This window comes from Parapedobacter soli, assembly GCF_025460835.1.
GTDB lineage: Bacteria > Bacteroidota > Bacteroidia > Sphingobacteriales > Sphingobacteriaceae > Parapedobacter > Parapedobacter soli.
Genome location: NZ_JAMXAY010000026.1, coordinates 1 through 57,671 on the forward strand (window position 1 = coordinate 1; position 57,671 = coordinate 57,671).

Below are 57,671 nucleotides of genomic sequence, written 5' to 3' on the forward strand. Positions count from 1 at the left end.
CTGACTGTTAGTGTGTTGTACAGAATTTAAGGGATGACTAAATACTCCCGCGTTGTATGTGGAACAAGGCGCACCATAAAAAACGAAAGGTCTCCAAACGGGGAGAATGGAGACCTTTACTAACCAATTATAAACCTAAATTATGATGACACAAAGATAGTGTATTTTTTACACTATGCAAAACTTTTTTTTATTTATTGCTATTTGGCCTTATCTGAGTGCCCCAGCGGCTTATCGGGAGCTATGCGGTCGCGCACCAACCGTTTCAACGCTGTTATCTCGGGGAAGCCTCCATCGGCTTTCCGATCTACCACCCGCTCATCGCCGATAAAAACCCGGAACTCTCCGGCCGTCTCCGCCGGTTTCAGCAGCACGCCGCCCAGATCATCGGCAAACGTGGTGAGCAGCTCTGATGCAAAATAAGATGCCCGCAACAGCCACCCGCACTTGGGGCAATAGGTAATGGTTATCGTGGGTCTCATCGCCACCTACTTATACCACTGCCTGTTTGATGGCTAGCTGCTGCGCAACCTTGCCGGCAATTTCCAGGAATGCCTCGCGTGCCGGGTTTTCCTCGTCCATCATCACGGGCAGGCCATTGTCGCCCGAGTCGCTGATGTTCTTCACCAGCGGGATCTCGCCGAGAAAGGGTGCGTCGAAACGCTCTGCCAACCGTTTACCGCCATCCTTACCGAAGATGTAATATTTATTATCGGGCAGTTCGGCCGGTGTGAAGTACGCCATGTTCTCCACTACACCCAATAAAGGGATGTTGATGGAGTCCATCAGGAACATGCCGATTCCACGGACAGCATCGGATAATGCCACATTCTGGGGGGTGGTTACCACAACGGCCCCCGAGATGGGGAATCCTTGAGCCACGGTAATGTGCACGTCGCCCGTACCCGGCGGCAAGTCCACCACCAGGTAGTCCAATTCACCCCACTCGGCATCGTTAAACAGCTGTTTCACCGCGGTGCTGACCATCGGGCCCCGCCAGGGCACAGGTTGGTTGGGGTCTGTGAAGAAACCGATCGAAAGTAACTTCAAGCCATATTTCGTTACCGGTTCGATTTTTGTTTTACCGTCTGCGGTTTTGGTGGCCCTAGGCCGAGCGCCTTCCACCCCAAACATGATAGGTACGGACGGGCCGTATATATCTGCGTCGATAAGTCCGGTTTTGGCTCCGGTGGCCTGCAACGCCAACGCGAGGTTGGCTGCTACCGTGGACTTGCCAACGCCGCCTTTTCCAGAGGCTACTAGGATAATGTTTTTGATAGTGGGCAATTGGTTGCTCTGCGTTCCAATTACCCGGGAGGTCATATTGATGTTAACAGTGATGTCTTTATCCACGAACAAAGCAATGGCATTGCGGCAAGCATGCTCGATGTGGCCCTTCATCGGGCAGGCCGGGGTGGTGAGCACCACTTCAAAGCTAATGGCCGATGGGGTGATGTCCACATTCTTGATCATATTGAGGGTAACTAAATCTTTTTTGAGGTCGGGATCATCTACATGGCTCAATGCATGCAATACCTGTTCTTTCGTAATCATCTGTCCTTGCACTATATATTATACTGTTACAAAACTAGCGAAAGCCGAACACAAACTTGTCATATCTTTGTTTTTAATCATAATTATCCCTTATTTGGACTCCAAGTAAATTCGTTTTGACAGCAATCGATCACGTTAGGCAATTTTTGAACAAGATTACCCGGAAGCAGTTTATCATCGGTGGCACCATCCTCGTCCTAGCGGTGGCGGTGTGTGTCACTGCCGGTGCTATCGCCTACCACAAGCGGGAGGCATTGCTGGCATCCACCATAGCACGTGTCCAATCCAAGCTGGCCGACGACCACCAGATTGACCTCCGCATCGAGCGGGCCTATTTCTCGGGGTTCACCACTGTGACCTTCGAAAATACGGAACTCGTACCCCAGGGCCGCGACCAGCTGGCCGGCATCGAAGAGCTTTCGGTAAGTATCAAATTACTCCCGCTGCTTACCGGCGATGTCCGTTTCGGTCGACTGCGGGGCCACCATGCCGCCATACAGCTCATCAAAAAAGACAGCACTAGCAACTACGACTTTCTCTTCAGGGGTATGGACACGCTGCAAGCAGCCGAGGTAACCACAAAAGAACCGGACGAAGCCCGGGCCATCAACCTCGCACAGACCGCAAACAACATGCTCAACAATATATTGTATAAGATCCCGGAGGATATGGATCTGCATGAATTCACCGTTACCTACCGAGACGATAGCATCGAGCAACGCATCACCGTGCCCCAAGTTGTCATCGATGACGGCAACCTCACGACGGCGGTATACCTCAACGACAACGAAGCAGCTTGGCAGGTGGAGGGGAAAGTCAACCCTAACCGCCGCCAGCTCCATATAAAAGCGCATGCCAATGGCCAGCGCATAGCCCTGCCGCTGCTAGAACGGAAGTTTGGCCTCAAGCTGAGCTTCGACACCATCGAAACACGGCTGCGGGAAGTTTACTGGACCCAAAATGAGCTATTACACATCAAGGGGGAGTGGGCCGTCAAAAACCTCCATATCAACCATTGGCGCATCGCGCAGGAAGACGTGGCCTTGCCCGATGCGCACATTGACGCCGAAGTAATCGTGGGCGGCAGCCATGTAGAGCTGTCCAATACTTCTACCATCACCGTGAAGAAACTGGTCGTACACCCGTCCATCCATTACTCAACCCTCCCGAATAAAACCTATGCCCTGGGCCTCGAAACCCCCGAGATGGATGCACAGGACCTATTCGACGCCTTCCCGAAAGGGCTGTTCGAATCGCTCGAAGGGATACGGGTATCGGGCCGCATCAAGTACAAGCTCGACGCCTTGCTCGACACCACCAACCCCGACAGCGTGCGGTTCGATTCGCACATGGAGCAGCGCGATTTCAAGGTGAATACCTGGGGTAAGGCAAGCATCCCCAAAATAAACACCACCTTCACCTATACGCCCTACGAGGACGGGGAGCCCGTACGCGATATCATCGTAGGACCGGAAAATCCGAATTTCATCCCGTTGGCCCAGATATCGCCATACCTCAAAAATGCCATCCTTACCACCGAAGACCCTTCCTTCTTCAGCCACAACGGCTTCGTGGAAGAAGCCATACGGTCATCTATCGCCACCAACTTCAAGGAAAAAGCGTTTAAACGCGGTGGAAGCACCATTTCCATGCAGCTGGTCAAAAACGTATTCCTCAACCGCAACAAAACCATCGTCCGCAAGCTGGAAGAAATACTGATCGTATGGCTGATGGAAAGCACCGACGCCGTGAGCAAAGACCGGATATACGAGGTTTACCTCAACATCATCGAGTGGGGCCGCAATGTATATGGTATTGCCGAAGCCGCGCGCTATTACTTCGGTAAATACCCTTCAGCACTCAGCCTCGGCGAGAGCATTTACCTGGCCAGTATCGTGCCGCGCCCGAAAACAGGGCTATATTCATTCAACTACGACGGTAACCTCAAGCCCTACATCTCGTCCTACTTCAATTATATCGGCAATATCATGGCCCGGCGCGGCCTGGCCCCAGCCGACTCATCGGGCAGCTACGGGTTTCATACGGTGAGCCTGCGCGAGGCCCTACGTCCCGACCCGCCCGCCACCGATACGCTCCGGCTGGAATTGCCACCCGTGGATTTTGAAAAACAAATGGAAGAGGTACGCAGCCTACTAGGCCGTATCTTCAATTCGTCAAAAAATAATGATGAGCCATAACGAACGGATGAAAATAACAATCAATCATAAACAATTTGAGCGCATTATTGACTACAGCCAGATCAAGAAGCGCATCCGCCTTATCGGCATTCAGCTCAATCTGGCGTACGAAAACCAGCACCCCATTTTCATCGGTGTACTCAACGGCTGCTTCATGGTAATGGCCGACCTGATGAAACAAATCCACATCGCCAGCGAGATATCCTTCATCAAGCTCTCGTCTTACGAGGGCACTGCCCGCCGCGACCGGGTTAGCGAGCTCATTGGCCTCGACCACAACCTCGAAGGCCGCGACGTCATCGTCGTGGAAGACATCGTAGACACCGGCCATTCATTGAAGCATACGCTCGATGCCATCTATGCCCAGAACCCGGCATCCGTGGCCGTATGCACTCTCTTGCTAAAGCCTAACGCCCTGCAACACACATTCGACAACATCGCCTACGTCGGCTTCGAAATCGACAATGAATTCGTCGTCGGATACGGATTGGATTATCAGGGCCTCGGGCGCACACTGCCCGACATCTACCGGGAAATCCCTCCGGGACCGTGATGGTCAGCCGCCTAATACGCCCCCTGGATCCCAGAACAGCCGGTCAAAATCGACAACCTGGTCATCGGTTACCGACACCCCTTCATTCTCGAGCAGCTGGGCCATCATCGTGGGGCTTCCAAACGCCCGTTTACCGGTAAGCAGCCCCACGCGGTTCACCACCCGGTGGGCCGGCACCGGAGGATATGCGCCGCCGCACACCTGAAGGGCATAACCCACCATGCGCGACGACCCACCTGCACCCAGCGCACGCGCAATCGCACCGTAAGAGGTTACACGCCCTTCCGGGATCTGCCGCACAATGTCATACACCCGTTCATAAAAATTGTTGCTATTCATCCTGTTCAGCGAGGTTACGACATCGTTTTCGTAAAAAAAGAAGTACCTCCAATACCATTATCTACAATAAAGCCGTATAATTGGCGCTTAAATCACTTATATTTAATGATACAAAGCTAACAGTTTAGGTCAGAAAGCACCAATTTGTTTGCTTGGTGTCGACAATCCTCAGTATGATGACAACACGTACAATTTACAAGACCGCAACCGCGGGCAAACCGTTGGCAGCACTGCTGCTTGCCCTTGCTTTAGGCTCATGCAACGCTCCGGCCGACAATTGGCAGCCGCTATTCGACGGCGAAAGCCTCGACGGGTGGAAAGTCGTAGGGGGCGAAGCGCCCTATACTATCGAAGACGGTGCCATTGTAGGCACCATGACAGCGGGTACACCCAATTCTTTCCTGATAACCGAGCAGGAATACGGCGATTTCATCCTCGAGCTGGATATCAAGTTGGAAGGGGAGACCACCAACTCGGGTGTCCAGACGCGGAGCCACCTGGACCAAGCCGCCAATGAAGGCCGCGGACGCGTTTACGGCCGGCAGGTGGAGATAGACCCCACCGAGCGCGCATGGACGGGCGGCATTTACGATGAAGCACGCCGCGGCTGGCTCTATCCGCTCGACCTCAATGCCGAAGCCAAATCGGCCTATAAAAAGGAAGAATTCAACCATATCCGCATCGAAGCTATTGGCAACGAAACCAAAACGTGGGTAAACGGCACCCCTGTGGCTTACGTAGTGGATACAGTCGATGCATCCGGCTTCATCGGATTGCAGGTACATAGCATCCGCGATGAGGCCCTGGCTGGCAAGAAGGTCTATTTCAAAAACATACGCATACAAACCGAAAACCTGCAGCCGCAGGAGTTCCCAGCCGGTATTTACACGGTAAACCTCACGCCAAATAGCCTCACGGCATACGAAGAGCAAAACGGATATAAACTGCTGTTCGACGGCCAGACCAGCACAGGCTGGGTGGGCGCCTATAAGGATGCGTTCCCCGCCAGCGGGTGGGAAATCGAAGACGGTATCATCACGGTATTGCCAGCCGACGGCGGTGAGTCTACCAATGGCGGTGATATTGTGACGGTCGACAAATACAGTGCGTTCGACCTCTCTTTCGAGTTCAGGCTAACCGAAGGGGCCAACAGTGGGGTGAAATATTTCGTGACGCTCTCCGAGCACAACACCGGGTCGGCCATCGGCCTGGAATACCAGGTACTCGACGATGAGCGGCACCCCGACGCCAAGATGGGCCGCGATGGCAACCGCACGCTGGCTTCCCTTTATGACCTGATTAAGGCCGAGAAGCCCAAACGGGCATTGCGCAAAATAGGCGAGTGGAACAAGGGGCGTATCGTTGTGCAGCCCGACAACACTGTGACCCACTACCTCAATGGCGAAAAGGTGGTGCAGTACGAGCGTGGCTCGGAAGCCTACAGGAAGCTGGTAGCCGAAAGCAAGTATAAGGATTGGGATAATTTCGGCGAAGCCGAAAGCGGCCACATCTTACTGCAGGACCATGGCGACCGCGTCAGTTTCCGCAACCTTAAAATTAAGGAGCTATAACCACCTGATTTTTGCCTACCTTTGATGGTTCATTGACTAGGCAGATGAAGCATTGGATGTTACTGTTGGCCGGGGTGTTATTCGGGGTTGCCGTAGCACAGGCAACCCCGGCTATGGACTTACAACAAACACGCTACCGGTCCGTCCAGGATTCAATCAGGCAAGCCCAACAGGCCGAAAAAATAAGGCTGGCCGATTCCATCAAGCGGGTGGGCGACTCGCTAGCCATGCAATACATCGGCCTGCCCGATCCCCACCGGCCCAATCTATTTGCCGACAGCCTGCGGCAGCGGGTCATCGTGCAAAACGGCGATTTCATGGCGTGGCTGGCGTTCGCACGGGACTTGGAGGAAGAAGCCGATGCCGTGCGGCATATACGGGACCAATGGGTACCCATCGCCATTGGTCTGCTGCTCCTGCTGCTGGGCATTGTGCGCATTTCATTCCCCAATGAGGTGCTATCCATTATCCAGGCCTTTTACAACGACCGCATGCTGCTGCAAATCAACAAAGAAGATACCCTTTACAGCTCATGGCCCTTTGTTTTCCTTTACGTCCTGTTCGGCTTTGCGGTAGGACTGTTCGTTTACCTGTGCAACGTGCATTATGCCGGCAAGGGCTACAGCAATGGCCTGGAACGGTTCCTGGGCATCTCGTTTTTCGTAATGACCCTGTTTATCCTTAAAATAATCACCACACGGCTACTGGGTTATATATTTGAACTGCAGCGCGTGGTGCGCGAATACGTATCGATCCTATACCTCAGCTATTTCAACGCGGCGCTGGTGTTCCTTCCCATCGTGGTGGTGCTGAGCCTGGTACCCCGTATATACGCGGTATGGGTGGTGCCCGCGGCGCTCGTTGTGGTGCTATGCTTATTTGTATTCCGCTTCGGGAAAACCGCCCGCAACCTGCTTACGAACTATCCATTTTCAAAGTTTTATTTATTTATGTATCTTTGCTGCCTCGAAATCGCACCCATACTTATCTTGGTAAAAGTATTGGGTAATTAACAAAAAAAACATGCAGGTGCCAGAAGCAGACAGAGCAAAGAAAGTAAAAAGCATATTAGTAACGTTGCCCAAGCCAGAGAATGAAAAATCGCCTTACTTCGCTTTGGCAGAGAAATACAACCTTAAGCTTGATTTCCGGGGTTTCATCCACGTTGAGGGTGTGTCGGGCCGTGATGTCCGCAAAGAACAACGGATTAACTTAGCTGATTTCACCGCGGTAATCTTCACCAGCCGCAATGCAGCCGACCATTTCTTCCGGGTTTGCGAGGAAATGCGCTACGATGTGCCGGCAGACCTGAAGTACTTCTGCCTGTCCGAGACCATAGCACTATACCTTCAGAAATACATCCAGTACCGCAAGCGGAAGATTTTCTTCGGCAAGCAGACGGCAAAGGACCTCTCTGACGTGTTGAAAAAGCACGCCAAAGAGAAGTTCCTGTACCCGTGCTCGGACGTGGCCAACGAAGAAACATACAACTGGCTCCAAGACAACGGGTATAACGTTACACCAGCGGTGCTTTTCCGTACCGTGGTGAGTGACCTGTCGGACCTTAAAGATGTTTTTTACGATATTATCGTCTTCTTCAGCCCTTCCAGTGTGCAGTCGCTCTTTGAGAATTTTCCCGACTTCAAACAGAACGACACGCGGCTCGCGGCTTTCGGCCCTACCACCCACCAGGCCATCCTGGACCGGGGGTTATTGCTGGATATCGCCGCCCCCACGCCGGAGGCACCCAGTATGACCATGGCTGTAGAACAGTACATCAAGGTGGCAAATAAGTAGCACGATTTAAAATTTTCGTCACTTTTTTCGCTAAATCTCTGTTTATTTCATAGTTTTAGGCCCGCTTTCCGGCTTTGGATAGTCTTATCATCGGCATCTACCTCCGGGAAAGCGTTGTTTTGGAATGATGATAACTGGTACAAGACATTTGTTATCCGTTGGATATAATGGTCATGAGAGGCTTTTGGTCTAAAATTTGCTATCAAAACAGATTGTTAATCATGGGCTTTAACGAAGCGCAACAGACATGCCGCTATGCATCCGGTAATGAGTCTCGTTGTGTGGGTGTTGCCAGCCAAAGATAGAACTAAATGAATAGAGCATATTTACCAATAATATTGGTTTGTATATCGTCGCTAATGCTTTCCAGTTGCGGCCGGTTCGGTAGTAGTGGCGGCGAACTGGTCGGCGTAAAGCGGGCACACCTCAAAACCAGCCGGGTTCCACACGGCATGGTACTTGTCCCGGGCGGCACGTTCATCATGGGCCAGTCTGACGAGGACATCACGTTCTCACAGATTGCCCAAAACCGACAAGTCACCATTTCGTCGTTCTACATGGACGAAACCGAGATATCCAACAGCGAGTACCGGCAATTCGTCCATTGGGTGCGCGACTCCCTCCTCATCTACAACTACTTGCAAGACGACAGTTATTTCATCGAGGTGGAAGGCACCGGCGAACGGTATATCGATTGGCAAAAGGTAAACAGCGGCAAGCGCTCGCTCTGGAACTCCAAAGACCAGGCCGTGCGCGAACGTACGCGCCAGATGTACTACCAGGGCGAAGACCGCATTTTTGGCAAAGACGAGATCGATGTCCGCCTATTGCGCTACCATTACGACTGGTACGACCTCCGCGCAGCCACCGCAGCTAGACACGACCCCACCAAGGTGCGGTCTGATTTCATCCGGCGCGACACCATCCTCGTATATCCCGACACTACGGTGTGGCTCAACGACTTCAGCTATGCCCAGAATGAGCCGATGGTGGAGGGCTACTTCTCGCACCCTTCGTTTGACGAATACCCTGTGGTGGGTGTCACCTGGCGGCAGGCAAACGCATTCAACACGTGGCGCTCACGCTTATTTGAAAACCACCAGCGCACACGAAAAAACAATAGCCGCGAAATGCGGCAACCTTACATGCTTCCTTCCGAAGCGGAGTGGGAATACGCCGCCCGCGGTGGCAGGGTGGGCACCCAATACCCGTGGGGCGGACCGTCAGCACGCAACGCGAAAGGCTGCCTTATGGCCAATTTCAAACCCGGCCGGGGCAATTATATCGACGATGGGGCAGCTTATACCGCACCGGTATATTCATACTTCCCCAACGATTTCGGCCTTTATAACATGGCCGGAAATGTGGCGGAATGGACCTCCTCCTCATTCAATGAGTCGGCATCGTCGTTTGTACATGACATGAACCCCACCTACCGGTACGATGCAGCCGCGGGCGACCCCGAGTCGTTGAAGCGCAAGGTGGTGCGGGGCGGCTCCTGGAAAGACATCGGCTATTTCCTGCAGAATGGCGCGCGTGCCTACGAGTACCAAGATACCGCCAAGTCTTACATCGGCTTCCGCAGTGTATCCGCATACCCGGGCGTAGATCCAATGAACAACTAGTATAGCTATATAGACAGAAGCACAACACACAATATCATGGCAGAGAAACGCAAATTCAAAATTGGTATCAACAACATCATCTCTTGGGGAGCTACGGTAGTTATCATCGGGTTGATGGCCAAGCTGCAGCACTGGCCGGCCGGTGATTGGCTCATCGTGGTAGGCCTCGGCACCGAAGCACTGCTCTTCTTCCTACTCGGTTTCCAGAGAGAAGACAACGACGTGGATTGGACCCGCGTGTACCCCGAGTTGGCGGAAAACTTCGAAGGTGAACTGCCCAAGGCCTCTGCGCGGCCTGTAGCCGCTACCGGCAGCACGGCCGCACTCGACAAGATGCTGGCCGATGCGAACATCAGCCCCCAACTAATCGGCAACCTGGGCGATGGACTCCGCACCTTTGGCGATAAGGTAGCAGCCATTGCCAACGTATCCGACGCCTCCCTGGCCACCAATCGCTTCACCGAACGGCTGAATGGCGCCACCGGCAGCGTCGAGAAACTAAATGCCGCCTTCGAGAAGGCGTCGACCGACCTCGCCAGCATCAGCACGAGTGGCAGCGACGTAACCGCATACCACGAGCAGGTAAACAAGCTGGCCAACAACTTGCAGCACCTCAACGCGGTCTACGAAGTTGAGCTGCAAGATACGGGCAAGAAGCTGCAAACCATCTCGCAGCATTACGACAGCATCGCCCAGACCCTGCAGAACTTCAACGACTCCGTGGTGGATACGCAGCAATTCAAAGACCAAGTAGCCCACCTCAATAAGAACCTGGCATCGCTCAATGCCGTGTACGGAAATATGCTGGCGGCCATGAATCAACCGCGTGTGTAATTTATTTTTAAGATACTGGTACCTTAACGAATAGCATTACAGCATGGCAGGAGGAAAACAGACCCCAAGGCAACGGATGATCGGTATCCTATACCTCGTGTTATTGGGATTAGTGGCGATGAATGTTAGTGATTCTGTGCTCGACGCCTTCAGGAATCTGGCGGCAAGCCTCAACACATCGACCCAGAACACGCAGGAGGGGATAGACAACATGTTCAATGCCTTCCGGGCAACCAAACTGAAAGATGAGCCCGAGCGTGCCCGCCCCATATTGGAACGTGCCGAGCAGGCGAGCCAACTGGCCGATGACCTGTCGGGATATATCGACTCACTCAAAACCATACTCGAGGCGGAAGGCGGTGGATTTAACGAAACAACGGGCGACGTGCGCAAGCGCGACAACCTGAGCATCAGCCCCCGCGTGATGATCAAGCAGAAGGAAAACGGGGTAGCCCGGGCAGCACAGCTGCGGAGCCGTATAAACGATACACGCGAACAGCTATTGGCACTGGCAAACAATGAGGTGTCTTTTTCGCTGGATGCGGAAGATCCCCCCACGCGTGCCGGTATCAGTAAGTCGTGGGAACAAGCCAACTTCGGTGATGGTACCCCACTGACGGCCGCAATGACGGCATTGGAAAAAATCAAGGCCGACGTGAAAAATGCTGAGGCCGTGGTTGTAAAACATATCTTCGGCGAGATGGACATGGCCGTGGTAAACCTCGACAGGTTTGCCGCCGTGGCCGTTGCGCCGTCATCTTACGTAATCCAGGGGCAACCCTACACGGCAAAGGTATTCCTCACCGCCTACGATTCGAAATCGACCCCCGAAATTTCTGTGGGGGGCAACGTCCTGCCCGTTACTGATGGACAGGCAGTCTATACAGTCAACACATCCAGCGAAGGGATATTCAACTGGACCGGTACCATCCGTGTTAAGCAGACCGACGGCACCGTTAAAGAATACTTTACCGAGCCACAAACCTATCAGGTTGCACGGCCGTCGGCTGTAGTCTCGCCCGATGCCATGAACGTGCTGTATATCGGTGTAGACAACCCCATCTCGGTATCGGCCCCCGGCATCCCGAAAGAAAGCCTGCAGGTGAGCGGCAAAGGGGTTAGTATCTCCGGCTCGAATGGCAAGTTCGTGGCGCGGGCAACCCAGCCCGGCACCGCCAGTATACACGTATCTGCCCGTATCGGTGACCAGACCCAGTCGCTCAGCTCTACCGAATTCCGCGTGAAGCGAATCCCGAAACCGCAGGCCCGCGTGGCAGGGCGCCCGGGCGGGACGGTCGCCGCAGCGCAGATCCGCGGCCAAAACCGCATCTTTGCCGCACTGGAAGACTTTGAATTCGATGCCAAGTTCAACATATCGCGCTTTTCGATGTTGATACAGAAACCACGGGTAGACCCGATGGGGCCGTACCAAGGCACGAACGGAACCTTCTCCGGCCCGATGCAAAACGCACTAGGTTCGGTTTCGCCGGGATCGTTCGTGTTTTTCTATAATATCATTGCCGTAGGTCCGGATGGTGTACAGCAGGAACTGGATCCGATTTCATTCCGGGTCAACTAACAAACAAGGAGGTAACGATGAAAATGTATGGATTTTTGGTTATGATGGGGGTTGGGCTTTCGGCATACGCCCAGCAAGGCAACCTGTCCAACAGTACCACGCCTATTGCTGCAGAAGAACCGCCGGTGGATGGCTACTACGTCAAATCCGACATACTGGACCGCGAAGTGGTCCCCTATTCGAATATCCGTCCTACCGATGTGGCGTATGTGAAGCGCATCTGGCGGGAATTTGATGTGCGCGAAAAGATGAACACCCTATACGCCTCACCCAAATCGCGGCTCATCGATGTGATCATGGAAGCCGTAATGGCTGGCGAGCTCACGGCCTACGACCCAACCCCGACGGATGATGACCCTACGGGCGACAGCTTCAAAACACGCCTATCGCCCGACCAGGTGTTGGGCCGGTTCGGTGCCGATAGTACACTGGTAGAGGAGTACGACGAAGAGGGCAACGTCATCGCCTCGCATTTCGAAGCCTCCGCTTTCAACCCTGATGATGTGGTTCGTTTCCGGATCAAGGAAGACTGGATTTTCGATAAGCAGCGTTCCGTTTTCGAGCCGCGTATCATCGGTATCGCACCGCTGGTAACACCCAAGATAGACGAGATCATGGGCGGGGCAGACATGGGAACGGAAGGACTGGATGCCGTTGAAGATATCCCCGGATTCGATATGGCCGATAACACGCCGGCCGTCGCTGCAGACGCATACCCCGCCTTCTGGATTTACTTTCCCGAGGCACGGCACATCTTCGTCAACAAGGAAGTACCCTCCCGGCACAACGACGCTACAGGACTGAGCTATGACGATGTATTCATCAAACGGCTCTTCTCGAGCTATATCGTTAAACAATCGAACCCTGAGGACCTACGCATCCGCGACTATGTAGACAACGGGATAGATCGCCTCTACGAGGCAGAGCGGATCAAAAAGACCATCATCGACTTCGAGCAGGACCTGTGGTCGTATTAACCACAAAAAAGTGATTTTCGTCAAGCCATTGGCTATTTCGTTTTTTTGGCACGTAAATCGTTATGTCTCTAATTATAATGCAAATGTAAAATTGATTTACGGCGTGTGGGCTCACATGAAGATTACTTAAGTTTGCATTAGCATAATTAACAGTTTCAAATTAGCTTTTAAGTCGTGCAACTCAAAAAAGTTAACAAAATCTCTGGAATCAGCTCGGCTGACTTCATCAAGGATTACCTCAATAAGGGGGTACCCGTAATCATGGATGATTTCGTTGCCAAAGACAGTCCGGCTTGGACCAAGTGGAGCTATGACTATTTCAAGGAAATAGCCGGAGATACCGTCATTTCTTTGCATGGGCGCGAAGATGCGTCTAATGACCGCGCAGCCAGCGCACCCGTGGCCAAGATGAGATTCGGTGAGTATTTGGACATGATCGAACGCGAGCCGACCGATCTGCGGATCTTCCTGTTCAACCTCATGAAGCTCAAACCCGAACTCAACCACGACCTGGTGTACAACGATGTGACCGGCGGCAAGGTATTGCAGTGGCTCCCTTACCTTTTCTTCGGCGGCGAGGGGTCCAGTACCCGCAACCACTTCGACATCGACATGTCACATGTCTTCATCACCCAGTACAAGGGGGTCAAGAAAATCTGGCTATTCCCACTGGAGCAATCGGATTTGATGTATAAATTGCCGTACAACTTCCACAGTATCGCAAACATCAAAAATCCCGACTATGAGAAGTTCCCTGCCCTAAAGTACCTCAACGGCTATGAGGCAGAGATCCATCCGGGAGAGACGCTGTTCATGCCGTCGGGCTGGTGGCATTACATCCAATATGTCACCGAAGGGTATTCCATCAGCGTGCGGGCACTGCCTTCCAAGGTGTACGATAAATGGCGTGGCTTCCGCAACCTGGTCATTACGCGCAATTTCGACAATACCATGCGCAAAATCTTTAAGGACCGTTGGTTCAACTACAAAATAAGCGAAGCCAACAAACGTGCCGAGCGTGCCCTGAAACGGGTACAGTAGGAGATATCATGTATTTTTTCAGAAAAAAAGATCCCAACAGACCCACCAGCTTCAACTTACGCGTGATGCATGTTATCAATGCGACCGCCATCATCCTGTTTTTGCTGGCTATCCTCTACAAGATCGTCGATTGGCTTTTTTTCAATTAAATATTTTGCTTTTAATGGCATTGAAGCCTGCATGAATTATTAAGCTCATATATGAAGGGTAATTCATGTAGGTTTCAGCTGATATTAATCCACATGTTATGTCTACAAGCAAGGAAATAATCAATACAGTAAAAGCTCCCGCCCCGATCGGCCCATACAACCAGGCCGTGAGAGCGGGCAATACGTTATACGTATCGGGGCAGATAGCCCTATCGCCGCAAACCGGCGAGCTGGTTACCGGTTCGGTAGCCGGAGAGGCCCGGCAGGTACTGGATAACCTCGCAGCCATTCTGGCCGAAGCAGGCTACGCCTTTGCGGATGTGGTGAAAACCACCATCTTCCTGCGCGACATGGCCGATTTTGCCACCGTCAACGAGGTGTATGGCACATATTTCACCGGGCAGGCCCCCGCACGCGAAACCGTAGCAGTAGCGGGGTTGCCCAAAAATGTCAATGTCGAGATTTCTGTCATCGCCTGGAAAGCCTAAATGCAGACCGGCAAGGGTAGCATTCAGAAAGTTTTCCATAAATTCGCACAAAACCGATGATTGCAGGAACTCCCAGTGGCACCACTCAGCACCATAACCCCCATTGAATACCTCAAAGGTGTGGGTCCTGCCCGTGCCGCCGTGCTCAACGATGAATTGGGCATACATACGTTTGGGGACCTGCTGAAACACTACCCCTTCCGTTACATCGACCGCACGCAATTCCACAAAATAAAGCAGCTCCACCCTGATATGGCGGCAGCGCAGGTTATCGGGCGGCTGATGCATATCGACGAGGTGGGCGAGCGCCGCGGCAAGCGGCTTGTGGGCCTCTTCAGAGACGACACGGGAACAATGGAGCTAGTGTGGTTCCAAAGTATCGGCTGGCTGAAAAAAGCATTGCAGGTAGGCGCAGCCTATACCATATACGGCAAGCCCAATGTATTCAATGGCCAGCTCTCCATGACACACCCCGAAATGGAAGTGTACAAGTCCGGCAGTCCTCAACAGGGCAATATGAGCCTGCAGCCCGTATACAGCAGCACCGAAAAACTACGGAAATTCGCGCTGGACAGTAAAGGCATCCAAAAGTTACAGGTTGCCCTGTTAGAGAGTATCGGCTCCCAGCTTACGGAAACGCTGCCCGACTATATCGTGCAGCAGCACCGCCTCATGCCGCTGCCCAGGGCCCTGGCCGCCATACATTTCCCACGCAGCAACGAGGAGCTGGCACAGGCCGTACACCGCCTCAAATTCGATGAGCTGTTCTTCATCCAGCTCAAGCTGCTCAAAAACAAGCTACTCAACACCCAGAAATTCAAGGGTCACCGCTTTGATACCGTTGGCGACAGGTTCAACACGTTCTACCACAAGCAACTCCCTTTCGCGCTCACCAATGCCCAGAAGCGGGTAATCAGGGAAATCCGCCGGGATACCGCCTCGGGGGCACAGCTCAACCGGCTGGTGCAGGGCGACGTGGGCAGCGGAAAAACCGTGGTGGCACTCATGTGCATGCTCCTGGCTATCGACAATGGCTTCCAGGCGTGCCTCATGGCGCCCACGGAAATCCTCGCGCAGCAGCATTACCACAGTATCACCAAGCTCTTGGGTGGCGGCATCGCCTCCGTGCAACTCCTTACCGGCTCCACACCCAAGAAAGACCGCCGCATTATCCACACCCAGCTCGAAGACGGCACGCTCGATATCCTTGTGGGTACCCACGCGCTCATCGAAGACACCGTGCGTTTCCACAACCTCGGCTTTGTGGTCATCGATGAGCAACACCGCTTCGGCGTGGAGCAGCGCGCCAAGCTGTGGCGCAAGAACCGTATCCCGCCGCACATGCTGGTAATGACCGCCACCCCCATCCCGCGCACACTCGCCATGACACTGTATGGCGACCTGGATATCTCGGTGATCGACGAACTCCCCGCCGGGCGGAAGCCCATCAAAACGATGCACCTCTACGAGAGCAGCCGCCTCCGCATGTTCGGGTTCATGAAAGAAGAAATCGCCAAAGGCCGGCAGGTGTACATCGTTTACCCCCTCATCAGCGAGAGCGAAAAGATGGACCTGCTGTACCTCGAAGCAGGCCTGGAAACGTTGCAGGAAGAATTCCCCCTGCCTGGATACCGCATCAGCATTGTACACGGCAAAATGCCGGTAAAAGACAAAGAATTTGAGATGCAGCGGTTTGTGAAAGGTGAAACCCAGATCATGGTGGCCACCACGGTAATCGAGGTGGGTGTCGACGTGCCCAACGCCTCGGTGATGGTTATCGAGAATGCCGAGCGCTTCGGCCTGTCGCAGCTGCACCAACTGCGGGGGCGTGTCGGGCGCGGAGCAGAGCAGTCGTACTGCATCCTCATGTCGGGCAGGAAGCTGGGCAAGGACAGTAAGCTGCGGCTGGAGACCATGGTCCGTACCAACGACGGGTTTGAGATTGCCGAGGTAGACCTCCAGCTGCGCGGCCCGGGCGACCTGGCAGGCACCCAGCAAAGCGGCGTGCTCGACCTCAAACTGGCTGACCTCACCACCGACCAGGCCCTACTCGCGGCGATACGGCAACTGGTGATTGCCCTCTTCGACGCCGACCCCCAGCTAGCCAAGGCCGAACATAGCCGCCTGCGCGACTACCTTACCCAAACCGAACCGGGTATCGGCTGGGAAAAAATATCGTAGGGATCCCACAAAAAAAACAGCCCGCTTCGACGAAGGGGCTGTCCGGATATATATAGACGCTGCTGCGTATGTTGCTGCCTACCTAAGTGCCATGGTCATGTGGGCCACCTCGCCACGGCTCGCGCGGGCAATCGCATTGGCAAAATACCGCTCAGCTTGTTGCAGTAACGGACGGGTCTCGTCGTTTACGAAACCAGCATATTTGCGCTTCGCTTTCTTAAACTGCCGTTGTTCCCGCTTCAACTCGGTCTGGAGCTGCTCCCTCAGCTTGGCAATTTTTGCCGCCTCATAGGCGTCGCGCTCCTCATGCTTCTTTGCATATTGGGCTTCAATTTCGGCGATGGCCCTTTTACCCGATTCCACCCGCACCCCCCGGTTGATGTCGTCTTGGTAAACCTTGATGAAGAAAGCCCTGTCGCGCTCCAGTTCGGCATGGTTGCCCCGGCTTCCACGCACGTGCTCGCTGGCCATTTGGAACTGATTGAACAACACATCCACGTTATGCTGGTGGAATGCGATAGCCTGCTTGAAAGCTGCTACGCTCTTCTGCTCGCTGACATGTTCTTTTTTCACTTTTTCGACAGGACGTGGTGCATTTGTGCTGGCAACACTGGTTCCTACTACGGCTGCGCAAATCATGGCGCTTAATACTAACGATTTCATAACTTTACGATTTTATTTTTTACTTTTTCCTTTTCGTTTCTATGGATAAGACGACGAAGGGTGAAAAACGTTGCACTACCCTGGTGGGATAATAGACAAACCGCCGATAATCATCGACCAACGGAAACCGAATTAGACGAAAAGGCTCATTTTATAGATAAACGGGCGTGGACAGGCCGCAAAAAATCACCGAAAACCAGTATTTACAGCGCAGCGGGGATACCGTACTTTTGTTTATATATGGCTGCACACGGCACAAGCCGCCCGGCTAGGATGCCGAGGCGGCTTTTATTTGACCTCGTTATGGGCTGTGCTTAGTCTACATACCCATGGTATAGGTATAATGCCCCATACGTCCAGTTCGGACCTACCAGCCCGGGGTAGTTGAACCGGTCCATCATCAGCGCCACATACCGGAATGGGTAGCCCTCAGGCAGTTCCACCACATTGGGCCAAACGCGGGTGCCCGACTCATCGTCCCACGGAGGGAGGTCCATTTTCAGGGTACCCACTACAGTCAAATCGGGATAGGAATAGATGAAAATTTCCCGCTCGCTACTGCCCGAAAAGCAGTATGGCACGCCGCCGATCCGTTGGATGGATGTTCCGGTTGAGTTGTGGGCCACCGGGCCGGCGATGCGCCGGTAGCCGCTATTCCACGAGGTCGATTCCAATAATACGGCTTTATACCCATCGTTTATATTCTCACACGTGAGGATACGCCATTTCGCGGCAGCGGCATCATATAGGATATGCGGGTCCTCGATGTCACCCACCACACCGAAAGGTTCGGCCCGCATAACGGAAAAACCGAAGCGGGGGTCTTTGGTGCTTTCCACGGCCAGCAACTGCTTCTGCTCCCGCGGGTTGGCGTAGGCACTGAACCCTGTAGTGGTCCCCCGCCACACCTGGTCCCGCCGGTCGTAGAAAATATGGGAGGCCACCTCGTTGCGGAGTATGCCGTCTGCCCGGTCAAACACGATAACCCCTTCAAAGCGGAGGTCGAACGCAGTCGGATCCATACTGAATACCCCCTGCACATGGTGTGGCAGCGCGCGCCCGCGGATGGTCATGGTATACCAAAGCCGGCCCTGGTCTAGCAGAGGGCTGCCGTCTTCATACGTCATGGCCCGGATATCGGCAAGGCCCATACCGCTGGTCAGTGCAGCTGTAGCTTCTTTTATCCCCACTACACCACGCTCCAATTGTACCGATACGCGCGATTGGAAGCGTTGCAGATAACGTTTTTCGCGCAGGTCGAGTTGCTGGCTGAAATCCGCTTGGGCAATTGGCTGGGGCAAGCCATCGTGCTGGGTATAGACGGTCAAACCGCTGCCCAACAGTTGGAGAATGATTTTCCCCTGCAACTTGGTCCCTGCGGGAATGTTCGTTGCGATCGATTCGCTGGTAACCCCTGTTCCCGCTTTCTTGATGCCTAACTCCACATCAACAATGTGTTGCCCACTGTATGTGACCACCACGGCAAACCGTTCGGTGTTGGCAGCATCGGCAAATTCAAATCCCACCGCTCCCGCTCCCTCGGTCGAATCGACCACTAAGGTATATGTGGCGAACGGATTGAACCCGCCGAACCAAACAGCCGTATGGGTCGTGGTGTCGGAACTGACAAGCAGTTGGCCCTTATGAACCGTTACCCGTGCATGGGTATCCGAATAATAGCTTACCGGATACATGGCCGTCATACCGATTACTTCTGCAGGTTTTAAAGCAGCTAACGGAATGGTATGCCGATCATCAAAAACAAACCTCCGCACACCCTGCCGGGTGAAATTGATATCAGTAGGGGTCGGCTGAGCCTGGGCCCAGCACGGCAGCGCAGCAACTGCGAAAAGAAAACAGAAAAACAAGCGGGCTAAAGCAACCATATCAAATATATTGGGGCTTCTAATATAGCTAATCTGGCCTATTTACACACTCCCGCCGCCCAGCAGCAATCGATAAAGTTGCATATCAACCCAACAATGGCTATGTTTGCGGCGGTACACAGCAAGGGGTGCCCCGATAGGGGCTGAGATTAAACCCTAATTACCTGATTTGGATTATGCCAACGTAGGGATGCAGACCATACAAGACCCATACCGATCTTGTTCCGCGCGCCGTTGGCTCTTCCGCTGAGGGGGCTGTCTAAACAAAGACAATATGATGGAACAGGAAAAAACAACGCTCGAACTCATCCCCCGACAGCAGCAGAACTGGCAGGGCCGCCCGGAATGGTTCTTCAACAGGGAACATACCGATACCTATGAGCAATGGTACGAAGGACGCTACAAGCGCGCCGAAATCTGGCAGAAAAAGGTGATGGAGCAGCTGGTGTCGAAAGACAGCCGCGTGAAAACGCTGCTTGAATTCGGCTGCGGCACCACGCGCTTCACGCGGTGGTGGAAAGAGATTGGCATCGAAGCTACCGGCGGCGACATATCGCCGCTGATGCTATCGCAAGCGATGCATCTCTTTGAAGGGGACCTAGTGATGGCCGACTCGCACCACATGCCGTTCAAAGACCATACGTTCGATTCGCTGGCCTTCATCACCACATTTGAATATTACCACGATCCCGTGCGCGTGATCCGCGAGGCCGCCCGTGTGGGCCGTTACGGCATCGCCATGGGCATGATGAACCGTAATTCGCCCAAGGTGCTGCGGCGCAGGGTGCAGGAGCTATTTGGCAAAAACCCATTTTACCTTACGGCCACGTTTTATACCCCACAACGACTGAGTGCTATCATCCATAAAGCTCTCCAAGGGCGCGAATACACCATCGAGTGGACGTGCACGGGCCTACCACGGTGGTTTCCTGTGCAGCAGTGGGGTCTCCCCTATGGTGACTTCTTCGGGCTGTATGTACGGTTCAACGACGTAGATTAACAGATCAATGGAAAAGCAACTTGGCAAAATCGGCATACCCCTGTTTAACGGCACCATTGCCATGCAGTGCGGCCACCCGCGCGCTGAGGTACGCACCGGCCCACGTTTCGGCGTGGATGTATCGGTGGTGGACCTCCCCGGCGGCATGGCCATGGCCTTGGCGAGCGACCCGCTGTCGCTCATTCCTTCACTAGGGCTGGAAGCGTCCGCGTGGCTGTCGGTACACCTCATGGCCAACGACATTGCCACCACCGGCCACGGTCCCATGTACGGCCAATTTGTATTGAACCTGCCCGACACCTTAAGCAGTGCGGATTTCAAGCAATACTGGGCATACATCCACCGGTTCTGTTCGGACATCGGCGTAGCTATCACCGGGGGCCACACCGGATTCATCGCGCACCAACATTCCACCATCTCCGGTGGCGGCACGCTGGTTACCGTGGCCGCGCAGAACACCCTGCTTACGGCCTCGGCGGCCCGCGCCGGCGACGTAATCCTGGTTACCAAACAGTGCGCACTATCGTCGGCAGCCATCCTGGCCATGAGTTTCCCCGAGACGGTAAAGAATAAAGCCGGTACGGAGATACATCAGTTGGCTTGCGATACTTTCTACGATACTTCTGCGCTCCAAGATGCATTGGTGGCCGTAGGAGGCGCGGCAGACGCGGGACAAGTGAGCGCCCTGCACGACGTTACGGAAGGTGGTGTGCTCGGCGCTATCTATGAGTTGGCGGTCGCCTCGGGCCAGGGCGCCGTTATCGATAGTGATAAGCTACCTGTACACCCGGTGCAGCAACAGGTATGCGGTATTTTCGGGCTCGACACGCGCTACTGCGTGGGGGCAGGTTCCATGGTGATGGCTTGCCGGCCCGACGCCGCAGCCGCCGTGGTGGGACGCTTGGGAGCTGCCGGCATCCCCTGCGCGGAGGTGGGCCAGCTGACGGACGCGGCAAGCGGCATCAAGCTGGTAGAAGACGGCAGGGCAGCGGACATGCCCTACCACGAGGTAGACCCCTATTGGGCCGCATTTCACAACGCTTATCAAAACGGATGGAAATAATGGAAACACCACGCCCTATCGGCACCGGCATTTACCTGGTCATCGACCCTTCGATGCCCAAGCCCCAACTGTACGATAAACTGGATGCGGTACTAGGCGAAAGTATCGCCGCCCTGCAGATCTGGGACCATTTCCGCAAGGGGGAAGATATCCCCGCGCTCATCGGCGAGATATGCCGCCGCTGCCATGCCAGAAACGTACCCGTGCTGATCAACAACAGGTGGAGTTACTTGGTAGATACACCACTGGACGGCGTGCATTTTGATACCATCCCCCACGGCTACAAGGCCGTCCAGGCAGCCATAGACCGGCCCTTCCGCTGCGGCATCACCTGTACCAACGATATGGAGCCGGTATGCTGGGCGCGCGACCACGGAGCAGATTATATTTCATTCTGCTCGATGTTCCCATCCAAGACGGTAAGCAGCTGCGAACTGGTCACTCCCGGGTCGGTGCGCCAAGCAAGGGCCATCTATGGCGGCCCCGTGTTTTTGGCTGGCGGCATTTTGCCCGGGAATGTCCGGGAACTCCATGAACTCCATTATGCGGGCATTGCCCTCATCTCGGGCATCATGGGCAGCGACTCGCCTGCCGAAGCCATCCGCGAATACAAAAAACACATCCAAATCACGAAAACCCAATTGCCATGAACATTGAGACCATCAACAAGCTATGCTGCCCGTTCGACCGGGCAGACCTCACGCTCACCCCTATCCACACCACCGTTGCCGGCAACGTCGACGAGGGGTACCTCAGCTGTGGGCAGTGTGACCGCATCTACCCCATTGTGCGGGGCATCCCGATTATGAGCCCCGACGAGTACCGCGAATTCGAGCTGGAGAAGCCTTTGCTCGACCGCTGGAAAGCGCACCTCAAGGGCAAAACCATTGAGCATTTTCGCTTGGTAGATGAAACTTAGCCTAACTTTCATTACGTTTGTGATATGAAGATCCATTTCAAACCCATCTGTACCACCATGGTCATATTGTCGATGGCTGGTACCCATGGACGGGCACAGCAACGAGACGTCAACTATGACGAATCAAAAGTAGGGACCTACACGCTTCCGCCGCTGCTCACCACCGAAGGCGGCCAGTCGGTAACCACCTCGGCGCAATGGGAACAGCAGCGACGGCCCGAGCTACTCGAACTTTTCAGCTCGCAGATGTACGGGCGCACACCCGACGATTCGGGCATTACGGTCCGTTACGAACTGTTGACCGAAAACGCCGCTGCGCTGGGGGGTAAAGCCACCAGTAAGCAGGTTAAGTTTATTTTCAGTAACGGCAAAAAAGAGCTGGAGGCACTGCTATTGATGTACCTGCCCAACAACGGTGCTGAGCAGGTGCCGGTTTTTGTGGGCTATAATTTCAAGGGCAACCACAGCACCACAACGGACACGACCATTTTATATTCCAAGAACTTTGCCTTGGTAAAGGAGGCAGGCCACCCCGATTGGGAGCGGGGGTGCCAATCCAGCCGGTGGTCGTACGACGATATCATCGACCGCGGTTATGGCGTGGCAACCATGTGCTACCATGATATATTCCCCGATAAACCCGGATTGAAAGACCACAGCATCGTTTCGCTTTTCCCGGGCTACAGCCCCGATAGTGAGGCCCCCGACGAATGGCAGGCCATCGGTGCGTGGGCGTGGGGGTCGAGCCGGATAGTGGATTACCTGGCCACCGAGCCCCGGGTGGATACAGCCCAAGTCGCCATCATGGGCCATTCGCGCCAGGGCAAGGCAGCCCTTTGGGCAGGTGCGCAGGATACGCGGTTCAAGGTTGTCATATCCAACAATTCGGGCGAGGGCGGAGCCGCGCTGTCGCGCCGTGACTATGGCGAAACATTGGCTATCGTGAGTTCCATCAAGCCGGCTTGGTTCTGTCCGGCGTATGATGCCTATCATGGGCGAGCAGACGAGCTGCCATTCGACCAACATGCGCTGATAGCGCTGATGGCCCCCCGGGCAGTTTATGTAGCCAGCGCCGAAGAAGACCGTTGGGCCGACCCGAAAGGTGAATACCTAGGGGCATACCACGCCGGCCCCGTATATGAACTTTACGGACTACAGGGCCTGCCGTCGGCCACACCCCCCGCCATCCACCAGCCCATCATGCACGATGTCGGCTACCACATCCGGGCAGGAAAACACGATGTGACCCAATACGACTGGCTGGCGTTTCTGGATTTTGCTGATAAGCATTTCAAGCAGGACTGATTGGCGATACGGCCAAAACCAAAAGAAGATAAAAAAAGAAAGGTTTCCAAACGGGGAGAATGGAAACCTTTACTAATCAATTATAAACCTAAATTATGAAGCCACAAATGTCTGGATATTTTTCCAAACAACTGTACTGCACTCTCCTGCTCCATATTTTTTCGTATCATTGTATGTCAAAGCTGATGTACCATGTATATTAATCCGTCGTTGCCCAAGCTTGTCCGCACCTTACTCATCGCTGCTACGTTCACCTTCCACGCCTGCAAGACGGTTTCGTACGTCGGCGACCGCTATCAGCCGACGGAGCAAGTAGACGTGTACTATGCAGAGCGGGATATCAAACAAGAGTACCGTGTCATCGGACACCTTTCGGAAGAAGTTAAGGGTATCAACGGTGAGGAACGTGCGAAACAGCAGATTATTGCCAAATGCCGTGAAGTTGGGGCCGATGGCGTTATTATCCTCGGGTTTGACTATGGAGGCACCAAAGAAACCGAGCAATACCAGAAAGCCCAAGCGATCAAGTATATCGAATAGCAAAACAGTATCACGGCATCATGGCACCAGTACAGGAAGTGGACTTACATCTCGAGGCGTTCGTACGTGACGCATCGGGGCTCAGCAACGAACACATGGTGCGGTTGAGCATTGATCGTATGCGGACCGCTCTCGATAAGGCCATTGAACAGGGCCAGCGGGAAATCCGCTTCATCCATGGCCACGGTATGGGCACGCTGCGTGAGCGGGTATACCATGAATTGCGGGTGTACCAGCAAAATGGTCTCATCGAATCATTTGAGCCCTCGTTTTTTAACACCGGAGTGGTCAATGTGATCATCCATTATTGATACCCGCTACCCTTCCATTTACCCTGAGGATCCTCGGACGACCAGACTACCGGTGGATATTGTCATTTCGGACGGGATGGTTGTAAATCGCTTTTTTAGTAAATCGAGCATGTTTTTTCCGGCAACCAAGCCGATATCATAAGGTTTTTGTTCGTATGTAGTAAGTCCGGGCACCACAAGGCATGCCGCCGGGTCGTTGCCAAAACCAGTTACCGCGATGTCTGCTGGCACCTGTATTCCCTTTTCTTTAAGGATCTCCATAAGCTGTATGGCACCGGCATCATAGATTGTACATATCGCATCGGGTGGTTCGGGCAATGCCAGCCATTGGTCGATTGCGGCTTTCACATGTTCGTGGAGAAACCGGGTGTGTGCCACATATTCGGACCTATAGGTTATCCCGTGCTGGCGTAACGCAGCCATGTAACCCTGCTGGCGCAGCTTACTGGCCAGCAGATGCTTCGGGCCGGCCAGCAAAGCGATACGCCGCCTGCCGCAGTCGATAAGGTGTTGGGTTGTTGTATACAAGCCATTGAAATCATCTTCAACCACTTTCGGAATGGGTAGTTCCTGGCATATCCGGGCGAACGACACCAACGGGAACCCTTTTTGGTAAAGCATCTTGATCTGGTCGAAATTCCGCGTATCACGCGTGTGGCATATCAAGAATCCGTCCACACGGCTCAGCATGAGCGCTTGGATATTTTCCTTTTCGATTTGTGGTGATTCGTCCGACTGCGCAATAATGGTACGGTACCCCATCCGTGCCACCGCGTGCTGTATACCACTCACTATGGCAGCAAAAAATGGTTTCTGGATGTCAGGGATGATGACCCCCAACATACGGGTTTCGTTCTTGATGAGGCCGAGGGCTAGCATGTTCGGCTGGTAGTCCAACTCTTTAGCCACTTCAAGAACAGCTTTCCTGGTTTCCGGGCTGACATTCGGGTTATTGGTCAGGGCCCGCGAAACCGTAGATTTCGATATGCCTAATTTCTTGGCAATATCAATGATGGTAATTTGGCGTTTCTGCATAACAGGGTCTATCCCGCAAAGATGTGAAAAAATATTTTTAAATAAAAACATCATTGGGAACGGTTGTGGGAATGTTCCCAATATATAAATGAAAATTTTAACAACATAATCACTTGTTTATCAATAAAAAATGATATAGATTCGCTTTTGATTATGAAACTAATTTATCATAAATGATGATATTTAAACAACTAATTACACAGGTCTTTAATCCGTCGAAGACCGTCCCAGCCAGTGAAGGCACACGTCAAGCCGGACATCATACTCGACACCATTTACTTTAAGATTTATATATGCAGTTTATTGAAGAAGCACCGAAGAAACTTCCTATTTATGCCTCACCCGATGTATTGGTGGTAGGGGCAGGTCCTGCCGGAATTGGCGCGGCTATATCCGCGGCCCGCAATGGCGCCAAGGTCATGCTTTTAGAACGCTACGGCTTTTTGGGAGGGAACCTTACCATCGCCATGGTCAACCCGATGTTCACGTTCCATGACGTGAAAGGCAAACAGGTAATCCGCGGGATCGCCGGCGAACTCGTTGACCGCCTCGTGCAGCTTAAGTCGTCGCAGGGCCACGTTACAGACCTCACGTTCGATAACGCGTCGATGACGCCGTTCGATCCTGAAGGGATGAAGTATTTGCTTTTCCGGATGGTGACCGAAGCCGGCGTGGAGCTATTACTCCATTCGTGGGCTGTGGGGGTTACCCGCGAAGGCAGCCGCGTATCGTCGGTTATCATTGAGAACAAATCCGGGAGGCAGGCCATTGTTCCCAAGTACGTCATCGATTGCTCTGCCGATGCCGACATTGCAGCCATGGCAGGCGCTCCTTTCGTAAAAGGGCGGGAAGAAGATGGTGCCATGCAACCGGTAACCTTATTTTTCCGGATCGGCGGGATAGACATGGGAAACCTACGCCATTGGATGAAAAACAACCGGGACCTACTGAAAGACTCCCCTACCGACGAGGAAATCGATTCCAGTAAGGCCATCGCTTTCCTTGGTTTGAACCAATTGGTGAAGATGGGCATGGAAAAGGGGGAGTTTCCGAAAGATGCTGCCCCCCGGATCCTATTTTACGAGTTGCCGCAGGAAGGCCAGATTGCCGTGAACGCCACGCGGTTGCAGGGCATAGACGGCACCAATGCAGCCGACCTGACACGGGCCGAAGTAGAAACACGCGTACAAGCGTGGGAAATCCACAAATTCTTACAGAAGTATGTGGGTGGGTTCGAACGATCATATATCCTGGACACCGGGGCCCAGGTCGGGGTACGCGAAACACGCCATATCCGTGGCGACTACCAGCTCACCGAGCAAGATGTGCTGGCCAACCGCGCTTTTGACGATGGTATCGCCTGTGGGACATTCGCCATCGACATCCACCCGCCCGAGGGCGAACAACAGGTTTTCACGGGGTCGGGCAAAGCCGTTTATGAGGTGCCTTATCGCACATTGCTCCCCCAGGGCCTCGACAATGTGCTGGTGGCCGGAAGGAGCATTTCGGCTACGCATGCCGCTTTCGGATCATCGCGGGTGATGGCCACTTGCATGGCGATCGGCCAAGGGGCCGGTATTGCCATTGCCAATCTCATCCCTAAAGGCGGCGACGTACGCAGTGTAAATGTGGGCGATGTACGGGCAAAATTAATCGCGCAGGGGCAGTATCTGTTGGGCATGGCCGACGACCAGCCAGCAGACCCTACGCTCGCACTCAATAAAGGCGAAGGCTCGGGCGCGGCGGCATCCCACTACAATCCATTCAAAGACCAAACGCATGGTTAAGCAATCAGGCAACATCCGGTGGGGTGTGGCAGCCCTGTTGTTTTTCGCGTCCACGCTCAATTACCTGGATCGGCAGGTACTTTCGGTATTGGCGCCCACGATCCAAGCCGAATTGGGGTTGACCGATGTGGATTATTCCTTTATTACCTCATCGTTTCTGTTGAGTTACACCGTGATGTATGCCATCAGCGGCGCATTGGTAGACCGCCTGGGTACCCGCAAAAGTTTCCTATGGGCCGTGGGCGGCTGGTCCATTGCCAACATCCTTCACGCGTTTGCGAAGACGGCGATGCAATTCTCGGCATTCCGGTTCCTATTGGGCATTGCCGAGTCGGCCAATTTCCCGGCTGGTGTCAAAGCGGCTTCCGAGTGGTTCCCCCTTCGCGAACGCGCCCTTGCTATCGGCATGCTCAACGCAGGGTCGTCGGCAGGCGCAGCCATCGCCATCCCCCTGGTATCGGTAATTGCCATCCAGTTCAACTGGCAGGCCGCTTTCGTGGCTACCGGGCTTCTGGGTTTGATCTGGATGTTCTTCTGGCGGCGGCAATTCTACCTTCCACAAGACCACCCACGTATTTCGGAGGCCGAGCGGGAGTTGATCTTGGACGGGCAACCGCCGCAGGCCGCTACCACTGAGAAAACAAGTATCTGGCGCCTGCTGCGTATGCGGCAAGCCTGGGGGTGCCTTTGCGCACGTATCTTCATCGACCCGGTGACCTATTTCCTCATTTTCTGGATACCCAAATACCTGCAGGAGCAGCAGGGCCTTACCCTCGACCAGATGGGGTACTTCGCCTGGATTCCGTTCGTAATCCTCGCTGTAGGCACGTTGTTGGGCGGCATCATCCCCAAATGGTTCATCACCAAATGGGGCTGGTCGCTCAACCGCTCACGCAAATCGGTCATGCTTTTTGCGTCTTTGCTTGTACCGGTGTGCTGCGTTGCCTTGTTCTACGCACCAGGCATGGGGGTAGCATTGATTGCCATCGCGGGTGTCATGCTCGGTCACGGGCTTTGGGGCAACATCACCATTCCAGCCGAAGTATTCCCCCGCCACGTACAGGGCACCCTCACCGGTATCGGCGGCACCTTGGGTGGCATCGCGGGTATACTTTCACAGCTTTCGGTAGGATGGACGGTCCAGCACCTTTCCTATGTGCCCATCTTCGTTGCCATTGGTGTCGCCTACTTATTTACGCTGGGATGCGTGCAGTTGTTCACCGGAAAATTGGGTGAGATCATCACGATAGACCCATAGACCATAACCAACATAGAAAGTACAAATTATTTAACCAAACAATAAAGCTAATGAACACATTAAAACTAATCCAGTATCTAAGTATCAGGGGCCGCTGGGTGCTCCTGTTACTCGCTGTTGCAGGCATATCGCGTGCACAGCAACAGGTTGATGTGTCCGGAACGGTCCGCGATCTCGAAGGCAATGCACTTGCAGGCGTTACCGTGAGTCAGAAAGGTGCTGGCCAAGCCCTCGCCGTGACCAACCCCGACGGCACATTTTCCCTCCGCTCGCCGGCAGACGCAACACTCGTTTTCTCATTGATCGGGTACGGCAATGAGGAGGCCAGTGTGACGGGCCGTCCGCTAAACGTGGTCATGACCGCCGTGGTGGCCAACCTTGACGAGGTGGTCGTGGTTGGCTTCGGCACCACCAAAAAGGTGAATCTTACCGGATCCGTTGCCTCCGTGTCGGGCGAAGAAATCGCTAAGCGGCAGGTGGGCCAGAGCTCCATGGCCTTACAGGGCATTGTTCCCGGCGTAACCGTGACACAGAGCACCGGTCAGCCCGGCGTTGACGGCGGCTCCATCCGCGTGCGGGGGGTCGGTACGCTTAATAATTCCAACCCACTGGTGTTGGTGGATGGCGTGGTGATGTCGCTGGACCATGTGGATGTATCATCCATCGAGTCAATATCGGTACTCAAGGACGCAGCATCTTCAGCCATCTATGGCTCGCGGGCAGCCAATGGGGTTATCCTTATTACCACCAAGCGCGGGCGCGAAGGGCAGTTTTCCTTTTCGTATGACGCCTACCTGGGTAAGCAGTCGCCCACCAATATGATTAAACCGGTCAACGGTCTCGACCACATGAACCTGATCAACGAAGCACACACCAACGTCGGCCGCTCACCGCTTTTCCCCGCCGATTACATCCAAAATTACATCGCCAATAAAGACACCGACCCGGACACCTATCCCGATTCGGACTGGCAGGACGCCCTGCTTACCGGCAGTGGTCTGCAACAGAACCACGTGCTGAGCGTGACAGGCGGCACGGAGCGCGTCAAATTTTTTGGATCTTTCGGCTACCTCAACCAAGCGGGGCTCATCGATAACGTCAATTTCCAGCGTTACTATTTCCGGCTCAATACCAATGTAAAGCTATCCGAAAAGTTGAGTGGATCGTTCGATTTATACATCCGCAATCAGGACCGCAAATCCGTCACCAATGCCGGACCATTCTCCGGGCCGGCAGCCTTTTCACCGTCGACCTCCACAGGTATGATCTTTGGCTTAATCAATAAGCTGCCGGCTACACAAGCCATCAAGTACACAAACGGATTATGGGGCGAAGGTCAGAATGGCGCCAACCCTGCAGCGATTGTGGAGGAAGGAGGTTGGTGGCGGCAAACCAGTTTCCCCCTTGCCGGAAACTTCTCGCTGGATTATAAGCCATTCGAGTTCCTTACGGCTCGAGTGACATATGCGCCTACCTATTCGCAGCCGGTTACCCGTTCGTTCAACAACGTAGTCAAAACGTACGACCCTGCGGGCAACCCCCGGTTTTCCGTACCTTCTATCAATGAGCTGAATGAGGATATGGCTACCGAGCGTGAAGACCAGGTGGACGTCACACTCACGTTCGCCGAAGACTACGGCAACCATTCAGTCAGCGCCATGGGCGGATACCAGTACCTGAATGCAGCCTACAGCGGCTTCAGTGCATTCCGCGACAATTTCCTGTTTCCCGATTATACGGTGCTTTCAGCCGGGTCATCGGACAACATGCGCAATGGAGGTTATGCAGGCGCATGGTCACTGATATCCTATTTCGGCCGCGCCAATTATGCGTTCGCCGGTAAATACCTGTTCGAGGCCAATATCCGGCACGACGGGTCATCGCGTTTCGCAGAAGGCAACAAGTGGGGTACATTCCCGTCGTTCTCGGCCGGATGGCGCCTCTCTGAAGAACCGTTTATGGCAGGCACACGCAGTTACCTCGACGATTTGAAAATCCGCGCTTCATGGGGTCTTTTGGGCAACCAGCAAATCGGCAGCGATTACCCCTTTGCACCCACCGTCTCACTCAGCCCACGTTATGTTTCCAACGACCAGGTGGTCAATGGGGCCGCCATACTCGACTTGGCCAACACCGATATCACGTGGGAAACCACCGAGATGACGAACATCGGATTAGACGTACGGCTGCTGCGTAAACTATCCGTTTCCTTCGACTATTACCAAAAAGAAACACGGGGGATCCTGCTGCAACTCAGCATCCCGAGAACAATGGGTGTCACGGCACCTTACCAGAATGCCGGTGTGGTTGAAAACAAAGGCTGGGATCTGCAGCTCGACTATTCCGATTACAGCAAGCCATTCAAATATGCGGCTACGGTGGTGCTGTCGGACGTACGCAATAAGGTGGTCGACCTCAAGGGCATCCAGCAAACCGGCACCATCGTAAATCGCGAGGGTTACCCAATAAACTCGTTGTTCCTTTTGCGGTCGGCAGGTTTGCTTTCGCCGGCCGATTTTGATAGTGAGGGCAATTACCTCCATACCCCTACGCAATTTGGCGTCGTAGCACCCGGTGACATCCGGTATCTGAACACCAACGACGATAATGTCGTCAACGCCGGCGACCGCGAAGTGTTGGGAAGTACCATTCCACGCTACACCTACAGCTTCAACCTGTACCTGGGCTACCGGAATTTTGATTTTTCAACCCTGCTACAAGGCGTGGGTAAGGTGGATGGTTACCTCACCAGTAACGCCATCACTCCTTTCTTGCTTGGCGGCACCGCATACGAATACCAGAAGGACCGTTGGACCCCCGACAATCCCAATGCGGTATTCCCCCGGCTCGCATTCGGCGAAAGCCACAACACACAGCAGTCGGACTATTGGATGCGTAGTGCCGCGTACTTACGTGTAAAAAACATCCAACTGGGCTATACGCTCCCCACAGCGGTAGCCAACAGCATGCGCATACAGAAAGCCCGCCTATACATTTCGGGCGAAAATTTGTTTACGTTCGACAATTTCTGGGAGGGGTGGGATCCTGAAATCTCCGCGGCCAGCAACGGGGCTTATTACCCGCAGGTAAAAACATTCAATGTCGGACTGAACCTCAAATTTTAAAACGATAGATCATGAAAAAGATAATCTTCATCGCAATATGTGTATTACTGCTAGGATGTAGCAAGCAGCTGGATAAGTTCCCCCTCGATGCTCCCTCAACGGGCACATTTCTAAAGACCGAGGCAGAGCTCCGTGCCGCAATCGCGGGCTGTTTCTCCCCCTTATCGTTTCGATTTGGTGAAAACCCCTTCGCAATCTGGTTCGACATGTATTCAGACATCGCAGCCAATCGCGACGCCACACCACACTCGTATTGGGGCACACCCACCGCAGGAAATGTCAATACCATCTGGAATAATATGTACACCGTTATCGCACGATGCAACTTCGTGCTTGACAACATCGACCGTGTGACCGGTACTTCCGAGGTAGTCATCAACCAGTCTAAGGGTGAGGCTAAGTTTCTACGTGCTTACGCCTATTCGCTGCTTTCGCAGTTCTATGGCGACGTGCCTTTGGTGACCACCACATTAGAGCTCTCTGACGCCTACGTATCGCGCGACGCGAAGAGCTTGGTTGTTGACTTCATTTTATCGGAGCTGACCGAGGCAGCAGGTCTCTTGCCGGCTACGAATGCGCCGAACACCATGGCCATTTCGGGCGGTGCAGCCAATGCGTTGGCGTCACGTGTAGCGCTCTATAACGAGCGCTGGTCCGAAGCCATCGCAGCCGCAGAAGCGGTAATGGCACTAGAAGGAACACAGTTCGAGCTTAACCCCGACTACGAAGGCATCACCCACCGCGCCGGTAAAACGTCCAAGGAAATCATCTGGGCGATCCAATTCAACTATAACGACGTAATCCACGAAACACCCGTATCATTCCGCTCGCGGATGTCGGGGGGCTACAGCAACCGAATGCCTGTACAAGCACTGATCGATTCGTACCTGAGTATTGACGGACTCCCCATCGATGAATCGCCATTATACAATCCGGCGAAACCTTTTGAAAACCGCGACCCCCGGCTAGCCATGTCCATCGCGCTACCGGGGAGCGTATACTACGGCTACCAGTTCGAAACCCACAAAGACAGCTTGATGTGCTGGAACTACAACGTGAGCCCGGCGGTACGCGTACCGAATCTCGACGCGACCCATACCTTTGCCAGCTTCGCCGGGTATTGCTGGCGGAAATACGCCGATCCGACCGAGGAGCATGCCACCCGTTCGGATATCAACCCCATCATCCTGCGGTATGCCGAGGTGCTGCTCAATTACGCGGAAGCCAAACTCGAAGCCAACCAATTGGATGCAACGGCTTATGAAGCAATTAATAAGTTAAGGCGACGTGTTGGCATGCCCGAAGTTGCCGCTGGATTGAGTTCCGATGCATTCCGCACGGTCGTCCGCACGGAACGCAAGATTGAACTCGCCGGTGAGGGCTTACGCTACTTCGATATCATCCGGTGGCGCATTGCCGAAGACGTACTGAGCGGGCCATGTTACGGTCGTATACCGCGAGGCTTTTTAGCCGCTGCCCCAGCTATCGATGAGAATGGAACACCGGATTACAGCAATGTGTCGAATGCCGATCAGATGCGCGTCATCCAAACCCGCATCTTCGACCCCGGGGCCAATTATTTATGGCCAATCCCTGATATTGAAATCCAGACAAATGACAATCTCGTTCCCAATCCGGGTTATTAACGGCTAGAAACAAATAAACAACACCATAAATGATGAGAGATATTGTTATCAAGTCGATATTTCTAACCCTGGTGGGCGGGTTAACCCTGCACCCCCTTTGCGGGCAGCAGACACAGGTGACCTATGTAACAATTGCCATACCCGATAAGCTGATACAAGTTGACCCAATGATCTATGGGCAGATGCTGGAAAATGTCAATGATAGCATGATCTATGGCGGCGTAGCGGATCTCCGCGGGAATGTGCGACAGCACCTTATCCCCCATCTACAGGATTTGCAAATCCCCGTAATGCGCTGGCCGGGCGGCACCGTAGTTTACGAGTACCATTGGCAGAACGGGGTTGGCCCCAGAGACAAGCGGCCCACCGTACCGACCCTAGCCTGGGGGGGTGTAGAAAACTATCAATTCGGCACCGATGAGTTCTTGCAATGGTGCAAGGAGGTGGGTACTATGCCTTACATCAATCTGAATATGAGCCTCCATCCCGATTACGAAGGGACGCTGGAAGAGGCACTAAACTGGATGGCTTATGTGAATGAGGATGCGAGTAACGGATATGGCAAGCTCAGGGCGGCAAACGGCCATCCTGAACCCTATGGTGTCAGATTTTGGTGTATCGGCAACGAAAACTATCTCACCAGCCGCTCAGCCCGCGTTCAGGAGTCGGACGAGCAGTACGCAAAACGGTTGAATGTATGGGCCAGTGCCATCCGTCGCCATCATCCGGATGTAGAGTTGTTGGGCATTGGTCATACCGAGAGTTGGAACCAAACAATTCTCAGCGAAAACGGGCATCTGATCGACTTCCTCACCCAACATTATTATGTTAATAGCCTGGTGAAAGATGGGGAAATCCAAGACCCGCTGAACACGTTGTTTGCCCCCCTTAAAATGGAGGCCCATTTGGCCCGGCTAGGGATGCAATTGGCAACCGTAAACAGCAAGTTCGGCCGTTCAGATCGTCCTATACGCCTTAGCGTGGACGAATGGAACAACAGGCATTCCGTTGAAAGTGGTAATGGGTACCGATTCAGCCGGCAGTCACCACGGCGGCAATTCGACGTTGTGGTGGTGAGCGGCATGCTCAATGCATTCATCCGGCAAAGCCCCCACGTGGGCATGGCCAATTACATCTTCCCTGTCAACGCCCATGGATTGATCCGTACCGTTGGTAACAGCGACGCCTACCAAACCCCCATTTATCATGTCTTCAAGCAGTACCGCCAACAAATGGTCGGGACTAAATTAGAAGCTACGGTCCAAGGGCCGACCGTCGATATCGAAGCGCTTAACCTCACGATAGATGGTGATACCCGATACGACAGCATTGCGATGTTGGAAACGCATGTTCCATTTATCGATGCGGCGGCGGTGCACAACGCTGATGGCAACATCTATGTCTCATTGATTAACCGTTGTCCGGATAAAACACATCGGGTGAGCCTTGCCGTACCCGACGGTTATCGGAGTGAGTCGGTATGGATGCTTGGTGATGGTGATATCAACGCCCGGAACAGTTCCGAGAACCGAAAGGAAATCGTACCTTCGGTCAAGCCCATTAGTACCAAGCGAGGCAAAGTGGATATTGAAATCCCAGCCTGTGGGTTGAAACTAGTCAAATTGACACCGACCGGTTAGGTCAATGTATCGGCACTATCGATTAATCTTAAATTTATCACGAAATGAAACCTTTTTTTTGCAAAATCGCTTTCCTCGCCTTCATCGCACTAATGGGGAGTATCCATCCGATCCAGGCACAACTCACCACCGTTGAAATCGATTTGGCGGCCACACCGGTACAGATTAACCCGATGATATACGGGCAGATGCTGGAGAATGTAAACGATAGCATGATTTATGGCGGCATCGCCGACCTGCAGGGCAATGTCCGCCATCACCTCACCCCCAGCCTTCGCGACCTCCAGATACCGGTGATGCGGTGGCCGGGGGGTACGGTTATACACGAATACCGCTGGCGGCATGGAATCGGCCCAAAGCCCCTCCGGCCAACGGTCGAAAACCACCATTGGGGTGGCGTTGAAAACTACCAATTCGGTACCGACGAATTCCTGCAATGGTGCCGGGAAATCGGTACGGAGCCCTATATCAATTTCAATATGGGCAATGATCCCGAGTTTGCCGGCGCCCTCTGGGAAGCGTTGGAGTGGATTGAATACGTCAATGGCGACCCGTCATCAAATTTCGGCAAGCTCCGGGCGCATCACGGACATGCTGCACCCTACCGTGTCAAATATTGGTGCATTGGTAACGAAAATTACGGGCCTTGGGGCAAACACACGGCCGAGACCGAGACAGCCTACGCAACCAAGCTGCGTAAATGGGCGAGCGCGATAAAACAGCGACATCCAGACCTGCACCTCCTCGGCATCGGCCGCTCACTCAAGTGGAACCAGACCGTGTTGGATTCCTGCGGCGAGTTCCTGGACTTCCTTACCCAGCACTATTATGTCACATCGCGCGTGAAAGACGGTGAAATCCAAAACCCGATAAGCACGTTGTTTGCGCCCGCCAAGATGGAAGCACATTTAACTATGCTCGGTGCGCAGCTTGAGACGATAAACAAGCAGTTGGGACGGGCAGACCAACCGATCCGCCTCAGCGTGGATGAATGGAATAACCGGCATTCTGTCAACCATGGCGATAAATTCACGTTCACCCGCCATGATGACCGTCGGCAATTCGACGTAGCCGTGGTGGGCGGTATGCTCAATGCGTTCATCCGGCAAAGCCCCCATGTGGGCATGGCCAACTACATTTTTCCGGTCAATGCCCATGGGCTGATCCGTACCGTTGGCGATGACGATGCTTACCACACACCCATTTACTACGTATTTAAGCAATACCGCGAGCAGATGGTCGGCAGTAAACTCACTGTTGCCGTGGCAGGACCATCCATCGCCACGGATGCCATCAAACCTACGATTGATGGCGACAGCCGGGAGGCTGATATCGTTGCGGAGTCAATCCCTTTTATCGATGCCGCGGCGGTACGCCACGAAGACGGGAGCATCTATGTATCTCTGGTCAATCGGTCGCCCGATGCCACGCACCAGGTACGTATCGACATCCCAGCCGGATACCGGAGCGAGACTGTCTGGGTACTCGAACACCCGGATATCAATGCGCGGAACGACGAACGGAACCGTACGGAAATCACACCATCCATCCAACCCGCCAAAGCAAGGGGAGGCAAGTTCAGTACGGAAGTGTTGGCTTGTGGGCTCCAGATTGTCAAATTGGTGCCGTTGCGTTAATCATCACCTTAACTATTTAACAATTATTAACAAACTTCACACAACAAAACAGGGGCGGCATGCGTTATATAGATTCATAATTAGGTTTATAATTGGTTAGTTTAGAAAGCCCCGATTCTCCCCGTTTCGGGGCTTTCGTTTATAGTATAAAGCGTTGAAGCGAAATAAAATTAAGCAACCGATTGCGTGCAAATGCCCCTTGTCAAATCGAATTTCTTTTCTTAACGTTGCATTACGTTACATACGCCAATTGTAAAAACGAAATCGAGATTGAGGTTGTGTGTTCAGTGTTTGGCAGCGGCTCATTGGGGTCGGCGCTAAAGGGTTAGAGCGATTAACAAAAGTGAAAGGCCCATGGAACAAACGGATTTGCTACACCGGATCAGTAGGGGCGACGAGGATGCGTTCAACGCACTCTATCAAACATACCAGCCCGGAATGCGCGACTTTTTCGGGCGATATGTCCATTCTGATTCACTGGCTGACGATCTCTGCCAGGAGCTGTTCATCAAGCTATGGGACAACCGGCGGCAGCTTGCGGGAATACGTGAGTTCCGGCCCTACCTATACGTCATTGCCCGCAACCTCGCCCTCAACTCCCTCAAGCACATTGCAATCTCCCAACGTGCCATGGGCGAACTGCTCCGGCACTATCCCGTGCAGCAGGAGGTCACCGAGCAGACGGTAATAGACCGCGAATACCGGCTACTGCTTGACCAAGTTCTCTCCCGGCTGCCCCGACGGTCGCGCGAAATCTTCGCACTATGCCGCGAGCAGGGTAAAAGCTACGACGAGGCGGCCCGCGTACTCGGCATCTCCCGCAATGCCATCAAAAACCACATGGTAAGCACCCTGAAGGTATTGAAATCCTTCGCTGAGAAGCAGTTGGGGGTGACGATCGCGCTGTTGATCGGAATAATGAAATTTCTGCTACCCTAAATCCCACTTGAGTTGTCCTTCTATCAAAGGAAGGAATATGACAACCCAAGATGGACAAAACTGAATTTTATAAATTGCTTATCCAGCGGTATAAAAACAAAACCGCGACGGATGAAGAAATCGAGGTGTTTTTCCAGCTGATCCGCGAAGGGGCGCTCGAGGCCTCCCTCATGGATGAAATGGGGATCGATCTGGGCGATATCGTGGAGAAGAAACCGCGTGCCCGCCGCATTCGACCCTATTATGCTGCAGCCGCCGTGCTGTTGATCGGACTGGGTATCGCCTACTTCTTGCTGGATCGCCCATCCACGGCGTTAACGGAGTCTTCCTTGCCACTTGCGGCAAATGACGTACCTGCCGGTGGCAACCACGCCACGCTGACCCTGCCGGATGGCTCGCGCATCGCGTTGGACGACGTGGGGATCGGTGAATTGGTACAGGAGGCGGGGGTGCGGATAGCCAAAACCGAAGACGGGCAGCTGGTTTACCAAACAACACCGTATGCAGCTACCGGCGCCGACCGCGGGAGTGAGCATGCCCTTCACGAAATCAGTACCCCCCGGGGTGGCCAGTATCAGGTAGTGCTGCCCGATGGCAGCAAGGTTTGGCTCAATGCCGGCTCGCGCCTCCGGTTTCCAGCGGTTTTTGCCGCCGGTAGCCGGGAGGTGTTCCTCGAGGGCGAAGGTTTTTTTTCCGTGGCACACAACGACCAGCGGTTTATCGTCCGCACCGACGGCCAGCAGATCACCGTATTGGGCACCGAATTCAATGTGCGCGCACATCCGGATGAGCCGATGGTGCAGACCACCTTGTTACGAGGAAGCGTACAAGTCGACCTGAACAACCAGGGGGCAAGCCACATCCTTAAGCCCAATCAACAAGCGGTGGTAGACCGGCAAGCCCAGACGGTCCGTATTGAAGAGGTCGTCACATCCGAATACGCCGCTTGGAAAGACGGGTACTTCACCTTCCGCAACACGCCGTTGGCTACCGTGATGCAGGATGTCGCCCGATGGTACGACGTGAGCATTGATGCCGGCTCCTTACCAGACAAACGGCTGTACGCCGTGCTTCCCCGTGATGTTTCGCTGGCAACATTGCTCGAGATGATCGGGCTCACCAGCGGCATCGAGTTTGACTTAAAAGAAGGGAGGGTGTCTTTGGAACGATAATACAACCAAGGCAGGGGCCATAAAAACCGGAAGTGCGCGAACACCCCCGGTATGCATTAGGCAATCCCTGTCATCTGAATAGCAATCATTAACAAATAAACCACCTAATTCACAAATGTATGAAATTTAGCAAACATGCTTGTAGCATTTTCCTTGCCATGAAATTGACCCTTTTCTTTGTGCTTTGGTTCAGTCTGTATGCGTCTGCCGAAGCCCTGTCGCAGGAAGTCAGCCTGCGGGTGAAGAATGCTTCCCTGGAGGAGGTCCTGCAGGAAATCCGGAGCAAAACCGGGTTCACGTTCATCTATGACGCACAGTACCTGAGCCAGGCGACCCCCATTACGCTGAACCTCCGGGACCAGCCGGTGGAAGAAGCGCTTAAGGCCGTCTTTTCGGACCAGCCCTTCCGTTATGTCGTTCGGGAGAAGACCATCATCATTGTGCCGCGCGACGAAAGCTCTTCGGCCCAGCTTACCGTTACCGGCACCGTTACGGATGAGCGGGGCGAACCGATGCAGGGGGTAAGCGTGCTGGAGAAAGGCACCACCAACGGGACCTCCACCAATGAGCGAGGCGAATTCGCTCTCACCCTGCGTGGGCAAGGAGCCACGCTGGTTATCCAATCCATCGGGTATACCCCTCAAGAAGTCGCCGCCGGCGAATCCCCGTTGCACATCGTGCTGCAAAGCGCGGAGGAGCTCTTGGAAGAAGTGGTGGTCAGCGTTGGCTACAGCCAAGTGAAGGCCGAGGAGCTCACCAGTGCGGTGAGTGTGATAAAGGCCGACCAGCTGCAAGACGTTACGGCCAACAATGTGGGCACCATGCTCCAGGGCAAAATCCCCGGCCTGCAGGTCATCAACAGTTCGGGCCAGCCGGGGGCGGCACCCGAAATCCGGCTGCGGGGCGTTTCCTCCATCAATGCCTCCCAGCAACCGCTCGTGGTGGTAGACGGCATCATCGGCGGTAACTACGACCCCAACGACGTGGAGAGCGTCACCGTGCTGAAAGACGCAGGTGCCACCGCCATGTACGGCTCGCAGGCCAATGCCGGTGTACTGATCGTGACCACCAAGACGGCCACCCAAGACAAAAACATTTTTGAAGCCCGGTTGACCACCGGGGTCAAAACCGCCGATTTTGGCACCATGGAAATGATGGGTGGCGCCGAACTCTACGAACACCAGAAACAATTTTACCGCGACTACATCGTCGGCGGCGAAAACAACTCGTTCAAAATCGACCTCCTGAAATTCTACAACGAACGGCCGCTCGGACTCCGTGACCAGAATTTCAATTGGTTGAAAGAATCTTTCCGTCCGGCGCCGACCACCAATGCGTATGTATCGGTACGCGGAAAAACGGAGAAGAACAGCTACTATGCAGCAGTTTCCTACTACGACGAAACCGGTAGCTTTTTAAACACGGATTACAAGCGGCTCAACCTGCGGGCAAATACCGAATACCGGTTTTCGGAGCGGCTGAAGGTTCGCAATAACCTCAACCTGAGCGCCAGCATGGGCAGGAGCTACGACTATATGGATATGTACTACACCTTCCTCAACCTCCCGTGGGACGATCCCTATGACGAGGATGGCGCGGCGCGCTATGTAGACGGCAATGTCCCGTTCCGCTGGTGGTCGCGGGACAAAATCAATCCCGTGCATACCATTGAAAACTCCGACCATCCGTATAAGGGGTTTGATGCCAATTACGATTTTGTGCTGGAATATAAAATCATGCCGTGGCTTACGTTTTCATCGTCCAACCGGTTATCGGCCGGATACAACAAGGGCACCAACTATTTTTCACCCCTTGTTGCGGGTCAGTACCACGGCAGCGGCTTCCTGGATGAGACCAACTCGCTGTTCTACGGGGGCATCACCAACAACTTGCTCCGGTTCGATACCGCTTTCGGCCGCCATCACCTCAATGGCTTGGCAGGCGTTGCGTTGGAAGGCGGGCGCAGTGAATATTCCGGTGGTTCCGGCCGCGGGCTTCCCGAAGGCCTCCGTGTGCTCAACGTGGTCTCCAACAGCCAGATGTTGAACGGTTATTTTGACCGCTCCGCGCTCCAGTCGCTCATTTCACAGGTCAATTACAACTACGACGGCCGGTACTTCCTTACGGCATCTTACCGGGTAGACGGCTCATCGGCCTTCCCCGAAGGCAACCAATACGCCGGTTTCCCGGCCGTTTCCGGCGCCTGGTTTGTGAGCAACGAGCCATTTCTGGAAAACCACCCGGTGGTCAGCGCGCTGAAGCTGCGTGCCAGTTACGGGGTCACCGGTACGCAGGATATCGGCAGCACCCGGTTTCTGGGGCTATTTGCGCTGTCCAGCCAATATAATTCGGCTGTAGCCGCCATTCCTTACCAGCTGGCCAATCCCGGCCTCACCTGGGAAGGCAAGCACCAGTACAATGTGGGGCTGGACCTCTCGCTCTTCAAGCGGGTCAACTTAACGGTCGATGCCTACCGTAACGTCACCAAAGACCTGCTGCTGCAGGTATCCCAGCCGCCGTCCATCGGCTTTGAGGTCCGCTGGGAGAATGCGGGTAATGTAATCAACAAAGGGTTGGAAATCGGCATCGACGCCACTCCCGTGCAATCCAGCGATTGGGATTGGAACACGGGGCTGGTTGTCAGCTTCAACGACAACACCTTGTCGGGATTACCCAGTGAAATCATCCGCACCACGTCGCGCAGCGTTTCGCAGATTTACCGCAACGGTGGCCAGTTGTATGAATTTTACATGCCCAAGTGGGCCGGTGTGGATCCGCAGACGGGGGCGCCCTTGTGGGAAAAGCTGGTGTATGATACCGATGGTGCGGCCGTGGGCCGTGAGCTGACCTCCAATTACGCCGAAGCTACGCACCAAGAGGCCGGATCGGCATTGCCGCGCTACCAGGGCGGGTTCAACAACCTCCTGCGTTACCGCAATGTCAGTCTGCAGGTAAATACCGCGTTCAGCTATGGCAACCAAGTGTTCAGCAACGACCTGCGGTATGTCTTCAACGACGGGCACGAGCCCTACTATAACCAGATCAAGCGGCCCGAGGGCACGGTAATCTGGTCGAAGCCGGGAGACATCGCCACCGAGCCCAGCCCGCAGAATGCAGCCAATTCAGCGGAACCTTCATCCCGGTTCCTGATGGATGCGAGCTATTTCCGTATCCGAAACATTGCGCTTTCATACGACCTGCCCGGCACCACGGCCGGAAAACTCGGCCTTGCCGGGTTAACTGTGTCGTTGACCGCAGATAACGTATATACGTTTACCAATTTCCTGGGTCAGGACCCCCAGACATCCATTGTTTCAGAAAGCTGGACCATGCCCGGCGTTGCCGACTTCAAGTACCCGAACAACCGGCAGTTTCTGATCAGCATCAATTGTAGGTTTTAACGATAACGAACATGAAAATCCGTAATTATATCTTCGGCTTACTCTGCTGCCTGCTCGGCAGCAGCTGCGACCTCGTGGTGGAGCCCTCAGACTCCCTGACCACCGGCACCCTCGTTACCACCAGCGATGGCCTCCGGAATGCCCTGAACGGGGCATACTCCCTCTTCAAGGACCATGTTGAATTCAACGGGGTGGTCAGTGCCAACAACATGTACCTGCGCCAGTATTTCCAGCTATCCGACTTTGCCAGTGACGACATCGTGTGCGGCCAGGTGACCACCGATCCGCTGTGGTACAGTTTCACCCAAGACCACACCCCTACCCAGGCCAACACCCGGTTCTTCTGGTATATTTCATACAAAATCATCAATACGGTCAACACCGTCATCGACGCCGTTGAGCAGCAGGGTGAAACCAATGCCGAAACCGAGCAATTACTCGGCGAGTGTTACTTTCTACGCGCCCTCGCCCATTTCAACCTGGTGCGGCTGTTTGCAAAACCCTATACCCACGATCCGGGGGCTCCGGGTGTTATCCTTCGGCTATCGCTCGATGACCCTGCCGCCAAGGAACGCGCCACGGTGGATGAGGTATACCAGTCGGTCATCGCCGATGCCGAGCGGGGCGCTTCGCTGATGAACAGCCCACGTGGCACTCAATATGCTTCGAAAGAAGCTGCATGGGCGTTGCTTTCGCGGATATACCTGTATATGGAAGACCATGAGCAAACCATCCATTACGCCAACGAAGTCATCAATTCCGGCCGGTTTACGCTGGCGACATCTGATCAATACCCCACCCTGTTTCCCAATGCGGTTTCCGCCAGCGAGACCATTTTCTGTGTGGCTTTCACCAGCGTGGACGACTACGGCCGTGGGTCTATCGCTTCGATGGTCTACTCCGATGGCAACTCGGGATGGGGCGAGGAGTTTGCCTCCGCATCGCTACGTGCACTCATGGAAGGTACGCCCGAAGACATACGGTGGTCGTATATCGAGCCCTCTACAGATGAGTCCGGTGCGGTCCGTCTCCTGAACGGCATCCCCATTTATTACATCCGTAAATTCTCTTACCAGGATGGCAATCCCAACCTGAGTTCGCCCATCATGTTCCGCCTTGCGGAGCTCTACCTCAACCGGGCTGAAGCCTATGCCAAGAGCAATCGCGCTACCGAGGCGCTTGATGACCTTGACGCGATCCGCACCAACCGCGGCCTAGCTGACCACCTGTATAACGGGCAGACGCCCGGCGGCATGAGTGCGCTGGAAGCCGTGTGGCAGGAGCGGCGCATCGAGCTGGCATTCGAAGGGCACCGCGTGTTTGACCTTTACCGCAACAAGCAGGACCTGGTGCGCGATTACTGGGGGTACCACCTGGTGGGGTTGAGCGAGTCTGATATCGACCTATCGCGGAAACCCACCGGTTACGGCAATATCCGCCTGGACTGGCAGCATCCGCGGAGCATCTACCATATCCCTATCGACGAAGTATTGAGCAACCCTTCCATTACCCAAAATCCTTAATCGCAATTCCGATGAAAAAAATCAATCACATCATAGCAGTGCTTGCCATCGGGCTGATGGCGGGCGGCTGCACCAAGCTCCAGACCGTGCCGATGCCGGAAATAGATATATTGTTTGAGCTGGAGGTTGACGGGAACGAGGTCACTTTCACCAATAAGACCGTGGGTGCCGAAAACTACCGTTGGGAGTTCGGCGATGGCAACGAATCGGCCGAAGCGAACCCTACCCACCAGTATCCGGGCAAAGGCAAATACGTGGCCACGCTATACGCGTCACTTCCGGGCGGGAAAACCTACGAAGGCTCCACGGTGATCAACATTGCCAAAACATCGCCGGTACGGATGGATGACGGCGTGCTTACCGACTGGGATGCCGTTACGCAGCATGTGATCGACCCCGGTACAACGGGCGGTATCGTCAACGAGGTCAAGCTGGATTACGACGGCAACTATGTTTACCTGTACATCGACCTGGACACCCGGCCTGCCTCGGGAGATATTTTCGATTTTTACCTCGATACCGACAACAGCGGCGCTACGGGCCTGCTTACGGGTTCCTTCCCCGAAGGCGGCTATGATGTGCTGCTGGAAGGGCCGCTGCTGGCAGGTGGCCTCGATGTATTTTACCACGTCGGCGAACAGTCGGCATTCAGTTTTTCCCAGCAGACCATCGCTGATTATTACCTGCTGGGTGCGGTAGAAACATCAGGCACCAACACCCGTTTCGAAATGCGCCTCGAGCGTGGCAAGCTCAAATTCCTTACCGGCGCGGGCCTACGGCTGGGTATTACCGTCACCAAGAGCGACTGGTCTGCCACGCTCGGGCGGGCACCCGGCGAAGGGCAAGCAGGTTACGAGCTAACTATGGACGAATAACAACAGAAACACACCCATGGAACCAACAACCGCAAAACCACACGCCTCCCGGGTCGTATCGCTGGATGTGATGCGGGGACTGATCATGCTGCTGCTCGCGGCGGAAGCCTGCGGTGTATACGAGGCATTGGCCCACGTGTTCACCAGCGGGCCCGCGCATGCCCTGGTGGGCCAGTTTTTCCACCACGAGTGGCATGGGCTACTCGCGTGGGATCTGGTGCAACCCGGCTTCATGCTGATTGCCGGCACGTCGCTCTACTTATCGTGGAGCCGCAAATCCCAGCAGGGCATCAGCTGGTCAACCCATTTACGCGCCGTTGCGTGGCGGTCGCTCAAGCTATTTGCCTGCGGTGTGGCGCTCCATTGCGTCTACTCCGGGCAGCTTGTCTGGGAGCTGTGGAACGTATTGACCCAGCTTGCCGCCACCACGCTGATCGCCTACCTGATTATCCGGTGGCCCACAATGGGACAATTGCTGTTCAGCGTGGGGCTGCTCGTACTTACCGAGTGCCTGTACCGCTTTATTACCGCACCCGGCTTTGAGCAGCCCTTCGTTAAGGGCGAGAACTTCGGTGCTTATTTCGACCACCTCATCATGGGCAAGCACAACAGTGGCGGATGGGCCGCCATCAACTTCATCCCTACGGCGGCCCATACCATTTGGGGCGTGCTGGCCGGCAAGCTCATCGCGAGCAGCCAGCCAGCGGCCGCCCAAATCCGGAAACTGGTTTGGGCAGGGCTAGCCGGCCTACTGGTGGGTTACCTGCTCGACTGGTCGGCCGTTACCCCAATCATCAAGCGCATCAGCACCTCATCGTTCGTGCTCGTTTCGGGCGGCTACATCCTGCTGCTTATGGCCTTTTTGCGGTGGCTGGTAGACGTACGCGGGTACAACCGGTATGCATGGGTGTTCGTAGTTATCGGTATGAACCCGATTTTTATTTACCTGTTTTTCGAAACCGTTGGCAAGCAATGGTTCAACGGCACCGTCGGCATTTTCGTCGGTGGCGGGCTGGAGCTGCTTGCCGCACCGTCCGGACTCATTTCGATTGCGGTAGCGTTGGTTGCCCTGTTTTTAGAATGGCTGCTCTGCTACTGGCTGTACCAACGACGGATCTTTTTTAAACTTTAACCCCATGAGCAAATCACTCATCCTACCCATCATTGCCGGCATTGCGCTGCTGGTCGGCACCTTCCTGCTTTACGCCTGCACGCGGTCATCCGGCGAATTGCCGTTGGTACGTGGTGTCCGTGTTACCTATACTGAAAGCGACGCAGATTTCACCAACCCCGAACGCGGTTTTTACCGGTATTCCGAAACGCGCACCAGCCAGTTCACCCCGCTGGATGCCACGGAGCTGCGCGGGTACCGCAGCCCGCAGCAGCTCCCTTCTGCCAATTACGAAGTAGCCAGCACACTGGTATTCCGTTATTACATCCTGGATAATTTCCGCGATGGGCCCATTTCGGATGTCGTCCTCTCAGCATTGGGTACCGATATGGACGCGGTGCGGAGCGCGGGCGTCAAGATCATCCCCCGGTTTGTATATACCGTTACATCCATGGCAGGTGATTGCCCCGAAGGTTTCATCTGCCCCCCGTATGGCGATGCTCCCAAGGCCGTCGTCCTGGGCCAAATCGAGCAACTCAAACCCTTTTTCGAGCAGCATGCCGATGTGATCGCAAGCGTGCAGATGGGTTTCATCGGCACGTGGGGTGAACAGTATTATTCCGATTATTTCGGTGATCCTTCGGGCAACGGCGGGCAGGACTACCGCCTTACGGATACCAATTGGCAGGACCGTCTGGATGTGCTGCGGGCACTTCTGGAGGCCGTTCCGGACGACCGCATGGTGCAGGTACGTTATCCGCAGATCAAGCAACGCTATGTGTACGGCATCGATGCGCCTGTCGGTTCGGAACCCCTGTCGGCCGCCGAAGCTTTTACCGCTACCGATAAGGCGCGTATCGGCTTGCACAACGATTGCTTCCTTTCGGGGCCGAATGACATCGACACGTATGAAGACTATGGCAATAGTAGCCGTCCACGCAGTTCGGATGCAGCGGTGGTGACCACGTTGCGCAACTACATGAAAGAAGAGGGCCGATATGTTGTGGTCGGTGGCGAAACCTGCAGTGACGACTATGGCCCGCAGAACGACTGCGAATCGGCTGGCATCGCCCAACAGGAATTTGCAGACATGCATTACAGTTACCTCAACGCCCATTACAACAACGCGGTAAACAACGACTGGCAGGACGGCGGATGTATGGACGCCATCAAACGAAACCTCGGCTACCGGTTGGTGCTGAAAGAAGCTACCTTACCCGACCGGGCGTTCCGCGGTGCGGAAAGCCGGATCAGCCTACAACTCGTGAACAACGGGTATGCCGCGCCGTTCAATGCCCGGCCCCTGCGGTTGATATTGCGCAACCGGGCCGACGGATCGGCGATTTCGGTTCCCGTGCAACAGGATGTGCGTACCTGGCATACGGGCGCGGTACAGTTCACCGCGCAGGTGTTGATTCCGGATGACATCCCCGCGGGCACCTATGAATTACTGCTGCACCTGCCCGATGCGTACGAAAGCCTGGCAGACAAGCCCGAATACGCCATCAGACTGGCCAACGAAGAGGTGTGGGAAGAAGACACGGGGTATAACCGGCTGCATCACGATGTCGTGGTAAAGTAGTCTTTCTTTGGGTTTAAGAGGCACGATGTCAATTCGATGGGAATGATTTGTATGGCGGCACTGCCCGACGCAGCAGTCCCCGGACCCCTCCGTGGACTGCGCGTGGGCATACAAACCCATGGTCTTTAAGACAGCTAATAGGCTGTTATATCTTGGTTTTCCACGGTTAAAGGTACGAATATTTTGGATAAGTAGCCCTCAATCGTAAATTTCGCGCCAACCGACACCAACACCAAGTGAGAATCTCAGCAAAAAACTCGCGACTGCGGGGTCAAGCATCTACTTTTAGCGTAAATCGAACAACGATGAAAATAGCTGGGGATTAATGGTTCGACGGCTTGCCAGTCTTTTCTTATCTTTAGCAGCTCAAAGGAGCCTAGTATGATTTCTAAAACGCTTTCCTCGATTTGCGGTTTGCTGGTCGTTTCCACGACATTCGGTACGCCGTCCAAGCTTGACTCCTTATTGAAGGAGCTCGATCGGACTATCCACGCTGAAAAACAGTTGATGTCGACTAAAGAAAAACGAATCAACCGGCTGAAGCAATTGCTGCATTCAAGTACCAGTGTTGAAGCCAAGTTTAATATCTATGACCAGATTTTCGACGAGTATGAAGTATACATCTGCGACTCGGCATACCACTATGCCCAACTGATTTCTGAACTGGCCGGCCGGCACGGCAGTCAGCACTGGGCAAACGAAAGCAAACTGCAAACCTCCAGCATACTGACCACTTCGGGGATGTATCCGGAAGCTGTCGACATCCTTCGATCCGTTGGCAAAGGCCAGCTCTCGGGTGACCAACTAACCGACTACTACACCAATTTTTATCATGCCTACAATGAGTGGGGAGAATACGCCGAGTACGGTTATCGGCAGCAATACAAAAGCTTGGGCAGGGCCTATCAGGACTCGCTCCTGGCCATATTGCAGCCCGAGCACCGGTCCTACGCGTTTGAACATGCCTGGCGCGCCATCGAGAACGGGGATTATGAACGGGCCAACTCGCTCCTGTTCCAGCGGCTGCCCGTTACCGAGCCCAATACACGGGACTATTCCATCCTCACTTCCATGATCGGCATTTTGTTTTGGTACCTGGATGACATCGACCGGCACAAGGAGTATCTTGCTGTTTCGGCCATATCCGACATCAATGCGTCCATCATGGAAAACACCTCGTTACGGAGTTTAGCAAACGTGCTGTTTGGTGAAGGGGATTTGTCTCGTGCCAATGCTTACATCAAGAAGAGTCTGAACGATGCCAACTTCTATAATGCCCGGCTGCGCAGCATCCAGATTTCCAAGCTGTATCCCATCATTGAAAATGCCTATCAATTGGAGCGGCAGCAACGGCAGCGCGAGCTACAGACCCTGCTGGCGGTAATCAGCGTGCTCTCGGTCCTGTTGGCACTCACGGTGGTCTATATCATTATCCAATTCCGGAAACTTGCAGAGGCCCGGAAGCAAACCCTGTTGGCCAATGATCAACTCAAGGACAATAACCGATCACTTGCCGAAGCCAACCACATCAAGGAAGAATACCTGGGCCGGTTCCTTAACCTGTGTTCCACATACATTGAAAAAATGGAAACCCACCACCGCAGGCTGTATAAAACGGCCAAGGAGGGCAACCTGGCCGCCCTCACCGAAAAATTGAAGTCCAACACATTTATCGAGGAAGAGCTTGCCGAGTTTTACCAAAACTTCGACCACGCGTTCCTGAAGATATTTCCGCGTTTCATCGAACAGTTCAACGCGCTTTTGCACCGGGAAGACCACGTGATGCCCAAGCAGGGCGAAATCCTCAACGCCGAATTGCGGACGTTTGCCTTAATCCGGTTAGGCATCACGGATAGCCAGCGTATTGCGGAGTTTCTGCGGTACTCCATCACTACCATTTACAACTACCGGTCGAAGTTTCGGAACAAGGCCACCGTGCCACGCGAGCAATTCGAGGCCGCTGTCATGAAAATCAGCTCGTTTAATGCCTGAAATCTCATCGATGGTTTACTTTTTACACCGCACGTAACTTTACACACACCTAATAATCAACTATTTAAAGTTGATACAATCTTAATCGATTTACTTTTGACCTCACCGCCCCCAAAGCGGGGTGAACGTTTATATACCTTTGTCAGCAGCGATGCGAAGCCATCTGAGCTAACCAAAAGCGATTCATAAAACTATTTTACGATGAACAAAAACATTTATTTTTCCATTCTATTTTTCGTGGCCGTTTGGTTCCATGCCGTACCCGTCGTTGCGCAGACAGCTGTCAGCGGCCGGGTAACCGATGCGGCCAACGAACCCATCGGCGGGGCTACGATATCCGTGCAGGGAAGCACCATGCGGACCCTCAGTGACGACGCCGGGAATTTCGTCCTCCGCGATGCCGCCCCCGGAGCGGTGCTGCTTGTTTCTGCTGTGGGGTACGCCCCGTACGAGGCGACCGTGCCGTCCAGCGGCACTTTGCACATCACGCTCAGCCAGCAGGAGACGCTGTTGGACGAGATTGTCGTGGTGGGGTATGGCAGCATGGAGAAGAGCAAGATCACCAGTGCTATTACCAATGTCAAGGCCGAGGAGTTCAATCTGGGCAACATCAACAACCCGGCACAGCTGCTGCAGGGCAAGGTGGCGGGGCTCAGTATTGTGGCGCCGCAGGGCAACCCCAACGGCGAGTTCAACATCCGGCTCCGGGGCCTGTCTACCCTGGGTGCCAACACGCAGCCGCTGGTAATCATCGATGGCGTGGTCGGTGCAGACCTCAACAGCGTAGATCCCAATGACATCGCCACCATGGACGTATTGAAAGACGGCGGTGCCGCCGCCATCTATGGCACCCGCGGCTCCAGCGGTGTAATCATCATCACCACCAAGACCGGCAGCCGCGAGCACGCCAGCATCACGTACAACACCTATGGTGCTGCCGAGCAGATGGACCGGTCGCTGCCCATCATGAGCCGCAGCGAATACCTGGCCAATGGCGGCACAGACTATGGGGGCGATACCGACTGGATGGACGCCATTACCCGCACCGCATACTCCCATGTACACAACGTGTCGCTTTCGGGCGGCACCCCGCAGTTTACCTACATGGGGTCGCTCAATTACCGGAATATCAACGGCATTGTCAACCGTACGGGTAATGAGCAATTGAACGGCCGGCTGAACCTCACCCAACGGGCGTGGGACGACCGACTGACCCTCAACCTCAACCTCTCGCTCAATTCGCGTGACGCCCAACTGGGGTTTGACGATGTCTTCCGTTCGGCGATTATCATGCCACCCACGGCACCGGTGACGAGCACCGACCCCGAGTATGCCGCCTACGGGGGATATTTCCAGAACCGTGCCCACGAGCTTTTCAACCCTGTCGCTATCATCGATCAAAACACGCGCGACCAGCGCAGCACGCGGGCCCTCTACAACCTGCAGGGCGACCTGAAGATCGTTGACGGGCTTACGGCCAGTGCCCGCGTTGCCCGCACGGACGAAAAGATCGACGGGGGCAGCTACATCAGCCGCTACAGCCTGTATGGCAGCGGCCTGGACCGGACGGGGCTTGCTTCGCAGAGTGCCTATCAAAACCAAAGCGACCTGTTTGAGCTGACGGGCAATTACATCCGCCGTTTCGACCGGTTGGATTTCAACCTGCTCGGCGGCTACTCGTACCAGCAGTTCTCTTCGCAGCATGCTTTTACTGAGGCGGGTAATTTCCTGACGGACGAGTTTTCGTATCACAACATCGCCGCCGCACGGGATTTTGCCGATGGCCTTGCCAAGGGCGAAAGCTTCAAGGAGAGCAGCAAGCTGATTGCATTCTTCGCGCGGGCCAACCTGAACTATGCCGACACCTACTTCCTCTCGGCCACCCTGCGCAGGGAGGGGTCGTCGCGGTTTGGCGCGGGCAACCAATGGGGCAACTTTGTGGGGCTGAGCGGCGGCATAGATGTGAGTCGGCTCGTTTCCATTCCACGTGTGAACCAGTTGAAAGTACGGGGCAGCTACGGTGTAACGGGTGCTCTCCCTGAGCAAAGCTACCTGTCGCAGCAGATTTACGGGCCGGGTTCTACGCTCACCTACTTCCTCTTCAACGACCGCTTCACTCCGGTATATTCGCCTCAGAGTAACCCCAATCCCAACCTCAAGTGGGAGAAGAAAGAAGAGATTAACCTTGGAGTGGATGTCGGCCTGTTCGATTCACGCCTCATCGCCACCCTGGATGTATACAATCGGCGTACAACCGATGCCCTGATCCGGCTGAATGTGCCTGTACCCCCCAACCTGTATCCCACCACGGTACTCAACGCGGGCGAGCTCCGCAACCGGGGTTTGGAAGTATCGGTTGTGGGCGATATCATCCGCCGGCCTGATTTCAGCTGGCAGAGCCGCATCACCTATGCGACCAACAGTGCCCGTGTCATATCCCTCTCACTGGGTGATATCCGCTACGGTACGCGTGACGTCGGTGGACTGCCCGCACCCCTCACCGGCAATGTGGTACGCGTACAGGAGGGCCGCCCCATCGGGCAGATGATCGGCTGGATATACGAAGGCGTAGCCGACGACGGCAGTTACATCATCCGGGACCTCGATAACAGCGGCGATATCAACGAGCAGGATTTCGGGATCATCGGCCGGGGTCTGCCCAAGGGCGAGTTCGGCTTCGGCAACAACTTCCGATACAAGCACCTCGATTTGAACATCTTTTTCAGGGGTGTGTATGGCCACGACCTGGTCAACCTGCACCGCACCATGTTTGAGCAGGTATCGCGCATCACTACCTACAACCTGATCAAGACGAAGCACTTCGATCCGGCGTATACCGGCCCGGTAGCCTACAACAGCCACTACGTGGAAAACGGGTCGTTCATCAAGTTGGACCACCTGTCGCTGGGCTACACCATCCAACTGCCGGCGCGGTCACTGATCTCTTCTGCGCGTATCCAACTTACGGGGCAGAACCTGTTCTACATCACCGGCTATTCGGGCGTCGATCCCGAGCCACGCTACAGCTACGACAACAATGTGCTGGCCCCGGGTGTGGAGCCGCTGAACAGCTGGGTTACCACCCGTACATTCACCCTTGGCGCAAACTTCACCTTTTAAATCCACGATCATGAAATGTACCAACTATCTACACCATATCATCCACACCAAGGCTGCCCTGCGGGCACTGCTGCTGGGTGCCTTCCTTTGTCCGGTGGTGTCTTGCACCGACCTTGATGAACAGCTCTACAGCCAACTGAACAACGAAAATTTCCTTAAGAACGAAGAGGAAGTCCTATCTGCGCTGGGCGCTGCTTACAGTGGCCTGCGCACCTTCCAGAAGTTTGACAACATGTGGACGGTCTACTGCACGGGCGACGAAGCCGTGGTACCCGGCCGTACCGGGGGCGATTGGGCCGGCGATGGGCAGGACCAGCAGATGACGGACCATAAGTGGACGGTCAACAACCGCTTCTTCCGGGGATCCTGGGAGCAGTTTTTTGCGCAGGTGAACGCCTGCAACCGGCTCATCTACCAGCTGGAACAACTCGATGCCACGGCCTATGCGAGCTACATCTCCGAGGTCAAGGTTGTCCGGGCGCTCTGGTACCTCTGGCTCATCGATTTCTGGGGCAATGTGCCCATCGTAGACCGCTTTGACGTGGCTCAGGACTATCTTCCTGCTACAAGTACCCGTAGCGAGGTTTTCGATTTCATCGAAAGTGAAATCGTGGGCAACCTCGCCAACCTGAGCAAGGAAAAGAGCAGCACCACCTATGCCCGGGCCGACTATTGGACGGCGCAAGCCATCCTGGCCAAGCTCTACCTCAATGCCGAGGTCTACACCGGCACTGCGCAGTGGCAGAAAGCATTGGCCGCGTGCAATGAAATCATCGGGTCGGGGCAGTTCAACATGTCCAACACCTATGGCGAGAATTTCATTTCGAAGAATGAGAATTCGCCGGAGGCCATCTTCGCAATCCCGTTTGATGCCATCTATACCCAATGGGAATGGATCCTCCCGATCGTATCCCTCCATTATTCCAGCCAGCAGACGTTCAATATAACCAATGGGCCGTGGAACGGGCTATCCGTGCAGACCGATTTCTTCTTTTTGTACGAAGACGCCGATGTGCGCAAGGAGCACAACTTCCTGTGGGGGCCGCAGTACACGGCTACCGGTGCTCCCTTGCTCGACCCCGGCTACGAGCGTGACCCGGCCGTAGATCCCGATGGCGCGCAGATCCATTTCACTCCCACATTCAACTCGCTGTACAACACCGCACGCCAATCCGGCGTACGCATCAAGAAATGGGAAATCGAAATGGGGGGCAATGGATTCCCCAGCAGCGATTTCGCCGTGTTCCGCTATTCAGACATCCTGCTCATGAAAGCCGAGATCCTGTGGCGCCTCAATGCGGCGGATGCGGAGGCCCTTGCGCTGGTGAACCAAATCCGGGAGCGTGCGGGCGTCGAACCCTTTGCATCGCTCAACGCGGAGCGCGTGCTCAACGAGCGCGGCCGCGAGCTTTTCCTTGAGGGGTGGCGCCGGTCGGACCTCATCCGTTTCGGGCGGTACAATGATGCCACCGTTTTGAGGCCTTACGTCAGCGAGCCCTACAAACAGCTTTATCCCATACCGCAAGATCAGATTGCGGCCAACCCCAATCTCAAACAGAACCCAGGTTATAACTAATTTTCATAAGTTACACATTCCCTACTATGCGTCATTTCCATTATTTCTTCCGCTTTTCCTTTTTAGCCGTACTTTTCATGGTCCATCAGGGGGCCATCGCCCACGACAGCCCGCACACCCGCAAGGGTGCGGGGCCCAAATACTGGATTGCCTATGAGCAGTGCTGGATCACCAACAGCCCAATCACCGAAGACCGCTGGCAGAAAAACATCGACTGGATGGCCCAGACGTTCAAGGCATATGGGTTTGATATGATCTGCAACGACGGATGGATAGAAGCCGCACAGACGATCGATGCCAATGGTTACATCACCAAATACAACGACGATTGGGAACATACCTTTTCGCACTGGTCGCGGTACGTGCAGCAAAAGGGCATGAAACTGGGCGTTTACTACAACCCCATGTGGATGACCAAGGCGGCCTATGATCAAAATGTGACTGTCCAGGGCACCTCCTACAAAGCACAGGACATTGCCGGCAGCATTTCATTCAACGAACCCCTGTATTGGGTAGATACGGACAAGCCCGGGGCCAAGGAGTGGATACAGGGGTACGTGCAGCATTTCATCGACATCGGTGCCACATACCTCCGCATCGATTTCCTGGAAAACTACGAGCGCAACTACGGTACCACCAAATACCGGCAGGCCCTCGCCTGGATCAAGGAGGCCGCAGGTGACCAGCTGTTTCTCAGCTTGGTCATGCCCAACTGTTACCACCACGGGGAGACCGAGCTGGCATACGGTGATATGATCCGCATCGATGACGATTGCTTCGATGGTGGTTGGGATTTCGTGAGCGGCCGGCGGCGTGGAGAACAGCGGCCCATCTGGCCGCAATACGGCAATGCGTTCGACGGGTTCATCGGTTTTTCGGATATCGGTGGCCGCGGGCAGCTGATCCTGGATGGCGATTTCATGCGCATGAACACGATGGCGACCGATGAGGAGCGTAAATTTATGATTTCGCTTATGGTAATAGGCGGTTCCGCACTGGCCATTGCCGACCAATACGATACCATCGACGGGCACGAGTGGGTGTACCAAAACGAAGAACTGCTGGTGCTCAACGAGCAGGGGTTGGTCTGCAAACCGCTGAGCAACGACCCGAAAGACGTCGCTGCAAGCTCCACGTGGATAGGGCAGCTGCCCAACGGGGATTGGATCGTGGGCTTGTTCAACCGCGAGGACACCCCTCAGTTGCGCAAGGTGGATTTCGCCCGTGATCTGGGGCTGGCAGCCGGGGAAGTGACCCGCATCCGCGACCTTTGGGCGCATACCGATCTGGATAGCGCCGCAGGTGGATTTGCGAATACACTGGCGCCGCATTCCTGCCAGATCCTCCGCATTACGGCTGTCGGGCAGCGCTACGAGGCCGAGGTAGCCTCCCATATTGGCGGTGCACGCAAAGGTAGCACCCATTTCGGCCATAGCGGTATAGCGTATGTGGATATACTTGCTGCTGACGACGCCCAAACACTGTTTGCCATCGAGGTGGCCGACGGTGGTACCCATACCCTTGGCCTGCGTTATGGTACCAGCACCGCTGAGGCGGCTGCCTGCATGGTTACCGTCAACGACGGAAAATCCCATCGATTGGCGCTGCCAGCATCGCTGCTGCCCGGCACGTGGCAGCACGCAACCCACGAGATTATGCTTCGACCCGGGGTCAATTACCTCAGCGTAGCGAGCACCGGAGACCGTGGGCATACCTTCCTATTGGATTTCATAGAGGTAGATGCGAAGTAAGATGCCGCCTTTTGGCCTTTTTACCGGGATATGGTGGTATATCGCCGGGGTAGGGCACGGATGACGCGCGGGTGACGGATAAGGGAAGGTGCACTAGGCCATAACCCGGAGCGGAAAAACGGGGACGACAAAAGCGCCATTTTGCGAAATTTGCGCCACCCGGCGACAGATGCGTCATCCGGCGACATCCGCGACAGGGGCCATTGCCGGGCTTCCGACCTTTGTACTGTTGTTTAAATGAAGTTATCATGGCACAACAGGAAAGTATCATTAAATTGAAAGGGAAGATCGGGGATCTGACCTTTTACGAAACCAAAAACGGGTACCAAGCACGGCAGGCGAAGGGGGTAAACCCCAGGCGCATCGCCACGGAACCCAACTACCAGCGTACCCGCGAGAACAACGCGGAGTTTGCCACCGGTGCGCTTTATGAAAAATTCGCAGCAGACTCCGAATAAAAAGTACTAACAACCCAATCGAGCAACTTTATGGGCCGACACGCAAATTTCACCACCAACTGGGCCGGATACGGAACATGCTGGAGGACGAGCTCAAGTTCAGACCCACCGATAGCGGATAAGAAAATCAGTAATAGTCTCCAAACCGGTCACGAGAAGCCTTAACCGTTTGACTCCATGCCGATATGTCGCCAACTTTGCACGGTATAATTCGTTCGTTGCTGATCTTCGTTGCCCCCATATATCAGCGTCTTTATTACGTTTGTTGGAGCAGCCACGTGGGCAAAGCGGTCTAGCCCCTTGAAGAGGTCGCGATTAATGGTCTGCGTAGCTTTCACTTCATAGGCTCGAAAGCTATCGGCCGTTTTCTGCAGGATATCGATCTCATTGGCGTTGCTATCTTGCCAGAAGTAGTATTGCCGATGCAAATAGAGATGTTGATTTGCCTTGTGGAACTCAGCCACCACCATATTTTCGAACACATTGCCCTTTAGCCTATTCAATTTAAGCTGGCTACCATCTGAGATGCCCAATAGGTGGCAAAGCAACCCGGTATCATAAAAATAGAGTTTCGGTGTTTTTACCAGCCGTTTTCCAAAGTTTTCGTGATACGGATATAGCAGGAATGTGATGTAACTGCTCTCCAGTATAGCCATCCAGGCTTTTGCCGTAGCATATGCGATGTCGCATTCGTTGGCCAATGCATTCACATTGAGCAACTGCCCGGCCCGGTTGGCACACAAACCGAGGAACGTGCGGAACGCCCGTACGTCTTTGATATTAATCAATTCGGTCACATCCTTTTCGACGTATGTTTGTACGTAGTTGGTGTAGAAAATTGTTGAATCGATATCGCGATGGAAGAGGGCTGGGTAAAACCCCCGTACCGCTGCATCGGTATATTCCTGTGGCAGCATCCCGGAAGCACTTAACTCCTGTAAATCCAATGGCAACAGTTTGAATAGCGCAACGCGGCCAGCCAGTGTCTGTGTAATGCTTTTCAGCAGGTGGAAATTTTGTGAGCCGGAGAGGATAAACTGCCCCATCTGTCCGCTTTCGTCTACGGCAGTTTGTATGTAAGAAAACAATTGAGGTGCGCGCTGCACCTCATCTAAAATAACGTTGTCCGCATATTCGGCGATAAAAGCTACAGGATCATCCTCGGCAAACGCTCTGATATCCGGATTTTCCAGGGAGACATACCTATAATCGGGAAATAGTGATTTCAGCAGGGTTGTTTTTCCGGATTGCCTTGGGCCGGTAACTGCAAGTACTGGGAATTTGCTACGTTGCGCGCCGATATGCTCTGCTATCCGCCTGTTTATAAACGACTTCATTCTACGAAAGTAGCTATAATTTTATAAATTACATAGCTTATTTATAGAAATTACATAGGTTGCACTTATGAAATAACATAACGTATACTCCTTAAACGGCCCACGGCCTCACCAAGTTTGACAAGAAGGCGCT

The 57,671-nt window shown here is 54.2% G+C and carries 45 protein-coding genes and 1 riboswitch; of the genes, 38 read left to right on the top strand and 7 right to left on the bottom strand.

Going from position 1 to position 57,671, the window contains the following annotated elements; translation table 11 throughout:
- Nucleotides 1–200 precede the first annotated feature (200 nt).
- Both NGM62_RS12215 and NGM62_RS12220 read right to left on the bottom strand, forming a co-directional pair.
- Nucleotides 201–482: a SelT/SelW/SelH family protein gene (locus NGM62_RS12215; RefSeq protein ID WP_262248316.1), complete on the bottom strand. Its 282-nt coding sequence runs from the start codon at nucleotides 480–482 to the stop codon at nucleotides 201–203.
- Nucleotides 483–492: 10 nt separating this feature from the next.
- Nucleotides 493–1,554 (bottom strand): Mrp/NBP35 family ATP-binding protein, encoded by a 1,062-nt coding sequence (locus NGM62_RS12220; protein ID WP_262248318.1) that lies wholly within the window; start codon nucleotides 1,552–1,554, stop codon nucleotides 493–495.
- 146 nt (nucleotides 1,555–1,700) lie between these two features.
- Here NGM62_RS12220 and NGM62_RS12225 point away from each other — a divergent pair, with 146 nt between their 5' ends.
- Both NGM62_RS12225 and hpt read left to right on the top strand, forming a co-directional pair.
- Nucleotides 1,701–3,752, top strand: a complete 2,052-nt coding sequence (locus NGM62_RS12225; RefSeq protein WP_262248320.1) for a transglycosylase domain-containing protein — start codon at nucleotides 1,701–1,703, stop codon at nucleotides 3,750–3,752.
- Nucleotides 3,739–4,305: a hypoxanthine phosphoribosyltransferase gene (hpt, locus tag NGM62_RS12230; protein WP_262248322.1), complete on the top strand. Its 567-nt coding sequence runs from the start codon at nucleotides 3,739–3,741 to the stop codon at nucleotides 4,303–4,305. The genes NGM62_RS12225 and hpt overlap by 14 nt, the downstream gene beginning before the upstream one ends.
- A 3-nt stretch (nucleotides 4,306–4,308) precedes the next feature.
- Here hpt and NGM62_RS12235 read toward each other — a convergent pair whose 3' ends face one another.
- Nucleotides 4,309–4,644: an MGMT family protein gene (locus NGM62_RS12235; protein ID WP_262248324.1), complete on the bottom strand. Its 336-nt coding sequence runs from the start codon at nucleotides 4,642–4,644 to the stop codon at nucleotides 4,309–4,311.
- A gap of 173 nt (nucleotides 4,645–4,817) precedes the next feature.
- Between NGM62_RS12235 and NGM62_RS12240 the strand changes: the two genes are divergently transcribed.
- From NGM62_RS12240 to recG, 11 genes are all read left to right on the top strand, one after another.
- Entirely contained in the window at nucleotides 4,818–6,215 is a 1,398-nt protein-coding gene (locus NGM62_RS12240; protein ID WP_262248326.1) for a 3-keto-disaccharide hydrolase, read from the top strand.
- A 44-nt stretch (nucleotides 6,216–6,259) separates the two neighbouring features.
- Complete coding sequence (locus NGM62_RS12245; RefSeq protein WP_262248327.1) at nucleotides 6,260–7,228, top strand: DUF4271 domain-containing protein; 969 nt, start codon at nucleotides 6,260–6,262, stop codon at nucleotides 7,226–7,228.
- A gap of 10 nt (nucleotides 7,229–7,238) precedes the next feature.
- Nucleotides 7,239–8,012: a uroporphyrinogen-III synthase gene (locus tag NGM62_RS12250; protein ID WP_262248328.1), complete on the top strand. Its 774-nt coding sequence runs from the start codon at nucleotides 7,239–7,241 to the stop codon at nucleotides 8,010–8,012.
- Nucleotides 8,013–8,323: 311 nt separating this feature from the next.
- A complete protein-coding gene (gene porK / locus NGM62_RS12255; RefSeq protein WP_449301314.1) occupies nucleotides 8,324–9,637 on the top strand; it encodes a type IX secretion system lipoprotein PorK/GldK in 1,314 nt (437 codons plus the stop codon).
- A gap of 36 nt (nucleotides 9,638–9,673) precedes the next feature.
- Nucleotides 9,674–10,471 carry a type IX secretion system motor protein PorL/GldL gene (porL, locus tag NGM62_RS12260; protein WP_262248331.1) on the top strand — a complete coding sequence of 266 codons (798 nt, stop codon included), beginning with the start codon at nucleotides 9,674–9,676 and terminating at the stop codon, nucleotides 10,469–10,471.
- Between the two features lie 43 nt (nucleotides 10,472–10,514).
- On the top strand, nucleotides 10,515–12,050 hold the full coding sequence (gene porM / locus NGM62_RS12265; protein WP_262248333.1) for a type IX secretion system motor protein PorM/GldM: 1,536 nt from the start codon (nucleotides 10,515–10,517) through the stop codon (nucleotides 12,048–12,050).
- 17 nt (nucleotides 12,051–12,067) lie between these two features.
- The gene (locus NGM62_RS12270; protein ID WP_262248335.1) at nucleotides 12,068–13,027 is read left to right on the top strand and encodes a gliding motility protein GldN; all 960 of its coding nucleotides are present in this window, start codon (nucleotides 12,068–12,070) and stop codon (nucleotides 13,025–13,027) included.
- Between the two features lie 174 nt (nucleotides 13,028–13,201).
- On the top strand, nucleotides 13,202–14,068 hold the full coding sequence (locus tag NGM62_RS12275; protein WP_262248337.1) for a cupin-like domain-containing protein: 867 nt from the start codon (nucleotides 13,202–13,204) through the stop codon (nucleotides 14,066–14,068).
- An 8-nt stretch (nucleotides 14,069–14,076) separates the two neighbouring features.
- On the top strand, nucleotides 14,077–14,217 hold the full coding sequence (locus NGM62_RS12280) for a DUF6728 family protein (RefSeq protein ID WP_262248339.1): 141 nt from the start codon (nucleotides 14,077–14,079) through the stop codon (nucleotides 14,215–14,217).
- Between the two features lie 98 nt (nucleotides 14,218–14,315).
- Nucleotides 14,316–14,705 carry a RidA family protein gene (locus NGM62_RS12285; RefSeq protein WP_262248341.1) on the top strand — a complete coding sequence of 130 codons (390 nt, stop codon included), beginning with the start codon at nucleotides 14,316–14,318 and terminating at the stop codon, nucleotides 14,703–14,705.
- Nucleotides 14,706–14,780: 75 nt separating this feature from the next.
- The gene (gene recG / locus NGM62_RS12290) at nucleotides 14,781–16,886 is read left to right on the top strand and encodes an ATP-dependent DNA helicase RecG (protein ID WP_262248409.1); all 2,106 of its coding nucleotides are present in this window, start codon (nucleotides 14,781–14,783) and stop codon (nucleotides 16,884–16,886) included.
- Between the two features lie 78 nt (nucleotides 16,887–16,964).
- Here recG and NGM62_RS12295 read toward each other — a convergent pair whose 3' ends face one another.
- Both NGM62_RS12295 and NGM62_RS12300 read right to left on the bottom strand, forming a co-directional pair.
- The gene (locus NGM62_RS12295) at nucleotides 16,965–17,549 is read right to left on the bottom strand and encodes a hypothetical protein (RefSeq protein WP_262248342.1); all 585 of its coding nucleotides are present in this window, start codon (nucleotides 17,547–17,549) and stop codon (nucleotides 16,965–16,967) included.
- Between the two features lie 314 nt (nucleotides 17,550–17,863).
- The gene (locus NGM62_RS12300; RefSeq protein ID WP_262248344.1) at nucleotides 17,864–19,435 is read right to left on the bottom strand and encodes a hypothetical protein; all 1,572 of its coding nucleotides are present in this window, start codon (nucleotides 19,433–19,435) and stop codon (nucleotides 17,864–17,866) included.
- A gap of 114 nt (nucleotides 19,436–19,549) precedes the next feature.
- Nucleotides 19,550–19,643, top strand: a riboswitch (TPP riboswitch).
- Between the two features lie 66 nt (nucleotides 19,644–19,709).
- Here NGM62_RS12300 and NGM62_RS12305 point away from each other — a divergent pair.
- The 7 genes from NGM62_RS12305 to NGM62_RS12335 all read left to right on the top strand — a co-directional run bounded on the left by NGM62_RS12305 (nucleotide 19,710) and on the right by NGM62_RS12335 (nucleotide 24,573).
- The gene (locus tag NGM62_RS12305) at nucleotides 19,710–20,435 is read left to right on the top strand and encodes a class I SAM-dependent methyltransferase (protein WP_262248346.1); all 726 of its coding nucleotides are present in this window, start codon (nucleotides 19,710–19,712) and stop codon (nucleotides 20,433–20,435) included.
- A gap of 7 nt (nucleotides 20,436–20,442) precedes the next feature.
- The gene (locus NGM62_RS12310; RefSeq protein WP_262248347.1) at nucleotides 20,443–21,498 is read left to right on the top strand and encodes an AIR synthase-related protein; all 1,056 of its coding nucleotides are present in this window, start codon (nucleotides 20,443–20,445) and stop codon (nucleotides 21,496–21,498) included.
- Nucleotides 21,498–22,148 carry a thiamine phosphate synthase gene (locus NGM62_RS12315; protein WP_262248348.1) on the top strand — a complete coding sequence of 217 codons (651 nt, stop codon included), beginning with the start codon at nucleotides 21,498–21,500 and terminating at the stop codon, nucleotides 22,146–22,148. The genes NGM62_RS12310 and NGM62_RS12315 overlap by 1 nt, the downstream gene beginning before the upstream one ends.
- On the top strand, nucleotides 22,145–22,417 hold the full coding sequence (locus NGM62_RS12320; protein WP_262248350.1) for a Trm112 family protein: 273 nt from the start codon (nucleotides 22,145–22,147) through the stop codon (nucleotides 22,415–22,417). The genes NGM62_RS12315 and NGM62_RS12320 overlap by 4 nt, the downstream gene beginning before the upstream one ends.
- Nucleotides 22,418–22,441: 24 nt before the next feature.
- On the top strand, nucleotides 22,442–23,722 hold the full coding sequence (locus tag NGM62_RS12325; protein WP_262248352.1) for an alpha/beta hydrolase: 1,281 nt from the start codon (nucleotides 22,442–22,444) through the stop codon (nucleotides 23,720–23,722).
- 192 nt (nucleotides 23,723–23,914) lie between these two features.
- A complete protein-coding gene (locus NGM62_RS12330) occupies nucleotides 23,915–24,262 on the top strand; it encodes a hypothetical protein (RefSeq protein ID WP_262248354.1) in 348 nt (115 codons plus the stop codon).
- A 20-nt stretch (nucleotides 24,263–24,282) separates the two neighbouring features.
- Nucleotides 24,283–24,573, top strand: coding sequence for a Smr/MutS family protein (locus NGM62_RS12335; protein WP_262248356.1), 291 nt, complete (start codon nucleotides 24,283–24,285; stop codon nucleotides 24,571–24,573).
- 18 nt (nucleotides 24,574–24,591) lie between these two features.
- On the opposite strand, the gene NGM62_RS12340 is transcribed toward NGM62_RS12335, so the two are convergent.
- Nucleotides 24,592–25,608 carry a LacI family DNA-binding transcriptional regulator gene (locus NGM62_RS12340; RefSeq protein ID WP_262248358.1) on the bottom strand — a complete coding sequence of 339 codons (1,017 nt, stop codon included), beginning with the start codon at nucleotides 25,606–25,608 and terminating at the stop codon, nucleotides 24,592–24,594.
- A 293-nt stretch (nucleotides 25,609–25,901) separates the two neighbouring features.
- Here NGM62_RS12340 and NGM62_RS12345 point away from each other — a divergent pair, with 293 nt between their 5' ends.
- The 18 genes from NGM62_RS12345 (at nucleotide 25,902) to NGM62_RS12430 (ending at nucleotide 56,201) form a co-directional block, all read left to right on the top strand.
- Nucleotides 25,902–27,395 (top strand): FAD-dependent oxidoreductase, encoded by a 1,494-nt coding sequence (locus NGM62_RS12345; RefSeq protein ID WP_262248359.1) that lies wholly within the window; start codon nucleotides 25,902–25,904, stop codon nucleotides 27,393–27,395.
- Nucleotides 27,388–28,653 carry an MFS transporter gene (locus NGM62_RS12350; RefSeq protein ID WP_262248361.1) on the top strand — a complete coding sequence of 422 codons (1,266 nt, stop codon included), beginning with the start codon at nucleotides 27,388–27,390 and terminating at the stop codon, nucleotides 28,651–28,653. Before NGM62_RS12345 ends, NGM62_RS12350 begins: the two co-directional genes overlap by 8 nt.
- A 50-nt stretch (nucleotides 28,654–28,703) precedes the next feature.
- Entirely contained in the window at nucleotides 28,704–31,778 is a 3,075-nt protein-coding gene (locus NGM62_RS12355; RefSeq protein ID WP_262248363.1) for a SusC/RagA family TonB-linked outer membrane protein, read from the top strand.
- 11 nt (nucleotides 31,779–31,789) lie between these two features.
- The gene (locus NGM62_RS12360) at nucleotides 31,790–33,424 is read left to right on the top strand and encodes a RagB/SusD family nutrient uptake outer membrane protein (RefSeq protein ID WP_262248364.1); all 1,635 of its coding nucleotides are present in this window, start codon (nucleotides 31,790–31,792) and stop codon (nucleotides 33,422–33,424) included.
- A gap of 29 nt (nucleotides 33,425–33,453) precedes the next feature.
- Nucleotides 33,454–35,064: an alpha-L-arabinofuranosidase C-terminal domain-containing protein gene (locus tag NGM62_RS12365; RefSeq protein WP_262248366.1), complete on the top strand. Its 1,611-nt coding sequence runs from the start codon at nucleotides 33,454–33,456 to the stop codon at nucleotides 35,062–35,064.
- A 44-nt stretch (nucleotides 35,065–35,108) separates the two neighbouring features.
- Entirely contained in the window at nucleotides 35,109–36,701 is a 1,593-nt protein-coding gene (locus tag NGM62_RS12370) for an alpha-L-arabinofuranosidase C-terminal domain-containing protein (RefSeq protein ID WP_262248368.1), read from the top strand.
- A 354-nt stretch (nucleotides 36,702–37,055) separates the two neighbouring features.
- Nucleotides 37,056–37,640: an RNA polymerase sigma factor gene (locus NGM62_RS12375; protein ID WP_262248369.1), complete on the top strand. Its 585-nt coding sequence runs from the start codon at nucleotides 37,056–37,058 to the stop codon at nucleotides 37,638–37,640.
- 50 nt (nucleotides 37,641–37,690) lie between these two features.
- Nucleotides 37,691–38,812, top strand: a complete 1,122-nt coding sequence (locus NGM62_RS12380; protein ID WP_262248370.1) for a FecR family protein — start codon at nucleotides 37,691–37,693, stop codon at nucleotides 38,810–38,812.
- A gap of 158 nt (nucleotides 38,813–38,970) precedes the next feature.
- Complete coding sequence (locus NGM62_RS12385; RefSeq protein ID WP_262248372.1) at nucleotides 38,971–42,213, top strand: SusC/RagA family TonB-linked outer membrane protein; 3,243 nt, start codon at nucleotides 38,971–38,973, stop codon at nucleotides 42,211–42,213.
- Between the two features lie 11 nt (nucleotides 42,214–42,224).
- Complete coding sequence (locus NGM62_RS12390; RefSeq protein WP_262248373.1) at nucleotides 42,225–43,736, top strand: RagB/SusD family nutrient uptake outer membrane protein; 1,512 nt, start codon at nucleotides 42,225–42,227, stop codon at nucleotides 43,734–43,736.
- Nucleotides 43,737–43,747: 11 nt separating this feature from the next.
- The gene (locus tag NGM62_RS12395; RefSeq protein ID WP_262248375.1) at nucleotides 43,748–44,611 is read left to right on the top strand and encodes a PKD domain-containing protein; all 864 of its coding nucleotides are present in this window, start codon (nucleotides 43,748–43,750) and stop codon (nucleotides 44,609–44,611) included.
- Nucleotides 44,612–44,627: 16 nt separating this feature from the next.
- Entirely contained in the window at nucleotides 44,628–45,743 is a 1,116-nt protein-coding gene (locus NGM62_RS12400; RefSeq protein WP_262248377.1) for an acyltransferase family protein, read from the top strand.
- Nucleotides 45,744–45,747: 4 nt separating this feature from the next.
- Nucleotides 45,748–47,304 (top strand): DUF4832 domain-containing protein, encoded by a 1,557-nt coding sequence (locus NGM62_RS12405; RefSeq protein ID WP_262248378.1) that lies wholly within the window; start codon nucleotides 45,748–45,750, stop codon nucleotides 47,302–47,304.
- Between the two features lie 381 nt (nucleotides 47,305–47,685).
- Complete coding sequence (locus NGM62_RS12410; protein WP_262248380.1) at nucleotides 47,686–49,296, top strand: DUF6377 domain-containing protein; 1,611 nt, start codon at nucleotides 47,686–47,688, stop codon at nucleotides 49,294–49,296.
- A 201-nt stretch (nucleotides 49,297–49,497) separates the two neighbouring features.
- Nucleotides 49,498–52,416, top strand: a complete 2,919-nt coding sequence (locus NGM62_RS12415) for a SusC/RagA family TonB-linked outer membrane protein (protein WP_262248382.1) — start codon at nucleotides 49,498–49,500, stop codon at nucleotides 52,414–52,416.
- Nucleotides 52,417–52,426: 10 nt separating this feature from the next.
- Nucleotides 52,427–53,992 (top strand): RagB/SusD family nutrient uptake outer membrane protein, encoded by a 1,566-nt coding sequence (locus NGM62_RS12420; protein WP_262248383.1) that lies wholly within the window; start codon nucleotides 52,427–52,429, stop codon nucleotides 53,990–53,992.
- Between the two features lie 26 nt (nucleotides 53,993–54,018).
- Nucleotides 54,019–55,743: a hypothetical protein gene (locus tag NGM62_RS12425; RefSeq protein ID WP_262248385.1), complete on the top strand. Its 1,725-nt coding sequence runs from the start codon at nucleotides 54,019–54,021 to the stop codon at nucleotides 55,741–55,743.
- Nucleotides 55,744–55,991: 248 nt separating this feature from the next.
- Entirely contained in the window at nucleotides 55,992–56,201 is a 210-nt protein-coding gene (locus NGM62_RS12430; RefSeq protein WP_262248387.1) for a hypothetical protein, read from the top strand.
- A 161-nt stretch (nucleotides 56,202–56,362) separates the two neighbouring features.
- On the opposite strand, the gene NGM62_RS12435 is transcribed toward NGM62_RS12430, so the two are convergent.
- Nucleotides 56,363–57,538: an ATP-binding protein gene (locus tag NGM62_RS12435; protein WP_262248389.1), complete on the bottom strand. Its 1,176-nt coding sequence runs from the start codon at nucleotides 57,536–57,538 to the stop codon at nucleotides 56,363–56,365.
- Nucleotides 57,539–57,671: the final 133 nt, after the last annotated feature.

Excerpts from the sequence above, each read along its gene's own strand:
- NGM62_RS12215 (WP_262248316.1), bottom strand. The coding sequence starts at position 482 with ATGAGACCCACGATAACCATTACCTATTGCCCCAAGTGCGGGTGGCTG.
- NGM62_RS12220 (WP_262248318.1), bottom strand. The coding sequence starts at position 1,554 with ATGATTACGAAAGAACAGGTATTGCATGCATTGAGCCATGTAGATGAT.
- hpt (WP_262248322.1), top strand. The coding sequence starts at position 3,739 with ATGATGAGCCATAACGAACGGATGAAAATAACAATCAATCATAAACAA.
- NGM62_RS12235 (WP_262248324.1), bottom strand. The coding sequence starts at position 4,644 with ATGAATAGCAACAATTTTTATGAACGGGTGTATGACATTGTGCGGCAG.
- NGM62_RS12240 (WP_262248326.1), top strand. The coding sequence starts at position 4,818 with ATGATGACAACACGTACAATTTACAAGACCGCAACCGCGGGCAAACCG.
- NGM62_RS12245 (WP_262248327.1), top strand. The coding sequence starts at position 6,260 with ATGAAGCATTGGATGTTACTGTTGGCCGGGGTGTTATTCGGGGTTGCC.
- NGM62_RS12250 (WP_262248328.1), top strand. The coding sequence starts at position 7,239 with ATGCAGGTGCCAGAAGCAGACAGAGCAAAGAAAGTAAAAAGCATATTA.
- porK (WP_449301314.1), top strand. The coding sequence starts at position 8,324 with ATGAATAGAGCATATTTACCAATAATATTGGTTTGTATATCGTCGCTA.
- porL (WP_262248331.1), top strand. The coding sequence starts at position 9,674 with ATGGCAGAGAAACGCAAATTCAAAATTGGTATCAACAACATCATCTCT.
- porM (WP_262248333.1), top strand. The coding sequence starts at position 10,515 with ATGGCAGGAGGAAAACAGACCCCAAGGCAACGGATGATCGGTATCCTA.
- NGM62_RS12270 (WP_262248335.1), top strand. The coding sequence starts at position 12,068 with ATGAAAATGTATGGATTTTTGGTTATGATGGGGGTTGGGCTTTCGGCA.
- NGM62_RS12280 (WP_262248339.1), top strand. The coding sequence starts at position 14,077 with ATGTATTTTTTCAGAAAAAAAGATCCCAACAGACCCACCAGCTTCAAC.
- NGM62_RS12285 (WP_262248341.1), top strand. The coding sequence starts at position 14,316 with ATGTCTACAAGCAAGGAAATAATCAATACAGTAAAAGCTCCCGCCCCG.
- NGM62_RS12295 (WP_262248342.1), bottom strand. The coding sequence starts at position 17,549 with ATGAAATCGTTAGTATTAAGCGCCATGATTTGCGCAGCCGTAGTAGGA.
- NGM62_RS12300 (WP_262248344.1), bottom strand. The coding sequence starts at position 19,435 with ATGGTTGCTTTAGCCCGCTTGTTTTTCTGTTTTCTTTTCGCAGTTGCT.
- NGM62_RS12305 (WP_262248346.1), top strand. The coding sequence starts at position 19,710 with ATGATGGAACAGGAAAAAACAACGCTCGAACTCATCCCCCGACAGCAG.
- NGM62_RS12310 (WP_262248347.1), top strand. The coding sequence starts at position 20,443 with ATGGAAAAGCAACTTGGCAAAATCGGCATACCCCTGTTTAACGGCACC.
- NGM62_RS12315 (WP_262248348.1), top strand. The coding sequence starts at position 21,498 with ATGGAAACACCACGCCCTATCGGCACCGGCATTTACCTGGTCATCGAC.
- NGM62_RS12320 (WP_262248350.1), top strand. The coding sequence starts at position 22,145 with ATGAACATTGAGACCATCAACAAGCTATGCTGCCCGTTCGACCGGGCA.
- NGM62_RS12325 (WP_262248352.1), top strand. The coding sequence starts at position 22,442 with ATGAAGATCCATTTCAAACCCATCTGTACCACCATGGTCATATTGTCG.
- NGM62_RS12330 (WP_262248354.1), top strand. The coding sequence starts at position 23,915 with ATGTATATTAATCCGTCGTTGCCCAAGCTTGTCCGCACCTTACTCATC.
- NGM62_RS12335 (WP_262248356.1), top strand. The coding sequence starts at position 24,283 with ATGGCACCAGTACAGGAAGTGGACTTACATCTCGAGGCGTTCGTACGT.
- NGM62_RS12340 (WP_262248358.1), bottom strand. The coding sequence starts at position 25,608 with ATGCAGAAACGCCAAATTACCATCATTGATATTGCCAAGAAATTAGGC.
- NGM62_RS12345 (WP_262248359.1), top strand. The coding sequence starts at position 25,902 with ATGCAGTTTATTGAAGAAGCACCGAAGAAACTTCCTATTTATGCCTCA.
- NGM62_RS12350 (WP_262248361.1), top strand. The coding sequence starts at position 27,388 with ATGGTTAAGCAATCAGGCAACATCCGGTGGGGTGTGGCAGCCCTGTTG.
- NGM62_RS12355 (WP_262248363.1), top strand. The coding sequence starts at position 28,704 with ATGAACACATTAAAACTAATCCAGTATCTAAGTATCAGGGGCCGCTGG.
- NGM62_RS12360 (WP_262248364.1), top strand. The coding sequence starts at position 31,790 with ATGAAAAAGATAATCTTCATCGCAATATGTGTATTACTGCTAGGATGT.
- NGM62_RS12365 (WP_262248366.1), top strand. The coding sequence starts at position 33,454 with ATGATGAGAGATATTGTTATCAAGTCGATATTTCTAACCCTGGTGGGC.
- NGM62_RS12370 (WP_262248368.1), top strand. The coding sequence starts at position 35,109 with ATGAAACCTTTTTTTTGCAAAATCGCTTTCCTCGCCTTCATCGCACTA.
- NGM62_RS12375 (WP_262248369.1), top strand. The coding sequence starts at position 37,056 with ATGGAACAAACGGATTTGCTACACCGGATCAGTAGGGGCGACGAGGAT.
- NGM62_RS12380 (WP_262248370.1), top strand. The coding sequence starts at position 37,691 with ATGGACAAAACTGAATTTTATAAATTGCTTATCCAGCGGTATAAAAAC.
- NGM62_RS12385 (WP_262248372.1), top strand. The coding sequence starts at position 38,971 with ATGAAATTGACCCTTTTCTTTGTGCTTTGGTTCAGTCTGTATGCGTCT.
- NGM62_RS12390 (WP_262248373.1), top strand. The coding sequence starts at position 42,225 with ATGAAAATCCGTAATTATATCTTCGGCTTACTCTGCTGCCTGCTCGGC.
- NGM62_RS12395 (WP_262248375.1), top strand. The coding sequence starts at position 43,748 with ATGAAAAAAATCAATCACATCATAGCAGTGCTTGCCATCGGGCTGATG.
- NGM62_RS12400 (WP_262248377.1), top strand. The coding sequence starts at position 44,628 with ATGGAACCAACAACCGCAAAACCACACGCCTCCCGGGTCGTATCGCTG.
- NGM62_RS12405 (WP_262248378.1), top strand. The coding sequence starts at position 45,748 with ATGAGCAAATCACTCATCCTACCCATCATTGCCGGCATTGCGCTGCTG.
- NGM62_RS12410 (WP_262248380.1), top strand. The coding sequence starts at position 47,686 with ATGATTTCTAAAACGCTTTCCTCGATTTGCGGTTTGCTGGTCGTTTCC.
- NGM62_RS12415 (WP_262248382.1), top strand. The coding sequence starts at position 49,498 with ATGAACAAAAACATTTATTTTTCCATTCTATTTTTCGTGGCCGTTTGG.
- NGM62_RS12420 (WP_262248383.1), top strand. The coding sequence starts at position 52,427 with ATGAAATGTACCAACTATCTACACCATATCATCCACACCAAGGCTGCC.
- NGM62_RS12425 (WP_262248385.1), top strand. The coding sequence starts at position 54,019 with ATGCGTCATTTCCATTATTTCTTCCGCTTTTCCTTTTTAGCCGTACTT.
- NGM62_RS12430 (WP_262248387.1), top strand. The coding sequence starts at position 55,992 with ATGGCACAACAGGAAAGTATCATTAAATTGAAAGGGAAGATCGGGGAT.
- NGM62_RS12435 (WP_262248389.1), bottom strand. The coding sequence starts at position 57,538 with ATGAAGTCGTTTATAAACAGGCGGATAGCAGAGCATATCGGCGCGCAA.